General features: G+C 74.2%; 42 protein-coding genes, 2 tRNA genes and 1 pseudogene (1 of these 45 running past the window's edge). 17 read left to right on the forward strand and 28 right to left on the reverse strand.

The window, feature by feature from the left end; genetic code table 11:
* Positions 1-363 precede the first annotated feature (363 nt).
* The gene (locus POF43_RS14055) at positions 364-996 is read right to left on the reverse strand and encodes an alpha/beta hydrolase family protein (RefSeq protein ID WP_271324453.1); all 633 of its coding nucleotides are present in this window, start codon (positions 994-996) and stop codon (positions 364-366) included.
* A gap of 122 nt (positions 997-1,118) precedes the next feature.
* Positions 1,119-1,946: an SOS response-associated peptidase gene (locus tag POF43_RS14060; RefSeq protein ID WP_271324452.1), complete on the reverse strand. Its 828-nt coding sequence runs from the start codon at positions 1,944-1,946 to the stop codon at positions 1,119-1,121.
* 69 nt (positions 1,947-2,015) lie between these two features.
* Here POF43_RS14060 and POF43_RS14065 point away from each other — a divergent pair, with 69 nt between their 5' ends.
* From POF43_RS14065 to POF43_RS14085, 5 genes are all read left to right on the forward strand, one after another.
* A complete protein-coding gene (locus POF43_RS14065; protein WP_271316363.1) occupies positions 2,016-2,735 on the forward strand; it encodes a M50 family metallopeptidase in 720 nt (239 codons plus the stop codon).
* Positions 2,736-2,907: 172 nt separating this feature from the next.
* Positions 2,908-4,230 carry a 3-phosphoshikimate 1-carboxyvinyltransferase gene (gene aroA, locus POF43_RS14070; protein ID WP_271316362.1) on the forward strand — a complete coding sequence of 441 codons (1,323 nt, stop codon included), beginning with the start codon at positions 2,908-2,910 and terminating at the stop codon, positions 4,228-4,230.
* A 9-nt stretch (positions 4,231-4,239) separates the two neighbouring features.
* Positions 4,240-5,247, forward strand: coding sequence for a ribosome small subunit-dependent GTPase A (gene rsgA, locus POF43_RS14075; protein WP_271316361.1), 1,008 nt, complete (start codon positions 4,240-4,242; stop codon positions 5,245-5,247).
* A 288-nt stretch (positions 5,248-5,535) separates the two neighbouring features.
* Positions 5,536-5,859: a DMT family transporter gene (locus POF43_RS14080; protein ID WP_271316360.1), complete on the forward strand. Its 324-nt coding sequence runs from the start codon at positions 5,536-5,538 to the stop codon at positions 5,857-5,859.
* A 57-nt stretch (positions 5,860-5,916) separates the two neighbouring features.
* Positions 5,917-6,387: a GNAT family N-acetyltransferase gene (locus POF43_RS14085; protein ID WP_271316359.1), complete on the forward strand. Its 471-nt coding sequence runs from the start codon at positions 5,917-5,919 to the stop codon at positions 6,385-6,387.
* On the opposite strand, the gene POF43_RS14090 is transcribed toward POF43_RS14085, so the two are convergent.
* The 3 genes from POF43_RS14090 to POF43_RS14100 are packed head-to-tail and all read right to left on the reverse strand — an operon-like array spanning position 6,374 to position 10,801.
* Positions 6,374-8,842: a dipeptide ABC transporter ATP-binding protein gene (locus POF43_RS14090; RefSeq protein WP_282704577.1), complete on the reverse strand. Its 2,469-nt coding sequence runs from the start codon at positions 8,840-8,842 to the stop codon at positions 6,374-6,376. The two genes, POF43_RS14085 and POF43_RS14090, sit on opposite strands and share 14 nt — an antisense overlap.
* Positions 8,839-9,804, reverse strand: a complete 966-nt coding sequence (locus POF43_RS14095; RefSeq protein ID WP_271323304.1) for an ABC transporter permease — start codon at positions 9,802-9,804, stop codon at positions 8,839-8,841. The genes POF43_RS14090 and POF43_RS14095 overlap by 4 nt, the downstream gene beginning before the upstream one ends.
* Positions 9,805-9,814: 10 nt before the next feature.
* Positions 9,815-10,801 (reverse strand): ABC transporter permease, encoded by a 987-nt coding sequence (locus POF43_RS14100; RefSeq protein WP_271316694.1) that lies wholly within the window; start codon positions 10,799-10,801, stop codon positions 9,815-9,817.
* A 233-nt stretch (positions 10,802-11,034) separates the two neighbouring features.
* Between POF43_RS14100 and POF43_RS14105 the strand changes: the two genes are divergently transcribed.
* The 3 genes from POF43_RS14105 (at position 11,035) to POF43_RS14115 (ending at position 14,327) form a co-directional block, all read left to right on the forward strand.
* On the forward strand, positions 11,035-12,714 hold the full coding sequence (locus tag POF43_RS14105) for an ABC transporter family substrate-binding protein (RefSeq protein ID WP_271316695.1): 1,680 nt from the start codon (positions 11,035-11,037) through the stop codon (positions 12,712-12,714).
* Positions 12,715-12,861: 147 nt separating this feature from the next.
* Positions 12,862-13,788, forward strand: a complete 927-nt coding sequence (gene hisN / locus POF43_RS14110; RefSeq protein WP_271323303.1) for a histidinol-phosphatase — start codon at positions 12,862-12,864, stop codon at positions 13,786-13,788.
* A 131-nt stretch (positions 13,789-13,919) separates the two neighbouring features.
* Positions 13,920-14,327, forward strand: a complete 408-nt coding sequence (locus POF43_RS14115) for a CBS domain-containing protein (RefSeq protein WP_271316696.1) — start codon at positions 13,920-13,922, stop codon at positions 14,325-14,327.
* Positions 14,328-14,542: 215 nt separating this feature from the next.
* Here POF43_RS14115 and POF43_RS14120 read toward each other — a convergent pair whose 3' ends face one another.
* The gene (locus tag POF43_RS14120) at positions 14,543-16,003 is read right to left on the reverse strand and encodes a catalase (RefSeq protein WP_271323302.1); all 1,461 of its coding nucleotides are present in this window, start codon (positions 16,001-16,003) and stop codon (positions 14,543-14,545) included.
* A 153-nt stretch (positions 16,004-16,156) separates the two neighbouring features.
* Here POF43_RS14120 and POF43_RS14125 point away from each other — a divergent pair, with 153 nt between their 5' ends.
* The gene (locus tag POF43_RS14125) at positions 16,157-16,585 is read left to right on the forward strand and encodes a Fur family transcriptional regulator (RefSeq protein WP_271317207.1); all 429 of its coding nucleotides are present in this window, start codon (positions 16,157-16,159) and stop codon (positions 16,583-16,585) included.
* A 219-nt stretch (positions 16,586-16,804) separates the two neighbouring features.
* Here the strand turns inward: POF43_RS14125 and POF43_RS14130 are convergent, their stop codons facing one another.
* A complete protein-coding gene (locus tag POF43_RS14130) occupies positions 16,805-18,391 on the reverse strand; it encodes a hypothetical protein (protein ID WP_271323301.1) in 1,587 nt (528 codons plus the stop codon).
* A gap of 258 nt (positions 18,392-18,649) precedes the next feature.
* On the opposite strand from POF43_RS14130, the gene POF43_RS14135 reads away from it, so the two are divergent.
* Positions 18,650-19,516, forward strand: a complete 867-nt coding sequence (locus POF43_RS14135; RefSeq protein ID WP_282704578.1) for a trypsin-like serine peptidase — start codon at positions 18,650-18,652, stop codon at positions 19,514-19,516.
* A gap of 185 nt (positions 19,517-19,701) precedes the next feature.
* Here the strand turns inward: POF43_RS14135 and POF43_RS14140 are convergent.
* From POF43_RS14140 to POF43_RS14155, 4 genes are all read right to left on the reverse strand, one after another.
* Positions 19,702-19,775: transfer RNA gene (locus tag POF43_RS14140), tRNA-Met, on the reverse strand.
* 166 nt (positions 19,776-19,941) lie between these two features.
* Complete coding sequence (locus POF43_RS14145) at positions 19,942-21,648, reverse strand: tetratricopeptide repeat protein (protein WP_271323299.1); 1,707 nt, start codon at positions 21,646-21,648, stop codon at positions 19,942-19,944.
* 859 nt (positions 21,649-22,507) lie between these two features.
* Positions 22,508-22,581: transfer RNA gene (locus POF43_RS14150), tRNA-Met, on the reverse strand.
* 60 nt (positions 22,582-22,641) lie between these two features.
* Complete coding sequence (locus POF43_RS14155) at positions 22,642-25,473, reverse strand: UPF0182 family membrane protein (RefSeq protein WP_303659406.1); 2,832 nt, start codon at positions 25,471-25,473, stop codon at positions 22,642-22,644.
* A gap of 208 nt (positions 25,474-25,681) precedes the next feature.
* On the opposite strand from POF43_RS14155, the gene POF43_RS14160 reads away from it, so the two are divergent.
* Positions 25,682-26,239 carry a PPA1309 family protein gene (locus POF43_RS14160; protein WP_271317647.1) on the forward strand — a complete coding sequence of 186 codons (558 nt, stop codon included), beginning with the start codon at positions 25,682-25,684 and terminating at the stop codon, positions 26,237-26,239.
* 479 nt (positions 26,240-26,718) lie between these two features.
* Here the strand turns inward: POF43_RS14160 and POF43_RS14165 are convergent, their stop codons facing one another.
* The 4 genes from POF43_RS14165 to POF43_RS14180 all read right to left on the reverse strand — a co-directional run bounded on the left by POF43_RS14165 (position 26,719) and on the right by POF43_RS14180 (position 30,410).
* The gene (locus tag POF43_RS14165) at positions 26,719-27,801 is read right to left on the reverse strand and encodes a YlbL family protein (RefSeq protein ID WP_271325673.1); all 1,083 of its coding nucleotides are present in this window, start codon (positions 27,799-27,801) and stop codon (positions 26,719-26,721) included.
* 558 nt (positions 27,802-28,359) lie between these two features.
* Positions 28,360-28,488, reverse strand: a complete 129-nt coding sequence (locus POF43_RS14170) for a hypothetical protein (protein ID WP_271318255.1) — start codon at positions 28,486-28,488, stop codon at positions 28,360-28,362.
* A gap of 181 nt (positions 28,489-28,669) precedes the next feature.
* Positions 28,670-29,137 (reverse strand): molybdenum cofactor biosynthesis protein MoaE, encoded by a 468-nt coding sequence (locus tag POF43_RS14175; RefSeq protein WP_282704579.1) that lies wholly within the window; start codon positions 29,135-29,137, stop codon positions 28,670-28,672.
* Positions 29,138-29,297: 160 nt separating this feature from the next.
* On the reverse strand, positions 29,298-30,410 hold the full coding sequence (locus POF43_RS14180; RefSeq protein WP_271317860.1) for an SDR family oxidoreductase: 1,113 nt from the start codon (positions 30,408-30,410) through the stop codon (positions 29,298-29,300).
* Positions 30,411-30,807: 397 nt separating this feature from the next.
* Here POF43_RS14180 and POF43_RS14185 point away from each other — a divergent pair.
* Both POF43_RS14185 and POF43_RS14190 read left to right on the forward strand, forming a co-directional pair.
* Positions 30,808-32,286, forward strand: a pseudogene (locus tag POF43_RS14185) (zinc-dependent metalloprotease); the annotation flags it as partial.
* Positions 32,283-32,816 carry an NUDIX hydrolase gene (locus POF43_RS14190; protein WP_271323198.1) on the forward strand — a complete coding sequence of 178 codons (534 nt, stop codon included), beginning with the start codon at positions 32,283-32,285 and terminating at the stop codon, positions 32,814-32,816. The pseudogene POF43_RS14185 and the gene POF43_RS14190, both read left to right, overlap by 4 nt.
* 482 nt (positions 32,817-33,298) lie before the next feature.
* On the opposite strand, the gene POF43_RS14195 is transcribed toward POF43_RS14190, so the two are convergent.
* The gene (locus POF43_RS14195) at positions 33,299-33,850 is read right to left on the reverse strand and encodes a M48 metallopeptidase family protein (protein WP_271323203.1); all 552 of its coding nucleotides are present in this window, start codon (positions 33,848-33,850) and stop codon (positions 33,299-33,301) included.
* A gap of 439 nt (positions 33,851-34,289) precedes the next feature.
* On the opposite strand from POF43_RS14195, the gene POF43_RS14200 reads away from it, so the two are divergent.
* Together POF43_RS14200 and POF43_RS14205 are read left to right on the forward strand one after the other, a co-directional pair.
* Positions 34,290-35,594: a ThiF family adenylyltransferase gene (locus POF43_RS14200; protein WP_271323199.1), complete on the forward strand. Its 1,305-nt coding sequence runs from the start codon at positions 34,290-34,292 to the stop codon at positions 35,592-35,594.
* 47 nt (positions 35,595-35,641) lie between these two features.
* The gene (locus tag POF43_RS14205) at positions 35,642-36,982 is read left to right on the forward strand and encodes an ABC1 kinase family protein (RefSeq protein WP_271323200.1); all 1,341 of its coding nucleotides are present in this window, start codon (positions 35,642-35,644) and stop codon (positions 36,980-36,982) included.
* A gap of 10 nt (positions 36,983-36,992) precedes the next feature.
* Here POF43_RS14205 and POF43_RS14210 read toward each other — a convergent pair whose 3' ends face one another.
* The 5 genes from POF43_RS14210 to POF43_RS14230 form a co-directional block, all read right to left on the reverse strand.
* On the reverse strand, positions 36,993-37,208 hold the full coding sequence (locus tag POF43_RS14210) for a hypothetical protein (RefSeq protein ID WP_271323201.1): 216 nt from the start codon (positions 37,206-37,208) through the stop codon (positions 36,993-36,995).
* Positions 37,209-37,328: 120 nt separating this feature from the next.
* On the reverse strand, positions 37,329-37,643 hold the full coding sequence (locus tag POF43_RS14215) for a putative WhiB-interacting protein (protein WP_271323202.1): 315 nt from the start codon (positions 37,641-37,643) through the stop codon (positions 37,329-37,331).
* Positions 37,640-37,996 (reverse strand): WhiB family transcriptional regulator, encoded by a 357-nt coding sequence (locus tag POF43_RS14220; protein ID WP_271315707.1) that lies wholly within the window; start codon positions 37,994-37,996, stop codon positions 37,640-37,642. The genes POF43_RS14215 and POF43_RS14220 overlap by 4 nt, the downstream gene beginning before the upstream one ends.
* Positions 37,997-38,163: 167 nt before the next feature.
* Complete coding sequence (locus POF43_RS14225; RefSeq protein WP_271315708.1) at positions 38,164-38,523, reverse strand: hypothetical protein; 360 nt, start codon at positions 38,521-38,523, stop codon at positions 38,164-38,166.
* Between the two features lie 197 nt (positions 38,524-38,720).
* On the reverse strand, positions 38,721-40,979 hold the full coding sequence (locus POF43_RS14230) for an ATP-dependent DNA helicase UvrD2 (RefSeq protein WP_271323204.1): 2,259 nt from the start codon (positions 40,977-40,979) through the stop codon (positions 38,721-38,723).
* A gap of 220 nt (positions 40,980-41,199) precedes the next feature.
* Between POF43_RS14230 and POF43_RS14235 the strand changes: the two genes are divergently transcribed.
* A complete protein-coding gene (locus POF43_RS14235; RefSeq protein WP_271315709.1) occupies positions 41,200-41,442 on the forward strand; it encodes a mycoredoxin in 243 nt (80 codons plus the stop codon).
* A 21-nt stretch (positions 41,443-41,463) separates the two neighbouring features.
* Here the strand turns inward: POF43_RS14235 and nudC are convergent, their stop codons facing one another.
* The 5 genes from nudC to POF43_RS14260 all read right to left on the reverse strand — a co-directional run bounded on the left by nudC (position 41,464) and on the right by POF43_RS14260 (position 52,101).
* Positions 41,464-42,393, reverse strand: coding sequence for an NAD(+) diphosphatase (gene nudC, locus POF43_RS14240; RefSeq protein ID WP_271315712.1), 930 nt, complete (start codon positions 42,391-42,393; stop codon positions 41,464-41,466).
* A 105-nt stretch (positions 42,394-42,498) separates the two neighbouring features.
* The gene (locus POF43_RS14245) at positions 42,499-43,896 is read right to left on the reverse strand and encodes a dipeptidase (RefSeq protein ID WP_271315710.1); all 1,398 of its coding nucleotides are present in this window, start codon (positions 43,894-43,896) and stop codon (positions 42,499-42,501) included.
* 556 nt (positions 43,897-44,452) lie between these two features.
* On the reverse strand, positions 44,453-47,686 hold the full coding sequence (locus tag POF43_RS14250; protein ID WP_282704580.1) for an ATP-dependent helicase: 3,234 nt from the start codon (positions 47,684-47,686) through the stop codon (positions 44,453-44,455).
* Positions 47,687-47,769: 83 nt separating this feature from the next.
* Complete coding sequence (locus tag POF43_RS14255; protein ID WP_372516003.1) at positions 47,770-51,444, reverse strand: UvrD-helicase domain-containing protein; 3,675 nt, start codon at positions 51,442-51,444, stop codon at positions 47,770-47,772.
* Between the two features lie 300 nt (positions 51,445-51,744).
* Positions 51,745-52,101 (reverse strand): MGMT family protein, encoded by a 357-nt coding sequence (locus tag POF43_RS14260; protein ID WP_271318370.1) that lies wholly within the window; start codon positions 52,099-52,101, stop codon positions 51,745-51,747.
* A gap of 411 nt (positions 52,102-52,512) precedes the next feature.
* On the opposite strand from POF43_RS14260, the gene POF43_RS14265 reads away from it, so the two are divergent.
* On the forward strand, positions 52,513-55,566 hold the full coding sequence (locus POF43_RS14265; RefSeq protein ID WP_372516009.1) for a lysylphosphatidylglycerol synthase domain-containing protein: 3,054 nt from the start codon (positions 52,513-52,515) through the stop codon (positions 55,564-55,566).
* A gap of 375 nt (positions 55,567-55,941) precedes the next feature.
* On the opposite strand, the gene moeZ is transcribed toward POF43_RS14265, so the two are convergent.
* On the reverse strand, positions 55,942-57,120 hold the full coding sequence (moeZ, locus tag POF43_RS14270; protein ID WP_271316334.1) for an adenylyltransferase/sulfurtransferase MoeZ: 1,179 nt from the start codon (positions 57,118-57,120) through the stop codon (positions 55,942-55,944).
* A gap of 157 nt (positions 57,121-57,277) precedes the next feature.
* Positions 57,278-57,671, reverse strand: the 3' portion of a protein-coding gene (locus tag POF43_RS14275; protein WP_271324403.1) for a spherulation-specific family 4 protein. The gene runs 368 nt beyond the window's last position; only the last 394 of its 762 coding nucleotides appear in the window; its start codon lies off the right edge, out of view — the gene reads right to left on this strand; it ends in the stop codon at positions 57,278-57,280.

A 57,671-nucleotide genomic window follows, 5' to 3' on the forward strand; every position in this document is an offset into this window, starting at 1 on the left:
GAGGGTGGACTTGGGGGGCGGCGGGGTGGCACCGGGGGCCGCGGGGAGGCACCGGGGGCGTCGGAGGCGGGGGCACCGGGGAATCCGGCACCGGAGGCGCTGGCGGAGGCGGATGCGCGCCGGGGCATCGGAGAGGACAGCGGAAGCGTCGGAGGGGGCGTCGCAGGCGGAGGCACCGGGGCGTCGGAGTCGGCACCGCAGGCAAAGGCACCGGAGCGTCGGAGTCGGCACCGCAGGCCGAAGCACCGGAGCGTCGGAGTCGGCACCGCAGGCCGAAGCACCGGAGCGTCGGAGTCGGCACCGCAGGCCGAAGCACCGGGGTCTCGGAGTCGGCGCCGCAACTGCGGGCTCCCGGTGCGGTCCCTACCTGCCGGGCGGCAGCGTGCGGTCCAGCCAGTCGGCCGCCGCGCCGGTGAGCAGGGCGAGGGCCTCGGTCTGGCCGACGGGCGCGCGCTTCGGCACCGCGAAGCCGTGGTCGCCGCCGGGCACCTCGACCGGGCGGTGGGCGGCCGGGAACTCCTCCGGGCGGCCGAAGGGGTCCCGGCCGCCCTGGACGACCAGCACCGGCAGCAGGTCCGCGGCGGCCGTCAGCTCACCGGCGCGGGACGCCTCCGGGCGGCCGGGCGGGTGCAGCGGGAAGGACAGCGCGAGCACCGCGACCGCCCCCAGCCCGGCCGCCGTCCGGCAGGCGACCCGGGCGCCGGCGCTGCGGCCGCCGGCCACCACGGGCAGGCCGGGCGCGGTCAGCGAGGGCCACAGCGCGCTCCAGGCGGCGTCCAGCGTCCTGGGGGCCGGCGCGATCTTCCGGCCTGCCACCCGCCACGGCTGTTCGACCAGCGCCACGGTGCAGCCGCGGGCCGGCAGCACGGCGGCCAGCGCCACCAGGTCGCGGGCGTCGATGCCACCGCCGGCGCCGTGCCCCAGCGCGACGACCGCCCGGGGCCGTCGCGGCGCGTGGTGCCAGGTGATCCGGGCGTCGCCGACCGGGGTGGACACGGTCTCGGTGACGTTCGCCTTCGGGTCGGTGCCCGCCGCGACGCTTCCGCCCGCGTTCCCGTTCCGGCCGCCGTTCTCGTTCACCTCTGCGTTCCCGTTCCGGTTCCCGCTCCCGTGCGCGTTCAGAACAGCGTCGCCTCCTCCGGTGCGGGCAGCGGGGCGAGCAGGTCGGCGCCGTTGTTGCGCACGTCGCTGACGGAGGTGGCCACCGGGTAGGCGCGGACCGAGCCGGCCGGCGGCGGGGTGAGCAGGTCGCGCAGCTCGTCGGGGTCGGTGTGCGCGGGGTTCAACCAGTCGTCCCAGCGGTCCGGGGTGAGCATCAGCGGCATGCGGGGGTGTATGTCGGACAGCGAGGCGGGGCCGTCGCCCTCCTGCTCGGCGGCGCCGGACGCCAGCGGCGCGGTCTCCGCCTCGGTGGTGATCACCGTGCACGTCGCCCACCAGGCACCGGGGTGGTCCTCGGGCAGTGTGCGGTCGCGCCAGAACTCGTACAGCCCGGCCATCGCCATCACCGATCCGTCGGCGGGCGTGACGAAGTAGGGCTGCTTGCGCGGCCGCTTGCGCCGGCCCTCCTCCTCCAGGCGGCGCTCGTCCTGGCCGGTCACCCACTCGAAGTACCCGTCGGCCGGCAGCAGGCAGCGCCGGGCGACGAACGGGCGGCGGTAACTGGGCTTCTCGTGCACGGTCTCGGCGCGGGCGTTGATCATCTTGGCGGCGCCCTGCGGGTTCTTGGCCCACGACGGCACCAGGCCCCAGCGCAGGACCCGCAGTTGGCGCACCGGCTCGTTGGACTCGGCGTGCTTGTCGGGGCGGTCGAGGACGGCGTAGACGGGCTTGGTGGGTGCCACGTTCCAGTCCGCGTCGATGGCCTCGGTGGGATCCCATCGGGTGACCCCGAACGTCTCGACGAGGTCCTCGGGTTTCCGGCTCGCTGAATATCGCCCGCACATGAGTGCAACCCTGCCACGCCGCCACGCGTCTCGGCACCAGAACGCGGTGCCGCACGTTGCAGGAGAACCATGGACTTCCAGAACATCACGCAGGTGTGGGACCGGGTCGTCGGCACGCAGGCCGCGCCGCCGGTGTGGCTGGTGTGGGTGTGCGCGGCGGTGGCGTTGGCCGCGGTGCTGCCCCGCGGCCTGTGGCACGTCACGCGCAACGCGGTGACCATCGCGCACGAGGGCGGCCACGGACTGGTGGCGGTGGTCAGCGGCCGGCGTCTTCAGGGCATCAGGCTGCACTCCGACACCTCGGGGCTGACCGTCTCGCGGGGCAAGCCGCACGGCGTCGGCATGGTGCTGACGGCCGCTGCCGGGTACACCGCGCCGCCGCTCATCGGACTGGCCGGCGCCTGGCTGCTGTCGGCCGGGCACATCACGGCGCTGCTGTGGGGCGCGGTCGTGCTGCTGCTGGCGATGCTGCTGATGATCCGCAACGCGTACGGACTGCTGACGGTGGTCGTGGCGGGCGGCGCGTTCCTGCTGGTGTCGTGGCTGGCGGACGCCCGGGTGCAGGCCGCGTTCGGCTACCTGGTGGTGTGGTTCCTGCTGGCGGGCGGGGTGCGGCCGGTCTTCGAGCTCCAGCGCAAGCGGCGGCACGGCGGGGCGCCGGACTCCGACGCCGACCAGCTGGCCCGGCTGACCCACGTGCCGGCCGCGATGTGGCTGGTGCTGTTCTACGCGGTGGCCCTGTGCTCGCTGATCGGCGGCGCCAGGTTCCTGCTGGGGGCGACGTCCTGATCGCCCGGCCGATCACCTGACGAACTTGCCCGACCGATCGCCCGCGCGCCCCACGGGTGGGTGACCGCAGGCGTTCCCGCGGGCGGCCACCGGCGTTTCGGCACGTGATACGTCACGATTTCGGCGCGATCAGTACGTATTACCGGTTGGCGCACACACTAGAGTTGGGAGCATGACCGATCATCTCGCGGACACCGCGCACTGGCCCGCCCCGACCGCCTCCGGTCCGGTGGACGCGACCGTCACCGTGCCCGGGTCGAAGTCGGTCACCAACCGCGCCCTGATCCTCGCCGCCCTGGCCGCGGAGCCGGGCTGGCTGCGCCGTCCGCTGCGCAGCCGCGACACCGTGCTGATGGCCGACGCGCTGCGCACGCTGGGCGTCGGCATCGAGGAGACGGCCGACCCCGCGGGCGGTGAGGCGTGGCGGGTGATCCCGTCCGGGCTGCGCGGTCCCGCGGCGGTCGACGTGGGCAACGCCGGCACCGTGATGAGGTTCCTGCCGCCGGTGGCCGCGCTGGCCGACGGTGAGGTGACGTTCGACGGGGACCCGCGCAGCCACGAGCGCCCGCTCGGCGGTGTCATCGCCGGACTGCGGGCGCTGGGGGCGCGGATCGACGACGAGGGGCGCGGCGCGCTGCCGCTGACCGTCCACGGCGGCGGTTCGCTGACCGGCGGTCCGGTGGAGGTGGACGCCTCCTCCTCGTCGCAGTTCGTCAGCGCGCTGCTGCTGTCGGCGCCGCGGTTCAACCAGGGCGTCGAGCTGCGGCACACCGGCCGTTCCCTGCCGTCGCTGCCGCACATCCGGATGACGGTGGACATGCTGCGGGCGGCCGGCGCGCAGGTCGACTCGCCGGAGGGCGGCGGCGAGGCGAACGTGTGGCGGGTGGCGCCGAGCGCGCTGCTGGGCCGGGACCTGACCGTGGAGCCGGACCTGTCGAACGCGGCTCCGTTCCTGGCGGCGGCACTGGTGACCGGCGGGCGGGTGACGGTCACCGACTGGCCGGAGCACACCACGCAGCCCGGCGACGCGCTGCGGGAGATCTTCACCCGGATGGGCGGTGCCTGCGTGCTGGACGAGCGGGGTCTGACCTTCACCGGCACCGGGCGGATCACCGGGATCGACGCGGACCTGCACGAGGTGGGCGAGCTGGCGCCGGTGATCGCGGCGGTGGCCGCGCTGGCCGACACGCCGTCGCGACTGCGCGGCATCGGGCACCTGCGGCTGCACGAGACCGACCGGCTGGCGGCGCTGGCCAAGGAGCTGAACGAACTCGGCAGTGACGTGCGCGAGACCGAGGACGGCCTGGACATCCGGCCGCGCCCGATGGTCGGCGGCGTCTTCCGCACCTACGAGGACCACCGGCTGGCGACCGCCGCGGCGGTGCTGGGCCTGGTGGTCGGCGGCGTCGAGGTGGAGAACGTGGAGACCACCGGCAAGACGCTGCCGGACTTCCCCGGGCTGTGGACCGCGATGCTCGCCGGAACGGGAGCCTGATCCCCCGCCATGCGGCGCTACGGCAAGGACGCTGACGAGGACGACGTGCGGGTCCGCCCGGGACGCAAGGGCAGCCGTCCGCGCACGCACACCCGCCCCAAGCACGAGGACGCGGCGGAGGGCTTCGTGCTCACCGTGGACCGCGGCCGGGTGACGTGCCTGATCGGTGACCGGCAGATCACCGCGATGAAGGCCCGTGAGCTGGGCCGCAAGGGCATCGCGGTGGGCGACCAGGTCGACATCGTCGGCGACCTGACCGGCACGAAGGACACCCTGGCGCGGATCGTGCGGGTGCGGGAGCGCACCTCGGTGCTGCGGCGCACCGCGGACGACGACGACCCGTACGAGCGCGTGGTGGTGGCCAACGCCGACCAGTTGGCGATCGTCACGGCGCTGGCCGATCCCGAGCCGCGGCCCCGGCTGATCGACCGCTGCATGGTGGCCGCCTTCGACGCCGGCCTGGAGCCGTTGCTGGTGCTGACGAAGGCGGACCTGGCGCCGGCCGGGCCGCTGCTGGAGACGTACGCGACGCTGGGCGTGGCGTACGTGGTGACCAGCCGCGAGGAGCTGACCGACAGCGCGCTGGAGGAGGTGCGCGGCCGGCTGGCCGGGCGGATCACCGCGTGCGTGGGGCACTCAGGGGTCGGCAAGACGACGCTGGTCAACGCGCTGGTGCCGGCGCACATGCGGGCCACCGGGCACGTCAACGCGGTGACCGGGCGCGGGCGGCACACCACCACGTCGGCGCTGGCGCTGCCGTTGCCGGACGAGCGCGGTGGCTGGGTCATCGACACCCCGGGGGTGCGGTCGTTCGGGCTGCACCATGTGGACGCCTCCCGGGTGATCCGGGCCTTCCCCGACCTGGAGCCGGGCACCGAGGAGTGCCCGCGGGCGTGCAGCCACGACGAGCCGGACTGCGCGCTGGACGCCTGGGTGGCGGCCGGGCACGCGGACCCGCAGCGGCTGTACTCGTTGCGGCGGCTGCTGTCGACCCGCGAGCGGCGCGAGGGCGACTGACCGGCGGGCCCGAGATTCCGGCCGGCCGCCGGCCTCTGTGTGATGATCACCTGTAACCGTAGAACGATGAACGCGGCACCGCGGTACACCGCACGAAGAACGCCGCACGCATCACGCCGTACACCGCACGAAGGACGCCGTACGCAGCACGCGGTACACCGCACGAAGCACCGTGAAACGCAGAACTGACGAACCGATGAACCGCGAAACGATGAACGCGGAACGATGAACGCAGAACGTTGAACGCGGACGCCCCGCGCTCGGCCGGGTCCGTTCGGGAGGTTGTTCATGGCGTGGCTGATGGTCATTGTCGCCGGGCTGCTGGAGACCGGGTTCGCGGTGTGCCTGAAGCTCAGTCACGGCTTCACCCGGCTGTGGCCGACGGTCGCGTTCGCGGCGTTCGCCCTGGGCAGTTTCGGGCTGCTGACTCTGTCGTTGCGCAAGCTCGACGTGGGCCCGGCGTACGCGGTGTGGACCGGGATCGGCGCCACCGGCACCGCCGTCTACGGCATGGTGTTCCTCAGTGACACCGTCAACACGCTGAAGATCCTTTCCATCCTCCTGGTGATCGCCGGCGTGATCGGGCTGCCGCTGTCCGGCGCCGAGCACTGAACCGCCGCCCGCACGGCGTCCCCGGGGCGGGGTCGGGCGGTGTGGTGGGATGGACGCATGACCGACACCGTCACCGACGACATCACCATCCGCCGGGCCACGGCCGACGACATCGCGGGCATCGTGGCCATGCTCGCCGACGACGAACTGGGTGCGGCGCGGGAGAACCCGGCGGACCAGGGCCCGTACCGGGCGGCGTTCGCCGTGATCGACGCCGATCCGCAGCAGTGCCTGGTGGTGGCGGCCCGCGACGGCGAGCTGATCGGCACCGCGCAGCTGACGTACATCGCGGGGCTGGCCCGGCAGGGCGGCACCCGGGCGCAGATCGAGGCGGTCCGGATCAGCGAGGCGGCGCGCGGCAGCGGCCTGGGGTCGCAGCTGATCGCCTGGTGCGTGGACCGGGCCCGCGAGCACGGCTGCCTGCTGGTGCAGCTGACCTCCGACGTGAGCCGGCTCGACGCCCACCGCTTCTACGAGAAGCTCGGGTTCGAGGCGACCCACATCGGGTTCAAGCTCATCCTGCGATGACGTCCCGCGCCCGCGGGAAGTGACAGGCCGCCACGTGGTCCTCGGCGTGCGGCCGCAGCGCCGGTGCCTCGGTCTCGCAGACCTGCCGTTCGCCGCCGTCGAGCACCGCGTACACCGGGCAGCGGCCGCGGAACCGGCAACCGGTGTGCCGCACCGTCGGGCTCGGCGGGTCGCCGGTCAGCAGGACGGGGGTACGGCGGCGTTCGGCGGCCGGGTCGGGCAGCGGCACGGCGGACAGCAGCGCCTGGGTGTACGGGTGCCGGGGGCGTTCGAAGACCTCGGCGACCTCGCCGGCCTCGACGGTGCGGCCCAGGTAGACGACGCTGACCCGGTCGGCGATGTTCCGCACCACGGACAGGTCGTGCGAGACGAACAGGTAGGCCAGGCCCAGCCGCGCCTTCAGTCCCTGGAGCAGGTTGAGCACTCCGGCCTGCACCGACACGTCCAGCGCGGAGACCGGCTCGTCCAGCACCAGCAGGTCCGGTTCGACCGACAGCGCCCGCGCGATGCCGATCCGCTGCCGCTGGCCGCCGGAGAACTCGTGCGGAAAGCGTTCGGCATGCGCGGCCTCCAGGCCGACCTGGCGCAGCAGTTCCGGCACCCGGCGGGCGGTGGCCGCCCGGTCGGCGCCCTGGGCGCGCAGCGGTTCGCCGATGATGTCGCCGACCGTCATGCGCGGGTCGAGGCTGGCCATCGGGTCCTGGAAGACGATCTGCACCCGGCCGCGCACCTGCTTGACCTGGCGTTTCGTCAACGCGGCCACCGAGGTGCCCAGCAGCTCCACCGTGCCGCCCTCGGGCGCGGCCATGCCCATGATCTCGAACAGCGCGGTGGACTTGCCCGAGCCGGACTCCCCCACCAGCGCCAGCGTCTCGCCGCGGCGGATGTCGAGGTCGACGCCGTCGACCGCGTGGACGCTGCCCACCCGGCGCTTGAACGCGGCGCCCTTCATCAGCGGGAACGTCTTGACCAGCCCGTCGACCCGCAGCACCGGATCGCGGTCGGCACGCCGGCCGGCCGGCGCGGTGGGCGGCAGGTCGGGCACCGGGAAGACGTCGGCGGGGGCGGCGCCGACCAGTTCCCCGGCCGCGACACACGCCGCCGCGTGCTCCGGCCCGACCTGCGTCAGCGGGGGTTCCGTGGCCCGGCACGCGTCCCGCACCAGCGGGCACCGCGGCCCGAACGGGCAGCCGGGCGGCAGCGCGCCGGGCGAGGGGGGCGAGCCGGGGATGGGGACGAGGGCGCGCCGACGGGAGGCCGGGGCGGGGGAAGTTGAGGCGGGGGAAGTTGAAGCGGGGGAAGTTGAGGCGGGGGAAGTTGAGGCGGGGGAAGTTGAGGCGGGCGGGGCGGCCGGTGCGATGATCCGATCGTCAGCCTTCTCACCGCCGGCCACCGCACCGCCGGCCACCGCACCGCCAACAACCTCACCGCCAGCCATCTCGGCGTCAGCCACCGCACCGCCAGCAACCGCACCCTCAGCCACCGCACCGCCAGCCACCTCACCGCCAGCCATCTCGGCGTCAGCCACCGCACCGCCAGCAACCGCACCGCCAGCCACCGCACCCTCAGCCGCCGCACCCCCGTCCACCTCACCCCCCGCCGCCGTCTCCTCCCCGTCCAGTCTCGGCACCGCGCCGATGAGTGCCAGCGTGTACGGCATGCGGGGGCCGGTGAACAGGTCGTCGACGGGGGCGTTCTCGACGATGCGGCCGGCGTACATGACGGCGACCCGGTCGGCGGTGCCGGCGATGACGCCGAGGTCGTGGCTGACCAGCAGCAGCGCGGCGCCGGTCTCGCGGCGGGCGGTGCGCAGCACGTCGAGGACCTGGGCCTGGATGGTGACGTCGAGCGCGGTGGTCGGCTCGTCGGCGACGATGACGTCCGGGTCGTTGGCGATGGCCATCGCGATCATCGCACGCTGCCGCATGCCGCCGGAGAACTCGTGCGGGAAGGAGGCGGCCCGGGAGCGGGGTTCGGGGATGCCGACCAGGTCGAGCAGTTCGACGGCGCGTTCCCTGGCGGCGTCGCGGGTCACGTCGCGGTGGGCGCGGACCGCCTCGGCGATCTGGTCGCCGATCCGGTAGACCGGGGTGAACGCCGACAGCGGGTCCTGGAAGACCATCGCGACGCGGTCGCCGCGCACCCGCGACAGCGTGGCGTCGCCGGCGCCGATCAGCTCGACGGCGGCGTCCCCGCCCGGCGTGGCGCCCAGTACGACCGAGCCGCCGACCCGCGCGTACCCGGGGAGCAGGCCGAGGGCGGCCAGCGCCACCGACGACTTGCCGGAGCCGGACTCGCCGACCAGGCCGAGCACCTCGCCGCGCCGCAGGGTCAGGTCGACGCCGCGCACGGCCGGTACGTCGTCGAAGGCGACGCGCAGGTCGCGGATGGTCAGCGCGGCCGCCGTCCCGGTGGGCGCCGGTGCGGTGGCGGGCCGCTGCCGTGCGGTGGTCATCGGGGTCCTCCCTGGCCGGCGACCGGGCGCCGGGGGCCGGTGCGGCGCCGGCGGGCGCGGCGGCGGGCGGTGGGGTCGATGGCGTCGCGCAGTCCGTCGCCGACCAGGTTGACGGCGAGCACGAAGACGACGAGCAGGCCGGCGGCGAAGAAGAACATCCACGGGTAGGTGACGGCCGACGTGGTGCCGTCGGCGATCAGCGTGCCCAGCGAGACGTCCGGCGGCTGGATGCCGAAGCCGAAGTAGGACAGGGCGGTCTCGCTCATCACCGCGCCGCCGACCGCGATGGTGGCGTCGATGATCAGGAACGAGGCGACGTTGGGCAGGATGTGCCGCCAGATGACGCGGAACGGCCCCACGCCCATGAACCGGGCGGCGCGCACGAACTCCCGTTCGCGCAGCGACAGCGTCATGGAGCGCACCACCCGGGCGGTGATCATCCAGGCGAAGGCGGCGAGCAGGCCGACGAACGCGAACCAGCCGCCGTCCTTCAGCCGGGGCGAGATGATGGCGATGACCAGGAAGCTGGGGAAGACCAGCAGCAGGTCGACGGCGAACATCAGCAGGCGGTCCGGCCAGCCGCCGAAGTACCCGGCGCAGGCGCCGACCAGCGCGGCCACCGCGGTGGAGAAGACCGCCACCAGCAGCCCGATGAGCAGCGACTTCTGCAAACCGTGCACGGTCTGGGCGAAGATGTCCTGGCCGATGCCGTTGGTGCCCCACCAGTGCCGGGCCGACGGTGCCTGGCGCAGCGCGGTGTAGTCGATGGAGTCGTAGCTCCAGTGCGTCAGCAGCGGGCCGACAAAGGCCAGCAGGAACAGCAGCACCAGCACGACGGCGCCGGCCAGCGCGCCGCGGTTGCGGACGAACCGGCGCAGGACGACGGCGGCGCGGCCGGCCGGGCGGGCGGCGGCCAGGTCGAGGGGGGCGGTGTCGAGGTCGGCGACGACTGCGGTGGTCATGCCTGGCTCCTCACGCGTGCCGGACGCGGGGGTCGAGCGCGGCGTTGAGCAGGTCGGCGAGGAAGCCGGAGGCCAGCACCACCACGGCGGCGAAGATGTTGACGGCGACGACGGAGTTGACGTCGTTCTTGTTGATGGAGGAGATGAACCACTCGCCCATCCCGTGCCAGCCGAAGATCGTCTCGGTGAAGGTGGCGCCGGTGAACAGGGCGAGGAAGCCGTAGGAGAAGTAGGTCGACATCGGGATGAGCGCGGTGCGCAGTCCGTGCCGCAGCAGCGCGGTGTGCCGGCGCAGTCCCTTGGCGCGGGCGGTGCGCAGGTAGTCAGAGCCGAGGACGTCGAGCATGGTGGAGCGCTGGTAGCGGCTGTAGGAGGCGATGGCGAACAGCGCGACGGAGATGGTGGGCAGCAGCAGGTGCACGCCGCGGTCGCGCAGGATGGCCCACAGGCCGCCGCTCAGTCCGGGGGTGGCCTCGCCGGTGAACTGGATGACGTCGGTGCCGGTGGTGGTGTTGAACCAGATCGCGCCGGTCTTGAGCAGCACCGCGAGCAGGAAGACCGGGGTGGACAGCAGGGCGAACGACGCGAGGGTGACCACCCGGTCGGAGAGCTTGTACTGCCGTACCGCGGTCCACGCGCCGGCCAGCACGCCCAGGCCGGTGCCGAGCACGGTGCCGATGAGCAGCAGCCGCAGGCTCACCCCCAGGCGGCGGGCGAACTCGGCGTTCACCGGCTCGTCGTCGATGGTGCGGCCCAGGTCGCCGTGCAGGACCGCGCGGTCCGCCCAGTGGCCGAAGCGGCCCAGCAGCGGCTGGTGGTCGTTGATGCCGAGCGCGGTCAGGTGCTGGTCGACGGCGATCGGGGAGATCGGCGGCTGGCGTCCGGCGAAGTAGGCGCGCGGGTCCAGGGCCAGCGAGGCCAGCACGTAGGACAGGAAGACGGCGACCACCAGCAGCACGGCGTAGTAGCCGAGCCGCTTGGCCAGGTAGGCCAGCACGGTTCCTCGTATCCTCCCGGTCGGGATCGGGCACCCCGGGGCGTACGGCGCGTTCGGTCGGCCGGTGCGCCCCTGGGAGGGTATGACACCCAGGATGATCTCGCCCTATTGCGGCATTGTGAAGAGCCCATGACAATGCTCGGATTCAACTCGCTTCCGCGCGGAACTGGTTCTACCGTCGTCGAGCCCGTCGTGAGAAGGCCCCAGCCCAGCCCACCGAAGGAATCCCCACCATGCGCCGAACCACGGTCCTCGCCATCGCGGCCACCTTGACGGCCTCGCTGGTGATGACGGCCTGCGGGCCGTCCGGCAAGCCGGCGGCCAAGAAGCAGGCCCCGTCGGTGGGCACCTCCGAGGTCAACGCCCAGCCGGTGAGCGCCCTGCGGCAGGGCGGCACGCTGAAGGTCTCGATCGACCAGTGGATCAGCCAGTACAACTCCAACACCGCCGACGGCGCGCAGGGTGACGCGGCGTCGATCACCGCCCAGGTCGAGCCGACGCTGTTCCTGGCCGACGCGCACGGCGTCGAGCAGCCCGACCCCAACTACCTGCTGTCGGCGAAGGTGACCTCCACCTCGCCGCAGGTCGTCACCTACACCCTGAACCCCAAGGCCCGCTGGTCGGACGGCAAGCAGCTGAGCTGGCGGGACTTCCAGGCGCAGTGGAAGGCGCTCAACGGCACCGACCACGCGTTCCAGGGCGCCGACCCGACCGGCTACGACCAGATCGGCTCGGTGGTGCGCGGCGCGAACGACCAGCAGGCGAAGGTGACGTTCACCCATGCCTACGCGGACTGGAAGCGGCTGTTCAACCCGCTGTTCCCGGCCTCCGCCTACTCCACCCCGGCCGAGTTCAACAACGGCTGGGTGGACCACGTGCCGGTCAGCGCGGGGCCGTTCAAGGTCGGCGACTACGACAAGACCGACCAGACGATCACCCTGGTGCCGGACCCGAAGTGGTGGGGGCCCAAGCCGGTGCTGAGCCAGGTCATCTACCGGGTGCTGGACATCGACACGCTCACCCAGGCGTTCCTCAACAAGGAGATCGACCTCGCCCCCGCCGAACTGCCGGAGGACTACCAGCAGTTGGTGAAGGACAAGAACGCGGTGATCGAGACCGGGTCGCGCTGGGACGAGGTGCACATCACCCTCAACGGCGGCCGCGGCCCGCTCAAGGACGTCCGGGTGCGCCAGGCGGTGGAGATGGCGGTCAACCGCCGCGCGATCACCGACGCCTACGGCTCCGGCATCCCCTACCGGGTCAACGAGCTGGGCAACCACTTCTACATGCCCAACCAGAAGGGCTACCGGGACAACTCCGGGATCTACGGGACGTACGACCCGAAGGCGGCGGCGAAGCTGCTGGACGCGGCCGGCTGGAAGGACAACGGCGCCGGCAAGCCGCGCACCAAGGACGGCAAGCCGCTGGAGCTGGCCTATCCGCTCAGCGAGGGCAGCAACCAGGCCAGCGTCGACCAGTCGCAGCTGGTCCAGCAGATGCTGGGGCAGGTCGGTATCAAGGTCGACATCGACAAGGTGCCCGCCAACGACTTCTTCAACAAGTACATCAACGTCGGCGACTTCGACCTGGCCAGCTTCCGCAACGTCGACGAGCTGTTCCCCTCCGAGCTGCACCCGGTCTTCCAGCAGCCCAAGGGCGACAACCTCTACCAGAACTTCGGCTCGGTCGGCTCGCCGCAGATCGACGCGCTGCTGGACCAGGCGCAGGCCACCACCGACCCGGCCAAGGCCGTTGCGCTGTACAACCAGGTCGACGTCCAGCTGTGGAAGCTGGGCCACTCCATCGAGCTGTACCAGCGCCCGCAGATCGAGGCGGTGCGCAAGGGCCTGGCCAACTACGGCGCCTCCGGCCTGGCCGACACCGACTGGACCAAGGTCGGCTGGCAGAAGTGACGGCGGCGGGCCGGGCCGCGAGGTGACGCGGCCGGCCCGCGCCGACGCGGCCCGGCCGCCCGGCAGAGGGGACCGCCCGCGTGGTGACCGGGCCCGGCGGCGCGCGGGAGACGTCAGGGCGGCCGGAGCGGACGCTACTGTTCCGGCATGACCGACTTTACCGACGACCTGCGCCTCGCCCACGTCCTGGCCGACGCCGCCGACGCCGTGACCATGGAGCGGTTCAAGGCGCTCGACCTGAAGGTCGAGACCAAGCCGGACCTGACCCCGGTCAGCGAGGCGGACAAGGCGGCCGAGGAGCTGATCCGCGCCCAGCTGTCCCGGGCCCGGCCGCGCGACGCGGTGCTCGGCGAGGAGTTCGGCAGCCAGGGCGCCAGCAACCGGCGCTGGATCATCGACCCGATCGACGGCACCAAGAACTACGTGCGCGGCGTACCGGTGTGGGCCACCCTGATCGCGCTGGCCGTGGCCGGCGAGGGCGGCACGGACGGCGACGACGGGGTGGTCGGCCTGGTGTCGGCGCCGGCGCTCGGGCGGCGCTGGTGGGCGTCGAAGGGCACCGGCGCCTTCACCGGCCGCAGCCTGACGTCGGCCTCCCGGATGCGGGTCTCCGGGGTGGACCGGCTGGCGGACGCGTCGTTCTCGTACTCCTCGCTGTCCGGCTGGCAGGAGCGCGGGATGCTCGACGGCTTCCTGGAGCTGACCCGGTCGACCTGGCGGACCCGGGCCTACGGCGACTTCTGGTCGTACATGATGGTCGCCGAGGGCTCGGTGGACCTGGCCGCGGAGCCGGACCTGAGCCTGTGGGACATGGCCGCGCCGTCGGTCGTGGTCCGCGAGGCCGGCGGCCGCTTCACCGACCTGTCCGGCATCCCGGGCCCCTACGGCGGCAACGCGGCCGCGTCCAACGGCCTGCTCCACGACGACCTGCTGCGGCAACTGGCCGCGGGACCGGCCCGGGCCGACGGGTCCGCCGGGGCCACGGGGGCCGGCGGGGCCGGCGTGGGCGACACCTCCGACGGGGCCGGCGCGGTTCACGCGGACGGTACGGCCGCGGAGCCCGTCCAGGGGTGAGCGGCGCGTCCGTGGGATGACGCGCGCCCCCTGCGCACCCCGCACGCCCCCTTGTGTCCCGTTTTGCGGGCGTGTGACCATGGAGACAGGCAAGCTTGTGCGCTTGTGAAGTTTCTCTCAAGGGGTATCCCATGCTGGTCCGCGATGCGATGAGCACCCGAATCCTGACCATCGGTCCCGCCCACACCCTGCGGCAGGCGGCGGAGCTGATGTCGCTGCGCCGGATCGGTTCCGCGGTGGTCCTCGATCCGGACCGGGGCCTGGGGATACTGACCGAACGCGACGTGCTGGACGCGGTCGGCCGCGGCCTGGACCCCGGCCGGGAGACGGTCGGCGCGCACACCACCACCGACGTGGTCTTCGCCGCGCCGCAGTGGACGCTGGACGACGCGGCGGCGGCCATGGTGCGCGGCGGGTTCCGGCACCTGGTGGTACTCGACGGCCGCGAGCCGGTCGGCCTGGTCTCGGTGCGCGACATCATCCGCTGCTGGACCCGCGCCCGGCGCACCGCGACCCCGCAGCAGGCGGCCATGGTCTGACGGGCCGGCGGGGTTCGGCGGCAGGCAGGGGGTTCGGCGGCCGGCGGGTTCCGGCGGCAGGCGGCGACGGTCCGACCGGTCCACGGTGAGGGCGGCAGCGGAGGCGGTCCGCCCGGCCGCGGCGCGCCGCCCGCGGGGGCCGGATCGCGGAGGGGCAGCCGGGAGGCCGCGACCCGGTCGGGTCGCGGCCTCCGCGGTGGTACGGCAGGCGTCCGTCAGCCGCGCAGGGCCTGGACGGCGGCCTCCAGACGCTTGCCGTAGTCGGGGTCCGCGCGGCGGAAGTTGGCGACCGCCCGCTCGGCGATGGCGGTGCGGGAGACCTTGGCGATGAAGCCGGCCAGGTTGGCGATCAGGCGGGCCTTCTCCTGCTCGGACAGCATCCGGTAGAGGTCGCCGGCCTGCGTGAAGTCGTCGTCCTCGGCGTGGACCGGCGCCTGGCTCGCACCCGTGGCACCGGTGACCGGCAGCGGCTGCCACAGCGGGCGGCCGGTCTCGGCCGGACCGCCGAAGCTGTTCGGCTCGTAGTTGCGCGCCCGGCCGTGGCGGCCGTCGTACAGCGCGCCGTCCCGGCCGTAGGTGCGCGCCTCGGCGGCGTGCGGCCGGTTGACCGGCAGGTGGTCGCCGTTGACGCCGACCCGGTAGCGGTGGGCGTCGCCGTAGGCGAACAGCCGGCCCTGGAGCATCTTGTCGGGCGACGGGCCGATGCCGGGCACGAAGTGCGCCGGGGAGAAGATCGACTGCTCGACCTCGGCGAAGATGTTCTCCGGGTTGCGGTTCAGCTCCAGCGTGCCGATCTCGACCGGCGGGTAGTCCGCGTGCGGCCAGACCTTCGTCAGGTCGAACGGGTTGAACCGGTAGGCGGCGGCGTCCGCGGCCGGCATGATCTGCACCTGCACGGTCCAGCTGGGGAAGTCGCCGCGCTCGATGGCCTCGCGCAGGTCGCGCTGGTGGGAGTCGGGGTCCATGCCGGAGACCTGGAGGGCCTCCTCGGTGGTCAGGTTCCTGATGCCCTGGTCGGTCTTGAAGTGGTACTTGACCCAGAAGACCTCGCCGGCCTCGTTGTTCCACTGGTACGTGTGCGAGCCGTACCCGTTCAGGTGCCGGTAGGAGGCCGGGATGCCGCGGTCGCCGAACAGCCAGGTGACCTGGTGGGTCGACTCCGGGCTCAGCCCCCAGAAGTCCCAGACGTTGTCCGCCTCCTGCGAGCCGGTGTACGGGTCGCGCTTCTGGGTGTGGATGAAGTCGGGGAACTTGACGGCGTCCTTGATGAAGAACACCGGGGTGTTGTTGCCGACGAGGTCGTAGTTGCCGTCCTCGGTGTAGAACTTCAGCGCGAACCCGCGCGGATCGCGCACCGCGTCCGCCGAGCCGAGGTTGCCGGCCACCGTGGAGAACCGCAGGAAGGTCTCGGTCCGCTTGCCGACCTCGGACAGGAACCTCGCCCGGGTCCAGCGCGAGACGTCCGCGGTGAGGGTGAACGTGCCGTAGGCGCCGGCGCCGCGGGCGTGCACGACGCGCTCGGGGATGCGCTCCCGGTTGAAGTGCGCCAGCTTCTCCAGCAGCGACTGGTCCTGGACCAGCACCGGCCCGCCGGCCCCCGCCGTCTCACTGTTCTGGTTGTCCGCGACCGGGGCTCCCGCCTCGGTGGTGAGCGGGCCCGGCTCCTGAAGCGTCACGTCGTCTCCTCGGTCTCGTCCGATCCCCCGGGTGGGTCCGACCACCCCGGCCGGCTCCGGATTTGATCCTACAATAGACATTGTCTAAGTCAAGAACCGTGCGAGACCGATACCCGGTCGGGACTGGCCCGCCCCGCTGTTAGGCTGGTGGGCATGAGTGACCTGCTGGAACGACTGCGCGGACGCGGCTGGCGCATGACCGCGCAACGCCGGGTCGTCGCCGAGGTTCTCGACGGTGACGGCGCCGCCCACGTCCACCTGACCGCCGACGAGGTGCACGCCCGCGCGGCCGGACGGCTGCCGGAGATCTCCCGCGCGACGGTCTACAACACCCTGGGCGAACTCGTCTCGCTCGGCGAGGTCATCGAGGTCGCCACCGACGGCCGTGCCAAGCGCTACGACCCCAACGCCCACCAGCCGCACCAGCACCTGGTCTGCTCACGCTGCGGCGTGATCCGCGACGTCCACCCGGCCGGCGACCCCTTGGCCGCCCTGCCCGCGACGGAACGGTTCGGCTTCACCGTCTCCGACGTCGAGGTCACCTACCGCGGCCTCTGCCCGGACTGCGCGACGGCGGCGTAACACGGGGCGTCCGCACGGGCGTTGGCGTGTCGCGACGCGCCGGCGTACGGCGGCCCGTCGGCCTGCGGTGGCACGCCGACGCCGGTCCCCGGCGGGGGGCGACGCAGCGGCGCCGGCCCCGTCACCCCGGCCGGCTCAGGCGGCCGTCACCCCGGCCGGCTCAGCGGCGGCAGCCCAGCGGCAACGACTCAGCGGCGGCGCCGGCTCAACGGCAACGGCTCAGCGGCGGCGGCCCAGCGCGCGCAGCAGGAAGTCCAGCGGTGCGTGCTGGTCCTCGGCCAGTCCCGCCCCGCGCAGCCGGGTGCCGAGCCGTTCCACCCGGTCCGGCTCGACGCTGCCGCCGGACCACCGCAGGCGCCGCCACTCGCACAGCGCCTCGCAGGCCCGGGCGGCCACCTCGGGCCGGGCGTCGGCGGCCGCGCCGAGCAGCAACTCCAGGCGGTCGAAGTACTCCAGCGTCCGGGACGCCCGCAGAGCCGCCCGCCACACCGCCGGTTCCGGGCGGCGCACGGCGCAGGCCAGCACGGCGGGCGTCGCCGTCCAGGTCACCGCCAGCGCGTCCAGCGCCTCACGGGCCACGCTCGGCACCGGATCGCCGACCAGCTCCGCCAGCGCGCCGGCCGCCGCGCCGCCGTCCGTACCGGTCACCGCCGCACCGCGCTCCGGCCCCGATCGCGGCGCGGTGCCGGCCGCCAGCAGGCCGATGGCCCGTACCGCCGCCCGCCGGGCCACCGCCGGCCAGCTGTCGTCGCGGGCCAGCACCGCGAGCGCCGGCAGGTCGGAGACGTCGCCGCACTCCCCCAGGCCCGCCGCGAGCCCGGCCACCAGCCGCGGATGCGTGCTGCGGCCGCACCGGCGCAACTGCCTGCGGTAGACGTCGACCGGCGGCTCCCCGCGCTTGTACAGCTTCCACCGCGCCTGCGCCCGCACCAGCCGGGAGCGGTCCGCCAGCGGCGCCACCAGCCGCACCGCCGGCACGTCGTCGGGCAGCGCCGCCACCGCCAGCTCCCGCACCGCCGCGGAACGCGCCCACATCAGCCGGCCGGCCTGGTCCGGGTCGAGGTCGAGCAACTGCCGCGCGCACAGCCGCCGGCACTCCTGGTCGCGGTCGTGCAGCGCGGCGCGGGCCAGGTCACCGCGCACGTACTCACCGAGTTCCAGCGCGAGCCCCATGCCGAATCGCCGGGCGTGCGGGTCGGGTTCGGCGGCCAACCGGCGTACGGTGCGCCGCCGTTCGGGCTCGCGCAGCACCGCCCGGTACTCCTCCAGCACCCCGCCGGAGCGGCTGCGGGCGCCGAGCCGCGACAGCAGCCGGACCGCCGAGGCCGCCTCGTCCGGCGCGACGTGCGCCAGCAACGCCGCCCGGGCCGGGTCGCGCACCGCCGGCACCCAGTCGTCGGTGCGCAGCGCCAGCGCGGCCACCGCGAACCGGCCACTGCGCCGGGCCAGGCGTTCCACCGCGGCCTGCCGCAGCCGACCGTCGGCGTCGAAGGAGGCCAGCACCAGCCGCAGCGGGTCCGCGTCCGGCGGCAGCGCCCGCGCGGGCTCGGCCCGGCCGCCGGCGGCGCGGCGCGCGGTGCCGGCCCGGGCGTACCGGTCGAGGGAGAGCCACAACCGGGGCCCGGCCAGCAGCAGTTCGTCCAGGGCGATCTTGCGGTCCTCGGCCGTGCCGCGTTCCAGGACGCCGCGCAGTTCGTCCAGCAGGACGTCCGCGGCCACCCTGCGGCCGGTCTCCGCCGCCCGGCACAGCGGTCGCCACCGACCGCTGTCCACCGCCTGCGGATACACCTCCCGGCGACGCAGCACCGTTCGTGCCCGCTTCTTGCGCAACAACGCGCCCCGCCGCCTTTCGTGCCGTTCCCGGGTCAAGGATCACCTAGCGTGGCCTTCACACCAAGCAAGTTCGCTCGCCTTTGCCCACGCCTTACCGCCCCTCTACTCAAGGCTGGTTCAGTGTCCCGGCCTGTGCGTATTGTTGACGTGCGGTCGGTGCGGGGTCGCCCATTCCCGGCGGTGGTGACGAGACGACGGAGGGTCCTGGTGCGCCGAAGCGGTCGAGGCCGGTTGCGGACGGCCATCACGGCGGGGGCCGGCATCCTGCTGATCGCCGCGTTCGCCGGCTACGGGCCGCGGATGCTCACGCTGGCCGAGAGCCGCCACCCCGCGGGCCGTTCGGCCTCACCGGCCGGTCCCACCCCGCCGCCCGACTGGTCCCGCGAGGGCACCTTCCTGACCGCCTCCCGCGCCTATCCGGCGGTGGTCCGGCTGCTGGCGTCCGGCGGATCGCCGTACTGCAGCGGCAGCGTGGTGCACAGCACGGGCGGCGACCTGGTGATGACGGCCGCGCACTGCGTGTACGCCAGCGGCTCCTACCTCACCGGTACGACGGTGGTGCCGGGGCTGTCGGGCGGCTCGCGCCCCTACGGCTCGTGGCAGGTCGACCACGTGTGGATCGACCCGCGCTACACCGCCGAGGGGCACGACGAGGACTACGACTACGCGTTCCTGCGGGTCGGCCGGTCCGACGGGCGCGCCATCGAGTCGGCGGCCGGCGCCGACACCCTCACCGTCGACCAGCCGTTCCACCTGCTCGGGGTGACGACCACCGGCTACCCCGAGTCCGGCGACCCCGGCAACCGGCAGCTGACCTGCACGCTGCCGACCTATCAGTCGCCGGCCCACCGCGCGTACCGCGAGATGCACTGCGGCGGTTACACGGCCGGCGTCTCCGGCGCCCCGTGGGTGCTGCTGTCCCCCGGGTCCCGCACCGGCCGGCTGGTCGGCCTCATCGGCGGTTTCAACGGCGGCGGCCCTCCGGACGGCACGCCGCACGAGGACGCCATCTCCTACAGCCCGTACTTCGACGCCGCCACCGAGGCACTGCTGCGCCAGGCCGAATCGGGTAACGGCGGTCACGACAGCGGGAGTTGAGCCCGCTCCGGTTCCGGTTTCCGCTCCCGTGCGCGACGCGGGACGCGTCGGCTGCGGCTGTGCTTTCGCGGGGAGGGGGCGGTCCCGGCGCCGGTGCGGAGGCGGCCGGCGTGCACCGGGGGCGAACACCGGACGGCGACAACACGAGAGGCCCGGAACTTTCGTTCCGGGCCTCTCGTCTTCAGTAGCGGGGACAGGATTTGAACCTGCGACCTCTGGGTTATGAGCCCAGCGAGCTACCGAGCTGCTCCACCCCGCGTCGTTGTGCCTTTACTCTAGACGACCCGTTCCCCACCCGGCAAATCCGTTCCCGCCCGCCCCCTCCGGACCGCGGCGGGGCCACCCGCCGGAACCACCGACCGGGGTCGGCGGGCGTCAGGGCCGGGGTCACCGGCCGGGGTCACCGGTGCGGGTCACCGCACCGGTCACGCGGACAGCTCCTCGCGCAGCGCGTCGGCCAGCCGGGCCGCGCGTTCGGAGACCTCGTCGGGGCCGCTCTCCACGGCGCGGTCGCACCAGTGCCGGGCGTCGTCCAGCGCGCCGCGCCGGGCGGCGATCAGCGCGAGCCGCAGCGCGGCCCGGCCGTGGCCCGCGTCGGCGGCCCGCCGCCACCACACCGCCGCCTCCGGCTCGCTGCCCTCGCGGGCCAGCAGCAGGCCGAGGTTGAACGCGCCGTTGCGGCTGCCGGCCTCGGCGGCCAGCCGGTACCAGCGGGCGGCGTCGACCGAATCACCGCGTTCGGCGGCCCGCATGCCCAGCCGGATCTGCGCCCTGCGGTGCCCGAGCCGGGCGGCCCGCTCGTACCACTCCTCGCACTCGGCGGCGTCCTGGTCGAGGACCGCGCCGAGCCGGAAGGCGGCGTCCGCGTTGCCGCCGCCGGCCGCGCACCGCAGATGCGTCTCGGCGCCCTGGGCGTCGCCGTCCTTCTGCAACGCCATGGCGACCTGGAGCGCGGCCTCGGTGTGCCCGGCGGCCGCCGCCCGCTCGTACCAGCGCCGGGAGGCGGTCGGGTCGCCGCGCCCGGCGCACAGGATGCCGAGGTTGAACGCGGCGTCCACGCTGCCGGCCTCGGCGGCCTTGGAGAACCACGGCTCCGCGCCGGCCGGGTCGTCGTGCTGGAGCAGCAGCACCGCCAGCGCGTTGGCGGCCTCGCGGTGCCCGGCGTAGGCCGCGCGCCGGTACCACTGCTCGGCCTGGGCGGCCCGGCCGCGGGCGGCGCACAGCAGGCCGAGGTTGTAGGCGCCGTTGTCGTCGCCGGCGGCCAGCGCGGCGCGGTACCAGCGCTCCGCCGTCTGGGTCTCGCCGTTCTGGGCGTGCAGCGCGCCGAGGGCGTTGGCGGCCTGGCCGTCACCGTCCTCGGCGGCGCGGCGCCACCACTCGGCGGCGCCCTCGGTGTCGCCGGCGTCGCGCAGCAGGAAGCCCAGCGCGCAGGCGGCGCGCGCGTCGCCGGCCCGGGCGGCGGTCAGGTACCAGCGGCCGGCCTCCTTGGCCTCGCCGCGGTCCTCCAGCAGGCTGCCGAGGCGCAGCGCGGCGCCGCCGTGACCGCGGGCGGCGGCCTGGCGGTACCACTGCTCGGCCTCGGCGTCGCGGCCGCGGTCCTCGCACAGCAGGGCGACCCGGTGGGTGGCCTCGCGGTGGCCGTGCTCGGCGGCGGCCCGGTACCAGCGTTCGGCGTCCGGGTCGCGGTGCTGCTCCAGCAGGTCGGCGAGCGCGTAGGCGCCGGGCACGTGGCCGCAGGCGGCGGCCTGCCGCAGCCAGTACTCGGCGGCGGGCGCGTCGCCGCGTTCGCGGTGGTGGCGTCCCAGGGCGTGCGCGGCCGAGGCACTGCCGGCGACGGCGGCGATCCGCCACCAGCCGGCCGCCTCGTCGGCCAGACCGCGCTGGTGCATCAGGACGCCGAGGTTGTTGGCGGCGGCCCGGTCGCCGGCCGCGGTGGCGGCCCGCAGGTAGGTCTCCGCCGTGTCGAGGTCCCCTCTTCGCAGCAGCAGCGTGCCCGCCATGCTCTGCGCCGCGGTGTCGCCGGTGTCGGCGGCACGCCGGTAGCGCGCCTCCAGCTCGGCGTCCTCCCGGGCCGTCAGGACGTCGTCGTCGAGCGCCCCGGCGCCGACCGGCGCCTGCGTCAGGACCGTCATGCTCGCACCCCCGTCAGGCGGGCGAGCTTCCCGAAATTTCGCACCATCCCCCATGTGGTTCATCGTCGCACCACCCGCAACCGGTGTACATCCTGGTATATCGCAGCCCGCGAGGTCACTACAGCGCTTTGTCGACTTCCCGACACGACGACACTGCAAACCACGACGCTGGGGACCTACCCCCACAACGCGGATGTCAACGCGCATCCGCCACATGACACGTGCGCGCCGACCACATACCTGAGTTGACGCACCGCGCACCGCTCCGGGTTGCCGTGAGAACGGCCACTGCGCCAGCCCCCGCGCCGACCACCGCCCCGACCCCGGCACCGCCCCCCGCACCGCCCCCGCCGACCGCCGCACCGACGCGCCCGCACCTCCCGGAGTCCACCGCGCGGCCGTCCGGGGAACCGTCGCGCGCGCCCCATGAAGCCGGCGCGCGCATCCGAGACCGACGGGCGGACGCCTGAAGCCGGATCGCGCACCGAAACCCGCGCCCGGACACCCGAAGCCGACGCGCGCATCCGAGGCCGACGCGCCGACACCTGGAACGGACGCAGGCACTCCGTGGACGCGGGACACCTGAGCCGGACGCGGCGAAGCGGAAGGCGCGGGCACCTGAAGGCTCGTGAGACCGGTGCCCCGAAGCCGGCGCGTGGGGTGGTCCCGTACGGCCGCACCGCACGAGGCCACGACCGCACCGCACGACGCCCCCGCACGACGCCGCCGGACGGCCTGGCGCAGCGTCAGCGCCCGCGGTACGTCAGCGCGTTCTTCCCGAACATCAGCATCCGCGGAACACCGGCGCACGCAGGAAGACCCGGAGTCCGTTACGGATTCCGGGTCTTCCTGTATTCAGTAGCGGGGACAGGATTTGAACCTGCGACCTCTGGGTTATGAGCCCAGCGAGCTACCGAGCTGCTCCACCCCGCGTCGTTGTGCCCTAAGGCTACCACGGCACGGCCGGGCGCTCCGCCACCACCGCGGCGCCGCTCAGCGGTCCCCCGTCGCCGCGGCCTGCCGTTTCTCCGCGTCGGAGGCCCGGCGCAGCGCGTCGTTCAGGGCCTGCTGAGCCTTGCCGTACGCGGTCCAGTCGCCGGAGCGCATCGCCTTCTGCCCGGCGTCGAAGTCCCGCTGGGCGTCGGCCAGCGCGCGGCGCACCGCGGTCGCGTCGGCGGCGGCGCCGGAGGCCGCGGGCGGCGGTTCGGGGGCGGAGGTGGAGCCGAACAGGCCGTCCAGCGCCTGGTCGAGCGTGCTGCCGAAGGCGGGGCGCCCGGTGCCGTAGGAGGCCAGCACGAGCTTCAGCGCCGGCGGCCCGGCGCCGGGACCGGCCGTGTAGACGGGTTCGACGTAGAGCACCCCGCCGTCCATGGGTATCGCCTGCTGGTCGCCGAACTCCACCCGCGATCCGCCCTTGCGCAGCTCCGCCAGCCGCCCGGCGACCGCCGGGTCGGCGGTGAAGTCGGTCTGGGTGGCGCGCGGTCCCGGTACCGCGTCGCCGGTGGGCAGTTCCAGCAGCCGCATCGTGCCGTACGCCGCGCTGGTGGCGTCCGAGTCGACGGCGAGGAACGCGCTGACGTTCTGCCGCCCGGTGGAGGTGAACCCGGAGGTGAGCTGCCAGGTACGGGACGTGTCACCCGGCAGGGTGATGCTCTGGTACTGCGGGGCCTCGGCGGCGCTGCCGGCACCGGTCGGGTCGGCGGGCACCCGCCACTCCTCGCTGCCGCTGGCGAACGCGGCCGCGTCGGTGACGTGATACCGGGTCAGCAGCGCGCGTTGCGTGGTGAACAGGTCCTGGGGGTAGCGCAGGTGGGCGGTCAGCGCCGGCGGGATGTCCTTCTTCGGCAGCACGGTGTGCGGGAACGCCCGCATCCAGGTCTTCAGCACCGGGTCGCGGGTGTCCCACTGGTACAGCCGCACCGTCCCGTCGTACGCGTCGACCGTCGCCTTCACCGCGTCCCGCGCGTAGTTGACCTGCCGGCCGGCCGCGCCGGTGCCCAGCGTGGTGCGCGAGGAGTACGGGTAGTCGTCGCTCGTGGTGTACCCGTCGACGATCCACTGGATCCGGCCGTCCACCACCGCCGGGTACGGCGTGCCGTCGACGGTCAGCCAGGGCGCGACGGCCTGCACCCGCTGCTGGGGCGTGCGGTCGTACAGGATGCGTGACGCCGGGCCGATCGCGGCCGAGTACAGGATCTGCGGGTCGCCGGTCTGCACCGCGTACGCGGCCCGGGTGAAGGTGTCCGCCAGGCTGACGCCGCCGACCCCGGCGTACCGGGTGCTCTTCTCGCCGCCGCCGTCCGCGTAGTCGACCTCCTTGGCCCCGCCGCCGACGATCGAGTACTGCGTGGTGTCCTGGCCGTAGTAGATCCGCGGTTCGTAGGAGCCCAGCGCCCCGGTGGGCGGCACGTCCCGCTCGGTCAGCAGCGGCGCGCCGGCGTCGGTGGTGCTGTCGGCGTCGGCGGCCACGACGCCGTATCCGTGGGTGTACGTGAAGTGTTCGTTGGTCCAGTTGTCCTCCGGCACCCCGGACAGCTTCAGCTCCCGCAGCCCCAGCACGGTCGGCTGCTCGCGGCCGTCGACCGGATAGCGGTCGACGGTCAGCGGTGAGGTGAACGTGTAGTACCCGCCCGCCTGCTGCGCCTGGCGGAAGTCCGGTGCCGCCACGTCCGGGTCGAGCAGCGTCACGTCGGCCGTACTGTCGGCGTCCGCCCGCAGCTTCGCCCCGGACGTCTTCGGCGCGGCCGGCAGCGGGGAGACGCGCACGCCGGTCAGACCGTAGGCGGCCCGGGTGGCGGTGATGTTGCGCCGCAGGTACGGCGCCTCCTTGACCGCCTGGTCCGGCTGGACCTGGAACTTCTGCACGATCGCCGGATACAGCCCGCCGATCAGCACCGCCGACAGCACCATCAGCCCGAACGCCAGCACCGGCAGGCTCCAGGTGCGCCGCCACAGCGTGGCGAAGAACAGCAGCGCGCAGATGACGGCGATGCAGAACAGGATGGTCTTGGCCGGCAGGTACGCGTTGGCGTCCACGTACCGCAGCCCGGTCCACCCGGCCGTGGTGCGAAAGCCGCTGGACTTGACGGCCAGCCCGTAGCGGTCCAGCCAGTAGGCGGCCGCCTTCAGCGACACGAACAGCCCCAGCAGCACCGACAGGTGCCCGGTGGCCGCCGCCGTGGCCCGCGCGCCCGGGCTGGTCACCCGCAGCCCGCCGTACAGGTAGTGGGTCAGCGCGGCCGACACCAGCGACAGCACCACCACCGCGAACCCGAAGCTGAGCACGAAGCGGTACCACGGCAGGTCGAAGGTGTAGAACGAGGCGTCCAGCCCGAACTGCGGGTCCCGCGTCCCGAACGGCACGGCGTTGGCGTACGCCAGCCACACCCGCCACTGGCCGGCCGCCGAGGCCCCGGCGATCAGCCCGACCAGCGCGCTGACCACCACCACCAGCCACACCCGGAACGGCGCGATGCCCATCCGGTAGCGGTCGATCCCCTGCTCCTCCGGCGACATCGCGCCCACCGGCGGCCGCATCCGGTGCGCCAGGTACGCGTTGGCGCCGACCGCCGCGGCCATCACGCCGCCGAAGACGGCGAACAGCCCCACCCGGGTCCACAGCGCGGTGTGGAAGACCGACCCGTAGCCGACCGAGCGGTACCACAGGTGGTCGGTCCAGAAGCCGGAGAAGGCCACGAACCCCATGCTCAGCAGCGCCACCGCCGCCACCACCGCGAACAGCGCCCGCTGGCGTGTCGACAGCCGCGCGGAGTACGTCTCCGCGTCGTCGTCCCGGCCGTCCTGGCCGTCCTCCCGCTCCGGCATCGGGAATGCCACGGTGCGCACCTTCTCAACACGTTCGCGTCGTCACACGCGCGCCGCGCACACCCCGCCGGCCGGTGATCCCACCTCGGCCGGCCGGCGCGTCCACGGCGCTTCGCCTGCGGCGCCCAGGGGCGGACACCACCCATGCAACTTACCTACGCGGCGGCCGGTTCCCGTTCCGGGGCCGGAGAAGGGCAGGATGGTGCCCATGTCCAACACTCCCAGCGGTGGCACGCCCGTCGCCGCAACCCCACTGACCCGTGCCGTACTGGAGATCGACGAGTACGCGGCCGGGCTCGGCTGGGACCAGCCCGCCCGCCTGTTCGCGCTGGTCGACACCGAGCGGCTGCGCGCGCAGGAACCGTCGCTGAGCGAGCAGCTCGGCCTGGAGGACGGCCAGGAGACCGCCGCGCTGACCCCGGTCGAGCAGGACGAACTCCCGGCCGGCACCGCGCTGGACGAGTTCCTGGCGACCATCGCCTGGCCCGACGTGGTGGCCGGCTGCGCGCTGACCGTCGAACGGCTGATGCTGCCGCCGAGCGCCGAGACGTCGATCCCCAAGGGCCTGACCGAGAAGGCGCTGACCGCCTGGGTCGCCGCCCACCCCGAGCGCCGCGAGGTCCGCATGACGGTCGGCGTCCTGCGCGACGGCACCCGTGAGTCGGCGATCCGGCTGCGCGAGAAGGACACGTCGTCGGAGGTGCTGACCGGGTCGGACCTGGTGCCGGGGCTGGCGGAGGCGCTGCGCGCGACGTTCGAGGGGTAGCCCTCCGGGGGTGGCGCGGGGGCCCTGCGGTGCGGGGGCTCAGGCGGTGCGGGGGGCTCTGCGGCGGGGTCTGCTGTGCGGCGCGGGGCTCGGCGCTCGGCGGCGCGGCCTGCTCAGCGGTGAGGTTCGAGTTCCCTTGCGGTGCCGTGCCGTGGGCCGTTGCCCGGAGCCGACGCGCCGCAGCCCGAACGGCTGAGGGGTCGGTGGGGCCCCGAGGAGCCCGGGGAGCGCCGAGGGCGCCTACGCGGAGCCCCGGGAGCCCCCAGGAGCCTCAGGATCCCCGCAGCAGAGCACCGTAGAGCCCCCGAGAAGCCGCGAGAAGCCCTGAGCCCGGCGTCGGTCCGATGATCGGACCGGCACCGGGCTCAAGCGGTTCCCGGCGCGACACGGGACGACACGGCACCGGCCGACACCACGGCGCCCCTCGCACGGCGCGGCACCGCACCGCGATCCGCGCCCCTCGCCGCGCTCGCGCGCGGTCAGCCCGCCGGGCAGCGGGGCAGGTCGGCGGTCTTGCCGGAACGTATGTCCGACAGGGCGTTGAGCGAGTCCTTGAGGGTCTTGACCTTGACCAGCCGCAGACCGGCCGGGGTGTCCTTGGACGCCTCCGCGCAGTTGTCCGACGGCGTCAGGAAGTACTGGGCCCCGGCCTCGCGGGCCGCGATGACCTTCAGCGAGATGCCGCCGATCGGCCCGACCGCGCCGTTGTCGTCGATCGTGCCCGTACCGGCCACGAACTTGCCGCCGGTCAGGTCGCCCGGCGTCAGCTTGTCGATCAGCCCCAGGCTGAACATCATCCCGGCGCTCGGCCCGCCGACGTCCGCCAGCTGGATCTTGATGGTGAACGGGAAGCTGTGCGCCTCCTCGGCCTGGATACCGACGATCGCCCGGCCGTCGCTCGCCTTCGCGGTGCGGATGGCGATGTTCCGCGTCACGTTCCCGGACGCCACGATGTCGGTGTCGCCCGACCCCTTCGCCGGCACCACGGTGAAGACCACCGTCTGGCCGGCCTTGTGCTTGGTGACCAGCTTCGCCACGTCCGTCGGGGCCTTGACCGCGCCGCCGTCGACCGCCTTGATCACGTCACCCGCGTGCAGCTTGCCCTGCGCCGGGCTGCCCTTGACCACCGAACCGACCACCACACGCGACTGCACCGGCAGCTTGAGCGCCTCCAGCGCCGCGACCTTCGCGCTGTCCTGCGACTCGGTGAACTCCTCGGCGTTCTCCTGGTCGGCCTGCTGCGAGGTCTGCCCCTGCGGGTACAGCGTGTCGTGCGGCACCACGCTGTCGTCGTGCGCCAGCCAGCCGGAAACCGCCTCGATGAGGTTCATCCGGTAGTCCGCGCCGGTCACCCGCACCGTCACCATGTTCAGGTGACCGGCCGTCGGATACGTACGGTGACCGGAAATCTGGAGCACCGGCTGCCCGTCGTTCTTGCCCAGCGTGTTGACCGTGGGCCCCGGCGACATCTCTGCGTACGGGACGGGGAGCAGCACCGCGACGCAGAACAGCACTATGAGCAGCAGCGTCGAGGTCAGCAGGGTCGCGGAGCGGCGTGACATGCCACGACCCTACGGGAACCGCCTGTGACGACGCCCGTTGGGCCGGTCCGTCCGGACGGCCCCGCGCGATACGCCCCGCGGGCGGGCCACCGCGCGACTGCGGGGAGTGACGGGCGCTCCGCGGGCCGGTACCGGGACGCTCCGCGGGCAGGCACCGGGACGCTCTGCGGGCAGGCACGGCGCCGCCGGCCCGGCGGCGCGCGGGGACACGTCCGACCGGGGTCGGGTTCCTGGCACGCGGATCCGTCCGCGGGGCATTTAGCGGGCGGTTTCGTCCGGGGACGGCCTCACCGGAGCGGTTGGCTTCACCGGTGCCGATCGCTTCACCGTGACGGGCGGCCTCACCGGCGCGGATGCCCTCACCGGTGCCGATCGCTTCACCGTACGAGCAGGCTCACCGGCGCGGATGCCCTCACCGGTGCCGACGGCTTCACCGTACGGGCGGACTCACCGGTGCCGCCGGCCTCACCGTGCGAGCGGGCTCACCGGCGCGGACGGCTTCACCAGCGGAGCGGGCCCACCGTTCGGACGGCTTGCCCATACGGGCGACCGGGCGTCCTACGCCTCCGGGCCGCCCGAGTGGGACTTGGCCATCGCCTCGCGGAAACGCGCGTAACCGGCGAGTGAGTTGAGGTCTCCCGCCTGTTTGCGGCGCCGGTCGGCCCATACGACCCACAAGCCCGCCACGACCCCTCCGATGACCGGAATCAGCAACCACTCCAGAGCCGCCACGCCGGCCTCCCGACCACACATACCGAAGTAGGACCTATGAGCACATTAACCGCCCACGTAATCAACGCTCAGTCGGCCCTCGCGGTTACGCAACCCGAACGCGTCCACTCCGGTGAACCACCCGCCACCCGCGGCGTCAGACCCCGACCCATTCCTGCGAACCGTCGGCGAACGCCTGGTGCTTCCAGATCGGCACCTCGCGCTTGAGGTCGTCGATCAGCCGCCGGCACGCCTCGAACGCCTCCCCGCGGTGCGCGCACCCGACCGCCACCACCACCGCCAGATCCCCCACCGCCAGCTCCCCCACCCGGTGCGCGGCCGCCAGCGCCAGCACGGGGAAGTCCGCCACCACCTTCTCCGCCACCCGCCGCAACTCCGCCGCCGCACTCGGATGCGCCGAGTACCCGAGCCCGGTCACCGCCGCCGGACCGTTGTCGTGGTTCCGCACCGTGCCGACGAACAGCGCCGTCCCGCCGGCCGCGTCGTCGCCCATCGCCGCGAACACCTCGTCCACCGACAGCGGGGTGTCCCGGATCGCCAACAACCTGATGGGTCCGTCGTCCCTGACCTCGCCCGTGCCCGCGTCGTTCGCCATACCGTCCATGGTCCCGCACCGCCGAAGCGCCCGACGCCCGACCGCCCCCTCAGCCCCGGCACCCTCCCCGGTCCGCCCGCCTCAGCCCTCCCAGCCCCCGTGGCCCCCGCACCCTCAGCCCCGCGCCCAGCGGCGGTCCGGCCCCCGCGACGCTCCCCGCTCCGCGCCCTCAGCCCCCGCGGCGCTTGCGGGCCCGGCGGACCAGCGCCGCCGTGCCGACCAGGGCCACCGTCGCACCGGCCGCGCCCAGCGTCGTCGCGTCCTTGCGCCCCAGCCGCCGGCCCACCACCGTGTGCCGCCCCTTGACCTCCTCCAGCAACGCCGCCAGCACCTCCTCGTTGCTCCAGCGCGGCCGCCATCCCGCCTCGTGCAACCGGCTGCCGCTGACCACCCACGGGTACCTCGTGTACTCGAGGTCCCCGGCCGGCGACGGCGTCAGGCCCAGCCGGTGCAGCCGGGCCGCCGCGCCCAGCGCGACCGCCTGCGGCAGCTCCATGCGCCGGATGCCCGACAGCTCCTCGACCTCCTCCTGCTCCAGCCAGCCGTCGCACCCCACGGCCATCTCGCCCTCGGCCCAGCCCAGCGCCGCGTACTCCAGCGCCTCCACCAGGTCGTCGACGTGGCAGAACTGCCAGCGCGGCCGGCTGCCCGCCACCACCAGCAACCGCGGCGACTCGAAGTACCGGGTCAGCGCGGTGTCGGTCCCGCCGACCAGTACCGCCGGGCGCACCACGGTCACGTTGAGTCCCGGATGCGCCCGCGGCGCCCGGCGGCCGAGCCGTTCGATCTCCAGCAGGTCCCCGACGCACGACGCCTCCTCGGTGGCCCGCAGCGGCGCGTCCTCCGCCAGCGGCACGTCGTTGTCGGCCAGCGCCCCGTAGACCATCGCCGACGTCACCAGCACCACCCGGTGCACCCCGGCGGCCGCGGCGGCGGTCAGCACGGTCTGGGTGCCGCGCACGTTGAACGCGGTGCGCGCCGCCGGATCCGACTCCAGGTCCATGTCGAGCGCCAGGTGCACCACGACGTCCACCGGCCGGTCCTCCAGCCGCAGCCGGTCCGCGATCGCCGGGTCCCGCACGTCCAGCACCCGCCACTGCGCCCCGGGCACGTCCGCGCGGCGTTCGTCGATCGCCACGACCTTCCTGACCTCCTCGGACGCGGCGAGCCGCAGCGCGAGCCGGTGACCGACCCCGGAGGCCGCGCCGGTGATCGCCACCACCGGGCGGGCGGAGGCACGAGTGCTCCGCCCTGAGCGAACGTGCGGTTCCGGGGAACTCACCGGGCTTCTCCCACTGTTGTCTCTGGTACGAGGTACGCCGGTCCCATCCTGCCCGAGAGTGTCTAGGCTGGAGGGACAAGGCCGACACAGACCACCACACCGAGCCGAACACACAGAGCCGAGGAAGCCCGTGAGTGACACCCCATTTGGATTCGGCGTCCCTCCTGAGGAGCCCGAGGACGGGGGCCGCGGGGCCGGCAGGCGTCCGAGCGGCAGCCACGGCGACTCCGACCCGGGTTCCGGCTCGGGCTCGGATTCCGGCTCGGGGTCGGGGTCGTCCGGCTCCGGTTCGGGGTCGGGGTCGTCCGGCTCGGGCTCGGGGTCGGGGTCTGGATCCGGCTCGGGTTCCGGCTCAGGGTCCGGATCGGGCTCCGGGTCCGGGTCCGGCTCGGGGTCCGGGTCGGGGTCCGGGTCCGGCGCGGGCGGTCCGTTCGGGTTCGGCGGGTTCGGCGGCTTCGGCGGCATGCCGGGCCTCGGCGGTGGCGCGGGAGCCGGCGGGGACAATCCGCTCTCCGCCATGTTCGGCGGTCTCAACCCCAACGATCTCGGCGCCGCCTTCCAGCAGCTCGGCCAAATGCTCTCCTTCGATGGTGGCCCGGTGAACTGGGACATGGCCAAGGACATCGCCCGCCAGACCGTCGCCCAGGGCACCGCCGACGGCACCAAGGATTCCAGCGTCGGCGCCTCCGAACGCGCCGCCGTCGAGGAGGCCCTGCGCCTGGCCGACCTCTGGCTGGACGACACCACCTCCCTGCCGTCCGGCGCCGGTTCCGCGGTGGCGTGGAGCCGGGCCGAATGGGTCGAGGCCACCCTGCCGGTGTGGAAGGAACTCGTCGACCCCATCGCCGAACGCGTCGGCGCCGCCATGGGCGGTGTGCTGCCCGAGGAGATGCAGGCCATGGCCGGCCCGCTCATCGGCATGATGCGCTCGATGGGCGGCGCGATGTTCGGCACCCAGATCGGCCAGGCCCTCGGCGTCCTGGCCGGCGAGGTCGTCGGCTCCACCGACGTCGGCCTGCCACTCGGCCCGGCCGGCAAGGCCGCGCTCATCCCGGTCAACATCACCGCCCTCGGCAAGGGCCTCGGCGTCCCGCAGGACGAGGTGCGGCTCTACCTCGCCCTGCGCGAGGCCGCGCACCAGCGCCTGTTCGCCCACGTCCCGTGGCTGCGCGCCCACCTGTTCGGCGCCGTCGAGGGCTACGCCCGCGGCATCTCCGTCGACACCGCACGCCTGGAGGACGCGGTCGGCCAGCTCGACCCGTCCAACCCGCAGGCCCTTCAGGACGCCCTCCAGCAGGGCATGTTCCAGCCCGAGGACACCCCGCAGCAGAAGGCGGCCCTCGCCCGGCTGGAGACCGCCCTCGCCCTGGTCGAGGGCTGGGTCGACGCCGTCGTGCACGCCGCCGCCGCACCCCACCTGCCGTCCGCCGGAGCGCTGCGCGAGACCCTGCGCCGCCGCCGCGCGAGCGGCGGTCCCGCCGAGCAGACCTTCGCCACCCTCATCGGCCTGGAACTGCGCCCGCGCCGCCTGCGTGACGCCGCCCGGCTGTGGGCCTCGCTCGCCGACGCCCGCGGCGCCGACGGCCGCGACGCGCTGTGGGAGCACCCCGACATGCTGCCCACCGCCGCCGACCTCGACGACCCCGACGGCTTCGTCCACCGCGAGCACGACGAGACGTTCGACTTCGACGCCCTCGACAAGCTCCTCGGCGACGCCGCCCGCGAACAGCACGAGACCACCGCAGGCACCGGTGCCGACTCCCCGAAGGCCGGCGACGGTGACGGGAAGCCGGGCGAGAGCCGGGACAGGACCGGCGACGACGGCGACGACGACGGCAAGGGCGACGGCAAGGGCAAGGGCGAAGACCGCACGTGACACTGCACGAGAACGCGGCCCACGTACTGAAGCAGTGGGCCGCGCCGGCGGACCTGCCCGAGCAGGACCGGCTGCGCCTGGCTTTCCTCGACCATCTCGCGGGCCACCCGGGCGGCATGTGGAAGGCCTGCGCCGACGGGCACATCACGGCCAGCGCGCTCGTCGTCGACCCCGACGGTGGCCGCGTCCTGCTCACCCTGCACAAGAAGATCCGCCGCTGGCTCCAGACCGGCGGCCACTGCGAACCGGACGACGCCTCCCTGCCGGCCTCCGCCCTGCGCGAGGCCACCGAGGAGTCCGGCATAACCGGCCTGACCCTGCTGTCCGGCGGCCCGGTCCGCCTAGACCGCCACCTGACGCCCTGCGCCTGGCACCTCGACGTCCAGTACGCCGCGCTGGCACCCGCCGGAGCGACCGAGGCGATCAGCGAGGAGTCGCTCGACCTGCGCTGGTTCCCGTACGCGCGGGTGCCGGAGGTGGCCGACGAGTCGGTCGTGCGCCTCCTGGAGGAGACGCTGCGCCGCCTGTGAGGCGCGGTGATGTCGGCGTGTCCGGGCGCGGGGCGTTGCGTGTTCCGGGGAATCGTTGACTGGTCGTTGTCAGTGACAACGGTTATGTACGGACCTGACCGTTGTCACTGACCCCACCGCGCGGTCACCGCCCCCGCCGCGTCACCGCCCCCGCCGTGTCACCGACCCACCGCCGTCACCACCACAGCGCCGTCATCAACCCAGCACTGTCACCGACCCCACCGCCGTCACCGACCCACCGCTACCACGGCCCGCGCCCGCCGCCGAGATCCACCGCACGCCGGCCGATCCGCGCGCCGAAGCCACGCACACCGAGCCGGAGGCCGCCACCCGGCAGACCGCCGAACCGGTGTCCGCCACCGCGCTCCGCCCGGCTCGACTCGGCCACCCGCCACTACTCGGCCTCCCACCACGACATCGCGGCCCCCGATCCGGCCCCCACGACGACTTCGCACCCGCGTCCCGGTTCGCCGTCCGCACGGTCAGACGCTCGGCGCCGGGTCCTCCGCGGCGCCGGCCCGCCGGGGCAGCCGTTCCGCCGCGGCGACCCCCTCCAGATAGCCGCGGGCCCGCTCGGTGCGCGGGTAGGACTCCAGCAGCTTCCAGAAACGTTCACCATGGCCGGGCACCAGCAGATGCGCGAGTTCGTGCAGCAGCACGTAGTCGACGACGTAGTCCGGCATGCCCTGCAACCGGTGTGACAGTCGGATACTCCCCTCGGCCGGGGTGCACGAGCCCCACCGCGAGTTCTGGTTGGTCACCCACCGCACGCCGGCCGGCCGCGCCCGCCCCTCCAGGTACTGCTCGGACAACAGCGTGGCGCGCTCCCCCAGTTCGGCGTCCCCGAGCATCCGCCGGCTCTCCTGCGCCGCCAGCTTGCGCAGCATCACGGTCACCCAGCGCCGCTCCTCGGCCACCGACATCCCCGCCGGGATCAGAACGATCGTCCGCCCGCCCTCCCGGTATGCGGAAACGGTTCTCCGGCGGCGGGCACTACGCCGCACCTCCACGTCGGCCGGACCTTCACCGGGCAGCGGGACGGCGGCGGGCGGGCCACAGGGCGCATCGGCGGACACGCTCCGACGTTACCCGCTCAACGACTTCGCCGTCGCGCGACTCGAAAGGCACCGTCGCGGGACAGCGGAGCGGAACCCCGATGAGGCGGCGGCCGGGCCGCGCCTCACGGTGGCCGAGCCCGGCTCGCGGCGGACGGGCCCCGACTCACAGGGGGCGGGTATCGCCTCACAGCGGTCGCGGGTCGCAATTGCAGCGGTCGCGTGTCGCCTCAAGGCGGTCGCGTATCGCCTCAAGGCGGCAGAGGGCGGCACATGTCGGAGCGAGGCGCGGTATGACGAGATGACCTTTCCCCCAGCCTGTGGATAACTTTCAGCGCCTTTCTCCCGCTTCGGTCCAGAATGAACATGTCCGGGCGGCGGATCCGCCGGCGTCCGGAGTCGATCACGGGAGACGGTCATGCACGCGATGCTCAAGCCGGCCATGCGCCGCACCTGGCGGGATCGCGACAGCGTCCAGTTCGGAGTGGACCCCGCGCACGCGGTCGTCCTGTCGCCGGTGGACGACGCCTCGGCACTGTTCCTCAAACTGCTCGACGGTACCCGCGGACCCGCCCTCCTGCGGGACGAGGCGACCGCGCTCGGCCTCGACGAGGAGCGGGCCGACCGCCTGCTGGCCACCCTCACTCGGGGCGGTGTGCTGGACGACGCGGACAGCCTGGCGGCCCTCGCGGGCGCCTTACGGCACCGGGACGCCGCGTTGGAACGGCTGCGGCCCGACTTCGCCTCCCTCTCGCTGCTGCACCCCGGACCGGGCACCGCGGCGGCCCTACTGGCGGCCCGGCGCACGATACGGGTCCAGGTACGCGGCGCGGGACGGGTGGGCGCCGCAGTGGCTGTGGTGCTGGCCGCGTCCGGCGTGGGCCAGGTCGACGTGCGGGACTCCGGCATGGTCCAGCCGTGGGACACCGCGCCGGGCGGCATCTCCTCCGCCCAGGTCGGCGAACGCCGCGACGCCGCCGCACGGGGTGCCATACGGCGTGCCGCCCCCGACCCGCGCCCGCCGGTGCGGTCCCCCCGGTCCGGCGGCCGCTCCGGGACCGAGCCCTCGCTCGCCCTCGTGGTGCTGGCGCCGCGGAACGGCCTGGGCGCCTACGCCCCCGACCCGTACGCGGCACGGGAGCTGATGGAGGCCGGCATCCCGCACCTGTACGCGGGCGTGCTGGAGGGCGTGGGCACGGTCGGCCCGCTGGTCGTGCCCGGGGTGACCGGCTGCGCGGGATGCCTGGAGGCCGCCCGTGCGGAGGCCGACGCGGCGTGGCCGAGGGTGCTGGCCCAGCTGCGTTCGTCGCGCCCGACCGGGCCACAGGCCTGCGACGTCGCCCTGGCCACCATGGTCTCCGGCCTGGCTGCGGCGCACGCGCTCGCGTTCCTGGACGCCGGCGTGCCCCCGGTGCCGTCCGACGTCCAGGACGGTTCGGCGGCGGAGGACCCGCCGCAGGACCCGGCGGCGGGTCCCGGCACCGGCGCCGGTGCCCCCTCCAGCTCCGGCGCCACCCCCGGCTCCGGCTCCGGCTGCACTGCTGGCCCAGGTCCCGGCTCCGGCTCCGGCTCCGGCTCCGGCTCCGGCTCCGGCTCCGGCTCCGGGACGCGGACGGAGTTCTCGCTGAGCGGGTTGGGTATGCGGGTGAATTCGGTGGTTCCGCATCCTGGATGTCCATGTGGTGCCGTTCGGGACGTACCGCGCGCGACAATGGCCGGGTGACCGTCCTTGGACCACGCGGACGGTACGCAGTGACGAAAGAGGGGCGCATGTCGGATCTTCCTCGCAAGGCAGTGACCCGGACCGCGAAGCTGGCCGCGCTGCCCCTCGGCTTCGCCGGCCGGGCCACCCTGGGGCTCGGCAAGCGGATCGGAGGCCGGCCGGCGGACGTGGTGGCGGTGGAGCTCCAGCAGCGCACCGCCGACCAGCTGTTCAAGGTGCTCGGCGAGCTGAAGGGGGGTGCGATGAAGTTCGGCCAGGCGATGTCGGTCTTCGAGGCCGCGCTCCCCGAGGAGGTCGCCGGGCCGTACCGGGCGGCGCTGACCAAGCTCCAGGACGCGGCGCCGCCGATGCCGGGCCGGACGGTGCGGCAGGTGCTGTCGGACCGGCTGGGTGCGGACTGGCGGGAGCTGTTCCTGGAGTTCGACGAGGAGCCGGCGGCGGCCGCCTCGATCGGGCAGGTGCACCGCGCGGTGTGGCACGACGGCCGGGACGTGGCGGTGAAGGTGCAGTATCCGGGCGCCGGCGCGGCCCTGCTGTCGGACCTGTCGCAGCTGGGGCGGGTGGCGCGGCTGCTGGGGCCGCTGATCCCGGGGATGGACATCAAGCCGTTGATCTCCGAGCTGCGCGACCGGGTGTCGGAGGAGCTGGACTACGCCCTGGAGGCGCAGGCGCAGCACACCCACGCCGCCGAGTTCGCCGACGATCCCGACATCGTGGTGCCGGACGTGGTCCACCAGGTCGACCAGGTGCTGGTCACCGAGTGGCTGGACGGGGTGCCGCTGGCCGAGGTGATCTCCGGCGGCACCGAGTCGGAGCGGGACCGGGCGGGGCAGTTGCTGGCGCACTTCCTGTTCGCCGGCCCGATCCGCACCGGGCTGCTGCACGCCGACCCGCACCCGGGCAATTTCCGGCTGCTGGTGGACGACGGCCCGGCGGAGGGGTGGCGGCTGGGGGTGCTCGACTTCGGCACGGTGGACCGGTTGCCGGAGGGACTGCCGGAGCCGATCGGCACGGCGTTGCGGCTGGCGCTGGAGGGCGACGCCGAGCAGGTGAACGCGATGCTGCGTCAGGAGGGGTTCGTCAAGCCGTCGATCCGGCTCGACCCGGAGGCGGTGCTGGACTACCTGCTGCCGATCATCGAACCGGCGCGACTGGAGGAGTTCCCGTTCAGCCGCGGCTGGATGCGCACGCAGGCGGCGCGGATCGCGGATCCGCGGTCGCCGGCCAACCAGTTGGGCAAGCAGTTGAACCTGCCGCCGTCCTACCTGCTGATCCACCGGGTGACGCTGAGCACCATCGGGGTGCTGTGCCAGCTGAACGCGACGGTGCGGCTGCGCGACGAACTGCTGGAGTGGCTGCCGGGGTTCGCCGGTCCCGGGGAGGAGTGAGCCGACGGCGTCACCACCAGGCGGGGTCGAGGCGGCCCTCGATGCCGCGCAGGTGGGTGCGGGCGCAGGCGTCGCACAGGTAGTGGCGGGTGCCGTCCTCGACGGCGAGGCTCCAGGTGAGCGGTGGTGTCGCGGCGGTCGCGCGGCAGTGGGCGCAGCTGACGGGAGCGCCCGCTTCGGGAGGCTGCGGGCGGTCGGAGGCGGGTTCTGCGCCGGTGGGGTCCACCGGGTGACGGTACCTGCGGGGGCGCCGGTTGTCCCGGGGTGCGGCTCAACGGGCGGTGGGGCCGGTCCCGTTCGGACCGGCCCCACCGTTTTTCGTTGTGCGATCGTGACCAGGCGGCGGTTACTGCATGACCACCTGGGCGAGGGCGCGGCGGGCCCGCAGCGAGGCGCGTTCGGCGCGGCGCTGCAGTCGGCTGGCGCGGGCCAGCCGACGGGCCATGCGTTCAGCCTCGGCCTCGTACAGGCGTTCCTGCACATGGGCACGGGCCAGCGCTTCTGGGATGAGTTGCATTTCTCGGGTCCTGTTCTGACACCGGGTGGTGGCGTCGGGCGTTCTGGTGGAGGCGTAGAGGACGGACGGGTTCATCGGGACCTGCTTCTGCGGATCAGCTGTCGTGGGGTGGTCGATCGTGCCGGCGGGGGGTCGGAGCCTCATGCGACGACCGCGTCCTTGCGCGGGCGGCCACGCGGCCGCTTCCGGGCGACCACCACGCCCTGGACGAACAGTTCGCCGCCCCAGACGCCCCAGGGCTCGCGGCGGTCCTTGGCCCCGTCGAGGCAGGCCTCCCGCACCGGGCAGGTCCGGCACAGGGCCTTGGCGTATTCGACGTCGGCCGGCGTCTCGGCGAAGAAGACCTCCGGGTCGTAGGAGCGGCACGGGACCGGTACGCCGAGGCGCTCGATCTCGTCGTCGAGGTCGGACAGGGGCAGCACGGTGGCCTCCGGGGCGGCGGGCGGGGAGATCTCTTCGGAAGGCGGTACGGACGGGGAGTGCGGCTCGGGGTACACGGTGTGTCTTCCTCGTCTGTCGGTCGGCCGGTGGGCCGGTCGTCGTGGTCGGTACCGGGTGGGTGGTTTCCGAAGCGCCTTCGCCGTTCCCGGGTGGGAAAACAGAAGGGCCGCGGTACCCGGTGTGCGGGTTCCGCGGCCCTGGAAGGTGCCGACCTGATGCGCTATCAGGCTGGATCTCTCCAGGGTTCGAGCCCGCGGAAGGGCCGCTTCTTGCTGGGGTAGAGCGTTGTTACGGCATTGCCGCCGGCAACCGGCTGCTGCTGGTGTCCGGCACCGCTGGCCACGGACCCGGATCCGGAGATCCAGGCCGCTTCCGCCACCGATGCCTTGGTCGGTCGCTCGATGACGATCCGGAACGCTTCCGCTGCCGCGGCGACGTTCAGGGAGACACCGGTGCCATGCAGATCGGTGGCGCCGGCCATCGAGGAACCCGCGCCGAGCAGGCAGGAAGCGGCCACCGAACGGCCGAAGGACATCGGGACGTCGACCGGCGCAACAGCGGTGAAGTGCGTGTTGGTGATCACGGGGACTCGCCTCCTCTCGGCGTCTTGTGGGCTTATGGGGACAGGGTCTTGCGGGGTTCTGCTGAACCGGAGGCGGTCCCGGTGAGGGGCCGTCCGGCACGTCTTTGTCCAGTACATCACGATTCGCTCGACCCCCGAAAGGGCCCGGCGACGACCGCGCCCCCGCAGGCTATGAGGATTACCTCGACGGGCGCAAACTATTTTCCGGGGGATTCGGAAACTTTCCTCCCGATCGTTTTCCCGGAATCCGCGCCTCCGGCCGCCTCTTCGGGCGGGGCCGGCCATTCCGCCCCGGAACACAGCGCCAGGACGTCGGCGCCGAACCGCTGCATCTTGCGCGCCGGCACCCCGGCGACCCGGATCAGGTCGGCCTCGTTCTCCGGTGCGTTCTCCGCGATGGCCAGCAGGGTCTTGTCGGTGAACACGCAGTACGCGGGCTGCCCGAGGTGCTTGGCCTGCGCGGCCCGCCAGCCCAGCAGCCGTTCGTACAGGCCCTCGTCCAGCTGCGCCGGGCAGTCCTCGCACCGCATGAGCTTGATCTCGCCGGCGTCCGACAGCGCGCGGCCGCAGACCCGGCAGTGCGCCGGACCGCGCCGCCGCGGCGGTGTCCGCTCGGCGCGCGCCCCGGTGCTCCCGGTGGAGCGGTCGGCGGCACCCCAGGAGATCCCGCCGCCGCCGGACCCCGCCGTCCTCGGGGCCGGACCGCCGTGCCGCAGTCCGGTCAGGAACCGTGACGGCTGCCGTCCGCCGCGGCCGCCCGGGGAACGCGACAGCGCCCAGGACAGCGTGAGGTGGGAACGGGCCCGGGTGACGCCGACGTACAGCAGCCGGCGTTCCTCCTCGACCTGTTCCGGGGTGCGGGCGTAGGTGATCGGCATCGTGCCCTCGGCCAGGCCGACGAGGAAGACCGCGTCCCACTCCAGTCCCTTGGCGGCGTGCAGCGAGGCGAGGGTGACGCCTTCGACGGTGGGCGCGTGCTGGGCGGCGGCGCGCTCGTCGAGTTCGGCGACGAGTTCCGCCAGCGTGGCGGCCGGCCGGGCCGCGGCGAGCTCCTCCGCCAGCCGCACCAGCGCCGCCAGCGACTCCCAGCGGTCCCGGGTGGCACCGGAACCGGCCGGCGGCCGCGGCGTCCAGCCCCGGGTGCCGAGCACCGCCCGCACCTGCGCCGGCAACGCCACCTCCTCCTGCCCGGGGACGGCGCCGCCGCCCGCCCGGGCCGCGCCGCGCAGCAGCAGTCCGGCCTCGCGGACCTCGGCCCGTTCGAAGAACCGCTCGGCGCCGCGCAACTGGTACGGCACCCCGGCGTCGGCCAGCGCATGTTCGTACAGCTCGGACTGGGCGTTGATCCGGAAGAGCACCGCGATCTCGCTGGGCCGGGTGCCGCGGTCGATGAGCGCCCGGACGCGGCGGGCGGTGCCCTCGGCCTCGGCGGGCTCGTCGGTGTACTCGGTGAACGAGGGTTCGGGGCCGGCCGGGCGCTGCGAGACCAGGTCGAGGCGGTGGGCGGCGGCCTTGCCGGCGGCCTGGGCCAGCAGCCCGTTGGCCAGGTGGACCACCTGCGGGGTGGAGCGGTAGTCGCGCACCAGCTTGACCACTGTCGCGTCCGGGTGCCGCAACCGGAAGTCCAGCAGGTAGTCGGGGGTGGCGCCGGTGAAGGAGTAGATGGTCTGGCTGGCGTCGCCCACCACGCACAGGGTGTCGCGGCCGCCGAGCCACAGGTCCAGCAGCCGCTGCTGGAGCGGGCTGACGTCCTGGTACTCGTCGACCACGAAGTGCCGGTACTGCGACCGGACCTGCTCGGCGACGTCGAGCCGCTCCTCCAGCACCCCGACGGTCAGCAGCAGCACGTCCTCGAAGTCGATGACGTCCCGCTCCCGCTTGAGCTGTTCGTACCCGGTGTAGACGGCGGCGATCTCCGCCGGGTCGCGCGGCGCCTCGCGGCCGGCCCGCACGGCGGCCGCCGGGTAGTCCTCCGGCACGGTCTGGGTGACCTTGGCCCACTCGATCTCACCGGTGAGATCGCGCAGTTCGGAGCGGTCCAGCCGCAGCCGCAACCGGGTGGCCGCCTCGCTGACCAGCTGGACCTTGCGCTCCACCAGCCGGGGCAGCCGACCGCCGACCGCCCGGGGCCAGAAGTACTGCAACTGCCGCAGCGCCGCCGAGTGGAAGGTGCGCGCCTGCACCCCGCCGGCCCCCAACTGGCGCAGCCGCCCGCGCATCTCGCCGGCGGCGCGCGCGGTGAAGGTGACCGCCAGCACGCTCCCGGGCTGGAGTATCCCGGCGCGCACCCCATAGGCGATCCGGTGGGTGATGGCCCGGGTCTTGCCGGTGCCGGCGCCCGCCAGGACGCACACCGGCCCGTGCAGGGCGGTCGCCACCGCGCGCTGCTCGGGGTCGAGGCCGTCGAGCACCGCGTCGGCCGTCTCCGGCACGGGGGGGAAGAGCGCGGCTTCCATGGATGCGGTCACCCCGTCATGCTCGCAGGTCGGATCGGCGGGCCGGAAAAGTTGTCCACAGCCCCTCCGCTTCAGTCATACGAACGCCACCGCCTGTGGACAACGGCCCCGGGAATGGCCGGGGTCCGGTGTACGTTTTCACCACTGCCGAGGCGATGGCCCAGCACCGCCGGAGCACTGACAGCACGACGTCGAACGACGACCAAGGAGCACACGGACGATGCCTGCCGGCGTGACGATGTACAGCACCACCTGGTGCGGCTACTGCCGCCGCCTGAAGAGCCAGATGCAGCGTGAGGGGATCGAGTACACCGAGATCAACATCGAGGAGGACCCGGAGTCGGCGGCGTTCGTGGCGAAGGCGAACGGCGGCAACCAGACGGTGCCGACCGTGCTCTTCCCCGACGGCAGCACGCTGACCAACCCGTCCCTCGCCCAGGTCAAGGAGAAGATCGGCGCCTGAGCGGGGGGACGGGTCGCGGCCTCAGACCGGTTGCGCCGCCTGGCGCGGCGCGCCGGGGAGCGGCTTGCCGTACCAGAGTTCGATGAGGCGGGCGGCGATGGAGATGCCGCTGGGCGGCAGGATGTCACCGGCCTCGATGCCCTGGCGCAGGTCGTCGCGGGAGAACCAGCGAGCTTCGTGGATCTCCTCGCCGTCCACCTGGATGGTGTCGCTGCCGGCCCGGGCCATGAAGCCCAGCATCAGGCTGGACGGGAACGGCCACGGCTGGCTGGCCACGTAGCTGACCTCGGCGACCTCGACGCCGGCCTCTTCGGCGACCTCGCGGACGACGGCCTGCTCGATGGACTCACCGGGCTCGACGAAGCCGGCGAGCGTGGAGAAGCGACCGGCCGGCCAGTGCATCTGGCGGCCGAGCAGCGCGCGGTCCTGGCCGTCGGTGACCAGCATGATCACCGCGGGGTCGGTGCGCGGGTAGTGCTCGGCGGCGCAGTCCGGGCAGCGCCGGACGTGGCCGGCGGCGACGATGGTGGTGCGGGCGCCGCAGCGGGAGCAGAAGCGGTGCATCCGCTGCCAGTTCTCCAGCGCGACGGCGTGCACCATCAGGCCTGCGTCCCGTTCGGACAGCTGGCCGCCGACCTCGCGCAGGCCGGCCGGGCGGGCGGCTGCGTCCATGCGGCCCGGCAGGCTGTCCTGCTGGAGGGCGAAGTAGTGCGTACCGCCCTCGTCGGTGCCGAGGAAGTAGCGGTGGTTCTCGCTGACCGGGGCGTCGAACGGCGGTACCAGGACCAGTTCGGTCCGGCCGTCGGCGGTGTCCTCGACCAGCACCTGCCCGCCGGAGACCACCAGGACGCGGGTGGACGGATGGCTCCAGGCCGCCGCGAGCCACGCCTCGTCGAGGCGGTGGTGGGCGGCGCGGTCGACGCCGGGGCGGCTGAGGGCCAGCGGACGCATGGGCAAGGGCGCTTCTGCTAGGGACAAGGTCGCTTCCAACTCCCCCTGGGACGTGGACAATTGTCGAGCGTACGGCCGGCTCCGGGGCGGAGGCGGCCGCGCGGGTCAGCGGGGCCGATTGTCGGCCAGGTCGGCCCAGAGGTACGCGGTGGTCTCCACGCCCTTGAGCAACAGGTCCAGCTCGACCTTCTCGTTCACCGAGTGCCAACCGTCGGACGGCACGGAAATTCCCAGGAAGAGCACCGGGGCCCCGAGAACGTCCTGAAGGTCGGCGGCCGGACCGGAACCACCCTCACGAGTGAACCGGATCGGCTGCTGGAAGGCGCGGCCCATGGCGCGGACCACCGCCTGGAGGGCCGGATGGTCGAGCGGGGTCAGGCAGGGGCGGGTGGCGCCCCAGAAGGTGATCTCGTGCCGGATGCCGGCCGGCAGCGTGGCGGCGACCCAGTCGGCGACCGCCTGCTGGACCTTGTCGGTGTCCTGGCCGGCGACCAGCCGGAACGACAGCTTGAGCTGGGCGGTGGACGGGACGACGGTCTTGCCGCCGGGGCCGCCGTAGCCGCCGTGGATGCCGTTGACCTCGGCGGTGGGGCGGGCCCAGACGCGTTCCAGGGTGCTGTAGCCGGTCTCGCCGAGGGTGGCGGAGGACTTGGCGGTGCGCAGCCAGGCGTCCTCGTCGAAGGGCAGTTCGGCGAAGAGGGCGCGCTCGTCGTCGGTCAGCGGCGTGATGCCGTCGTAGAAGCCGGGGATCGCGACCCGGCGGTCCCGGTCGTGCAGGGCGGCGGCCAGCCGGGCGGCCTCGGTGGCCGGGTTGGGCACCGCGCCGCCGAACGAGCCGGAGTGGATGTCCTGGGCGGGCCCGTACAGGTCGATCTGGCAGTCGGCGAGGCCGCGCATGCCGGTGCAGACGGTCGGGGTCTCGGCGGACCACATGCCGGTGTCGGAGACGATCACCGCGTCGCAGGCCAGCCGGTCGGCGCGGTCGCGCAGCAGGGCGGCGAAGTTCGGCGAGCCGGACTCCTCCTCGCCCTCGATGAGCAGCTTGAGGTTGACGGCCGGCGTGGTGCGGCCGGTGGCGGCGAGGTGGGCGCGGACGCCGAGGGTGTGGAAGAAGACCTGGCCCTTGTCGTCGGCGGCGCCGCGCGCGTAGAGGCGGCCGTCGCGGGTCTCGGGCTCGAACGGGTCGCTGTCCCAGCCGTCCTCGCGGGCGGCGGGCTGGACGTCGTGGTGGCCGTAGACCAGCACCGTCGGGGCGTCCGGGTCGCCGGAGGGCCACTCGGCGTAGACCGCGGGCAGCCCGGCCGTCGGCCAGACCTCGGTCACCGGGAAGCCGGTGGCGCTCAGCTGCGCCGCGAGCCATTCGGCACTGCGGGCCACGTCGCCGGCCCGGGCGGGGTCCGCCGAGACGGACGGAATGCGCAGCCAGGCGGCGAGGTCGGCGAGGAACGCCTCGCGGTGGGCCTCGATGTACGCGCGGACGGCGTTGTCCGTGGTGCTGGTCATACGTCGAGCCTAGCCCGGATGCCGGACCGGCCCGGCGGCAGGACCACCCGAAGCCGCCCGGAATCCCCCTCCGGCGCCACCCGGCGGCCCGCACCGGGCGCACCGCGGCCGCCGGACCCGGCCGGCGCCGGTGACCGCGTTCGAACGCCGGCGTCCCCCCACGCCCCGGCCGCGCGCGCCGCCGCTCCCGGCGGCACCGGGTGCCGACGGGGTGGGACGGCGGCGGGGGCGGGACGGCGGCGGGGCGCCGGCTCGGGGAGGCGACTGCGCCCGTGCCGTGCGGCAGGCGGCGCCCCTGACGGGCGGACCGGCGGATACGCGTCAAGGCGGAGGCGCGGACCGGCGGAGACCGGCGGACCGCCGGAGGCGCCGAAAGGCGGCGGCGCGGACCGGCGGAGATGCGGACATCCCCAGAGAGATCCCCCACGCCTCACGGGCGGGCGCCGTCCCCGCTTCCGCCGACAGCGGTCGTCCCCCGACAGCAGCCGCTCCCCCGACAAGAACCGTTCCCCCGACAGCGGTCATCCCCCCGACAAGAAGCCGCCCCCGACAGCGGTCATCCCTCCGACAGCAGTCGTTCCAGGGCCGGGCGGTCGGGGAGGGCGGCGGGGTGTACGACGCGGCCGGTGCGGATGTAGACGAAGGCGGCGGTGACGCGGTCGAGGGGGACGCCGGCGCGTTCGGCCCAGGCGAGGCGGTAGACGGCGAGCTGGAGCGGGTCGGCGACCGGGGCGCGGTGGGTCTTCCAGTCGACGATCTCGTAGCCGCCGGCGCCCGTGCCGTCCGGGCCGGTGCGGTAGACCGCGTCGATGCGTCCGCGCACCACGCGTCCGGCGAGCCGGAGCTGGACCGGGACCTCGACGCGGTACGGCGTGAGGTGGGCGTAGGGGGTGCGCAGGAACGCCTCCTTGAGGGCGGCGAGGTCCTCCTCGTCGTCGATGGCGGCGCCGGGGTCGGGCTCGATGCCGGGCAGTTCGTCCAGGCCGAGCAGCGGGACCTCCTCGAACCGGGACTGCACCCAGGCGTGGAAGCGGGTGCCGCGCCGGGCGGCGGGCTGCGGGGGCCGGGGGACGGGCCGGGCCAGCTCGCGGGCGAACTCGGCGGGGTCGGCGGCCAGCCGCATCAGCTGGGTCGCGGTCAGCGAGGCGGGCAGCGGGACGTGCCGGACCGTGCGGCGCGCCAGCCGCAGTTCGCCGGCCAGCGCGTCGAGGTCCCGGTCCCAGGAGGCGGCGAGCCGGCTCTCCTCCGGGGTCAGTCCGGGGTCGGCGGGCGGCCCGGCGTCGGCGTGGTCCGGCGGGTCGAGCAGGCCGAGCACGGCGTCGGCGGCGGCGCGGCGGCGGCGCAGCGCGACCGGGTCGAGCGGCAGCGGCCAGGTGTGGTCGCCGGCGGTGTCCAGGGCCGGGTTCGTCTCCTGCTCGGCGGGCGGTTCGGCCCAGTGCTCGACCTCGCCGTACCCGGCCTCGCAGTGCTCGCGCAGCCGGTCGAGGAACGCGGACGGGCCGCGCGGGGTCTTCTGGGTGGGCCCCCACCAGTGGCCGCTGGCCAGCAGCAGGGAGCGCGGGCGGGTGAACGTGACGTAGCCGAGCCGCAGTTCCTCGGTGGCGTTGTGCTCGCGCATCTGCGCGCGGAAGCCGTCGACGCCCTTCTTGGTCCACTCCGCGACGTCGGGCAGCGTGGCGGTGTCGCCGCGCAGCGCGTGCGGCAGGACCTGGGCGTGCCAGGGCCACAGTTCGCGGACCTTGGCGCTGGGGAACGCCTCGCGGACCAGGCCGGGGACGACGACGACGTCCCACTCCAGGCCCTTGGACTTGTGGGCGGTCAGGACCTTGACGGTGTTCTCGCCGCCGGGCAGCGAGCTGTCGAGGCCCTTCTCGTGCCGGGCGGCGGCGCGCAGGAAGGCCAGGAACGCCAGCAGGCTCGCCTCGCCGTCGAGGGAGGCGAAGCCGGCGGCGACGTCGAGGAAGGAGCGCAGGGTCTCGCGGCGCCGGGCGGCCAGCGCCTGCGGGGAGGCGGCCAGTTCGACCTCCAGGCCGGTGACCGCCAGGACCCGGTGCAGTACGTCCATCAGCGGGTCGGCGAGCGACCGGCGCAGGTCGCGTATCTCGGTGGCGAGGGCGGCGAACCGGTGCCGGGCCTCGGCGGAGAACGGCAGGCCGTCGTCGTGGCCGGCCGGGCCGGTGAAGGTCTCCAGCGCGTCGGCGAGCGAGACGACCTCGGCCGGGTCGGTGCCCTCGACGGCGCGGGCCAGCGCTTCCCGGACGTCGGCGGCGTCGGCGCCGCCGGGGCCGTGGCGCACCAGGAGGCGGGCGCGGCGGCCGAGGAGGGCCAGGTCGCGGGGGCCGATCCGCCAGCGCGGGCCGGTCAGCAGCCGGACCAGGCCGGCGTTGGCGGTGGGGTCGTGCAGGACCTCGCAGGTGGCGACGAGGTCGGCGACCTCGGGCAGGTGCAGCAGCCCGGAGAGCCCGACGACCTCGACGGGCACGTCGCGGGCGACCAGCGCGGCGTGGATGTCGGCGAACTGGCCGCCGGTGCGGCACAGCACCGCGATCTCGCCGGGCGGGGTGCCGGTGGCGGTGAGGTGGCGGACGGAGTCGGCCAGCCAGCCGATCTCGTCGGCCCGGGTGGGCAGCAGGGCGCAGCGCACCAGGCCGTCGTGTTCGGCGCCGGGCGCGGGCCGCAGCGCCTCGACGCCCTCGTGCCGCCGGCGCAGCGGTGCGGCCAGCGCGTTGGCGAAGTCGAGCAGCCGGCCGCCGCTGCGGCGGTTCTCGCTGAGGCTGTAGCGGCGGGCCGGGGTGCCGTCGCGGCGCGGGAAGTGCTCGGGGAAGTCGTCGAGGTTGGCGACCGAGGCGCCGCGCCAGCCGTAGATGGCCTGGCAGGGGTCGCCGACGGCGGTGACCGGGTGGCCGGTGCCGGCGCCGAACAGGGCTGCCAGCAGCAACCGCTGGGCGACGGAGGTGTCCTGGTACTCGTCGAGCAGGACGACCCCGAACTCCTCGCGCAGCAGCGTGCCGACCTCGGGGCGGGTGCCGGCCAGCCGGGCGGACAGCGCGATCTGGTCGCCGAAGTCGAGCAGGTCGCGGCGGTGCTTCTCGGCGCGGTAGGCGGTGACGAGGGCGGCGAGGTCCTGCCGGCCGCGCACGGCGGGCGCGACGTCGCGCAGCCAGGCGTAGCCGCGCCGGGCCGGGTCGAGGCGGTCGAGTTCGGCGGTGAGCGCCGCGTCGTACTCGCGCACGGCGTCGGGGGGGACGAGGTGTTCGGACAGTTCGCCGTCGAGCGCGAGCAGGTCGGCGGCGAGGGTGGGCAGGCTCTTGGTCAGGTGCGGGTAGGGGCCGGGGGCGGCGGCCAGGACCCGGGCGGCGAGCTGGAAGCGGGTGGCGTCGGCGAGCAGCCGGGAGCCGGGTTCCAGGCCGATGCGCAGGCCGTGGTCCTTCAGCAGCTGCCCGGCGAACGCGTGGTAGGTCGACACCCGCGGTTCGCCGCCGGCCCCGTCGGGCGTGTCGGGGTCGGGGTCGGTGACGCCGGCCCGCACCAGCGCGGTGCGGACGCGTTCGGCCAGTTCGCCGGCCGCCTTGTTGGTGAACGTCAGGCCCAGCACACGGTCCGGGGCGACCTGTCCGGTGCCGGCCAGCCAGACGACGCGGGCGGCCATCACCGTGGTCTTGCCCGAGCCGGCCCCGGCCACGATGACCCCGGGTTCCAGCGGTGCCGTCACGCAGGCCATCTGCTCGGGGGTGAACGGGATGCCCAGCAGCGTCTTGAGCTGCTCGGGGTCGGTGAGAGGTGACGGCACTCCGAGAGGCTAACCGCCGGGTCGGACACCGCCCGCCACCCCGTTGCTCCGCCGCCCCGCCGGTCCGTCGCCCCGGGCCGGCCTCACTCCACCACCTGGCGGCCCTCCGGGCGGGCGCTGCACGAGGCGTGGAAAGCGCAGTTGTCGCAGGAACGGCCCGGGGAGGGGGTGAAGCGTTCCTCCAGCACGGTGGCGGCCGCGGTGGCCAGCAGGGTCGTCGGCCAGTCGTCGGCGGCGGTGTCGATCGGCGGCTGGGCCTGCGTTCTGGGCAGCGCGTCGCCGCCCTCCTTCTTCGGCGCGGCCTGCCGCAGGTGGACGAGTTCGGCGCCGCCCGGCACCACCGCGTCCAGGTCGCGCAACGCGAGCTGGTAGACGGCGAGTTGAGGATGGCGTTCGACCTCGGCGGCGGTCGGGGCCCGTTTGCCGGTCTTGAAGTCGACGACGTAGACCCGGCCCTCGGCGTCGCGTTCGACCAGGTCCATGCTGCCGCGCACCCGCACCTGGTACGGGCCGGCCTCCAGCGTGACGTCGAACTCCCGCTCGGAGGCGACCGGTTCACGGCCGCGTTCCATGACGTGCCAGTGCAGGAAGCGCTCCAGGACGACGCGGGCCTGCTCGCGCTCCTGCTTCGACTTCCACGGCGCGTCGAAGGCCAGCGCGTCCCAGACCGAGTCCAGTCGCTCCATCAGCACGTCCAGCCGGGCCGGGGTGCGGCGCGAGGCGACCTCGTCGGCGAGCACGTGCACCACGTTGCCGAAGCCCTGCGCCGCGGTCGACGGGTCGTCCGCCTTCACCTCCCGGCCCAGGAACCAGCGCAGCGAACAGTCGTCGACCAGCTGCCCCAGCGCGCTGCCGGACAACGCCACCGGCTGGGCGGGGTCGCGCAACGGGCTCTCGGCGTGCGTCGGTTCGCGCAGCCCCCACCAGCGCTGCGGATGCGCGGCCGGCACGAGGGCGTACCCCTCGTCGTCGGTCAGCGCGGCCAGCCGGGCCAGCCGGGCGGCGGCGGCCCGGCGCAGCGCCGGGGAGACGGCCGGGTCGACCGTGGTGGCCCGCAGTTCCGCGACGAGCGCGGCCACCGCCAGCGGGCGGCGCGGCCGGGCGGTGACGTCGCGCGGCTCGACGCCGAGTTCGGCCAGGAAACGCGACGGCTGGTCGCCGTCGTCCGCCGGGCCCTTGACGGCGGTGACCACCAGGCGTTCCGACGCCCGGGTGACCGCGACGTAGAACAGCCGGCGCTCCTCGGCCAGCAGCGCGCCGGGCGGCAGCGGTTCGGCCAGCCCGTCGCGGCCGATCCGGTCCGCCTCCAGCAGCGACCCGCGCCGCCGCAGGTCCGGCCACAGCCCGTCCTGGACCCCGGCGACCACCACCATCCGCCACTGCCGGCCCTTGCTGCGGTGCGCGGTGGTCAGCAGCACCGCGTCCGGCCGCACCGCACGGCGGGTCAGCACGTCGGCCGCGATGTCCTGGGCGTCCAGCTCCTCCAGGAAGTTCAGCGCGCCGCGGCCTCCGGTGCGCTGCTCGGCGCGGGCCGCGGTCTCGAACAGCGCGCAGGCCGCGTCCAGGTCCCGGTCGGCGTTGCGAGCCGCGGCGCCCCCGCGGGCGGCGAGGCGTTCCAGCCGGGCGGGCCACGGCGTGCCGCTCCACAGCTCCCACAGCGCCGCCTCCGCCGTCCCGCCGGCCGCCAGCACCGTGCGGGCGGCCCGCAGCAGCTCCCCCAGCCGCCGGGCACCGCGGGCGTACGCGTCGTCATGCGCGATCAGGCGCTCCGGCGCGGCCAGCGCGGCGGTGATCAGCCGGTCCGACGGCGACGGCACCGCCCGCCCCCCGGCCCGCTCCTCCTCCCGCAACGCCCGCCCGAGCCGCCGCAGATCCGCCGCGTCCATCCCGCCCAGCGGCGACGCGAGCAGCGTCAACGCGTCCTCCACGGGCAACCAGTCCGGAACGGTGAGGGGGGAGGGGGGTTGGGGGTGCGCGTCTTCGGGGGTGGGGTCTTCAGGGGTGGCCGCTCGGGCGTGCGGGGCATCGGGGGAGGCGGTTTCCGCGGCGACCGCTTGGGCGTGCGCGTCTTCGGGGTTGGCGGCTTCCGTCATGACGTCCGGGGAGCCGACGCCTTCAGCCTCCACGTCCAGCGGGCCAGCCTCTTCAGCCCGCACGTCCGGGGAGCCGGCGCGTTCAGCCCCCGCGGGATGCGGGTCGGCGCCTTCACGACCCGCTCCCTCGGGGGTGGCGTCTTCAGGCCGTACGCCTTCAACACCCGCGCCGTCAGGCCGTACGCCATCAAGCCCCGCGTCATCGGGACCGGCCTCCTCCCCGCCCTCCGCAGCGGCGGGCACCCCGTCCCCCACCCCCTCCTCCCCCGCCGTGCGGGCCGGGGGGACCGTGGTCGGGCCGGCGGTATGCAGGGCGGCGCGGGCGGCGACGCGCAGGGCGAGCAGCAGGGGGGCTACGGCGGGTTCCTCGCGGAGCGGCAGGTCGTCGCCGTCGATCTCCACCGGGACGCCGGCCGAGGTCAGCGCGCGGCGCAGTACCGGCAGCGAGCGGGCGCCTGCCCTGACCAGCACCGCCATGTCCGCCCACGGGACGTCGTCCTCCAGGTGGGCGCGGCGCAGCAGGTCGGCGACGTTGTCGGTCTCGGAGCCGGCCGTGGGGAACGTCAGCACCTCCACCCGGGCGGGCCGGGCGGCGGCGCCGGCGGACGGGACGGGTTCGCGGTGCGCGCGGATCACCCGGGCAGGCAGCCGGGTCAGCGGCATGCGGCCGGCGATCCGGCGGGTGGCGGCGAGCATCCCCGGGCCGGCCCGGTAGGAGGTGGTCAGCGCGGTGACCGGCGCCGCGGAGCCGTCGGCGGCCGGGAACAGGCCGGGGAAGTCCAGCACGCCGCCGACGTCGGCGCCGCGGAAGGCGTAGATCGACTGGTCGGGGTCGCCGAAGGCGACCAGCGTGCGGCCGCCGCCGGCGATCGCACGCAGCAGCCGGACCTGGGCGGGGTCGGTGTCCTGGATCTCGTCGACGAACACCGCGTCCCAGTCGCCGGCCCGGTCGCGGGCCGGGGCCACCGCGCGGCGCACGAGTTCCGCGTAGTCGACCGCGCCCTGGAGGCCGAGGACGTCGAGGTACTCGGCGAGGAAGCCGGCCGCCGCCGCCCAGTCGGGGCGCCCGGTGCGGTCGGCGAACGCGGCCAGCTCACCGGGGCCCAGGCCCAGTTCCCGGGTGCGGGCCAGCACCGCGCGGACCTCGTCGGCGAAGCCGCGGGTGGTCAGCGCGGCCCGCAGGTCCTTCGGCCAGCGCACCGACGCCCGCCCGGACCGGGCGAGTTCGGCCTCACCGGCCAGCAGTTCGCGGACGGTGAGGTCCTGCTCCGGCCCGGACAGCAGGCGCAGCGGGTGCGCGAAGGCGTCCGGGTCCTGTTCGGCGCGGACCAGGGCGTAGGACAGCGAGTGGAAGGTGGTGGGCCGCGGGGCGGTGCGGCCGCCGAGGCGGGCGGCAAGCCGGTCGCGCAGGGTCGCGGCGGCGGCCCGCCGGTCGGTGAGGACCAGCAGGCGTTCGGGGTCGGCGCCGCGGGCCACCCGGTCCACGACGGCCTCGACCAGGGTGGTGGTCTTGCCGGTGCCGGGCCCGGCCAGCACCAGCAGCGGTCCGGTGCGGTGCTCAACCACCGCGCGCTGTCCGGCGTCCAGTGAGGGGGGCGGCGGCACGGCGGGGAGGTCGAGGAGCAGCCGGTACCCGGCCGGCGCGGTGGCCGGCCGGTGGCGCACCGACGGGACGGACGGTACGGACGGGACAGTCGGTACGGAGGGGGTCACGTGGATCGGCGGTTCCGGTTCCGGTTGCGTGCGGGTGCTGGTGCGGGCGGCGCCGGCGGGCCGGTCGCGGCCCCGGTGCCCGGCGCGGCCGGTGTCGCGGACGCGGGCGGGCGCGGCCGGGACGCCGACGCTACGCCACCGCGCTGCGGCCGCCGCGTACCCCCCGGACCGGGCCGCGCCGAACCGTCCGCGCGGCGCGGCGCCCGCCGGGGCCCCGGATGGCGGAAGCTTGGAGCTGTGAACAGCCGGTCGTCAGCCGTGCGTGCCGTCCCAGCGGGCACGGGGCATGTCAATGCGCGGTATGTGCCCCTCGGCGGAGCGGCCCGCCGCCCGCAGCGGGGTGCCCTCGCGGCGGTAGTGGGCGAGCGCCCGCAGTTCGTGGCCGGTGAGCAGGGTGCCGTCCGCGCGGACCACCCGCCACCACGGCACACCGCCGCCGTACAGGGTCATCACCCGGCCGACCTGCCGCGGGCCGCCCTCCTCCAGCCATTCGGCGACGTCGCCGTAGGTCATCACCCGGCCCGGTGGAATGCCCTCGGCGACCTCCAGCACCCGGTCCGCGTAAGGCGGCAGCTCGACGGGCCCGTTCCGCCCCGGCTCGTCACGCATCGCTCAGCCCTCCTTCACGCATCGGTACCGCTTCCCCATCCTGCCGCACGCCTACGACAACGCGGCACGGTGACCACCGCCACGAAATGCGGTCCGGTGCCCTCATCGGTAGCCGGTCCATGCCACCATCGTGCGAAACGGTGACTGGTGATACGAGATCAACATGCGATGGCCGGAGGCCAGGACGCGGAACCACCTCGGGTGCTCCCGTCCTCCGCGGGGCTGCCCGCGTCCGGCCCGGAGGGGACGACTCCGGTGCTACGCGCCCACGGCTCGGCGGACGACGAGCGCCCCAGCGGCGCGCCCGACCGCCCCAATCCGCCGCCCGACGCCACCCCTCCCCCGGCCGCCCGGCCGTCCGGCGCCCCGCCCGCCGGGACCCCGGCCCCGGCCACCCCGAAGCCTGACGTCATGCCGTCCGACGACGCCGTGACGCCGGGCGAGTCCCCCGCGCCCGGCGACCCGTCCGCGCCCGGCGAGTCCTCCGCGCCCGATGACACCTCCGCTTCGGGCGACACGTCCGGGTCCGGCGACACGTCCGCGTCCGGCAGACCGGCGCACGGCGGCCTCCCCCCGTCCGGCAGACCCGAGCCGGAGTCGGCGTCCCGACCCGAGCCGAAGTCCGAGCCGGAGCCCGAGCCCGGGGTGACGCAATCCCACGAGCCCGAGCCGAAGCCGGAACCCGGACCCGGACCGACCCCCGAGCCCGAGGCAGAGCCGAAGCCGACCCCCGAGCCCGACGGCGACTCCAGTACCCCGCACACCCCGGCCCCGCGGGACGACGACACGCCGCACCCTCCCGGAGGGGACTCCGCCGTGGCGAAGGTCGTGCGGGACGCGGCCGCGGTGTCGCGGCCGCCGTCCGGGGCGCACCCGGCCGTGGAGCCGGGTATCGAGCACACCGAGGAGGTGGCCGGCGACGAGCCGCTGCTGGCGGCGCGGGTGCACCGGCCGGCGGACCTGCTGCGGTTCCTGACCGGGGTGCTGGGGCTGGTGGTGGTGCTGGCGATCGCGATGTTCGCGCACGGCACCACCAACGGCGTCGAGCAGGACATCGCGCGCGGCACGCAGGGCGCGCCGGACTTCCTGATCACGTTCGCCGGGTTCACCGCGAGCGTGGCGGTGCTGATCGTGCCGGTGGCGTTCGCCGTCGAGCGGCTGATCAAGCGGGACGGGCTGCGGGTCGCCGACGGTGTGCTGGCCGCGGTGCTGGCGCACGGGCTGTCGCTCGCGACCGACCTGTGGGTGACCGACGCCGCGCCCGGCACGATCCGCGACGCGCTGACCACGACCGCGCCCAGCGGCGGTATCACCGACCCGGTGCACGGCTATCTCGCTCCGGTGATCGCGTACATGACGGCGGTGGGCATGTCGCGCCGGCCGCGCTGGCGGGTGGCGCTGTGGTGCGTGCTGCTGCTGGACGCGTTCGCGGTGCTGGTCGGCGGCTACACCACGCCGTTCTCCATCGTGGTGACGCTGCTGATCGGCTGGACGGTGGCGTACGCGACGGTCTACGCGGTCGGGTCGCCCAACGTACGGCCGACCGGGCAGACGCTGCTGGCCGGGCTGCGCCGGGTCGGGTTCTCGCCGGTGACCGCCCAGCGGTTCGACGACGCGCCGGACACCGCGGACTCCGAGCGCGGCCGGCGCTATCTGGTGACGCTGACCGACGGGCCGCCGCTGGACATCACGGTGGTCGACCGCGAGCAGCAGGCGCACGGTTTCTTCTACCGGTTCTGGCGGCGGCTTCAGTTGCGCGGCGTCACCGAGCGGCGCAGCCTCCAGTCGCTGCGGCAGGCGCTGGAGCAGGAGGCGCTGCTGGCGTACGCGGCGATCTCGGCCGGGGCGCACGCGCCGAAGCTCATCGCCACCTCCGAACTGGGCCCGGACGCGGTGATGCTGGTCTACGAGCACATCGACGGCCGGTCGCTGGACGGCCTGGAGGACGAGGAGATCACCGGTGAGGTGATGGACCGGGCCTGGCAGCAGGTGCGGTCCCTGCAGTCCCGCCGGATCGCACACCGGCGGCTGGTCGGCGAGTCGCTGCTGGTCGACCGGGACGGCACGCTGTACGTGACGGACCTGCGCAGCGGTGAGATCGCGGCCGGCGACATCGTGCTGCGGATGGACGTCGCCCAGCTGATGACGACGTTCGCGCTGCGGGTCGGCCCGGAGCGGGCGGTGTCGTCGGCGGTGCGGGTGCTGGGCCCGGACGCGGTGGCCGACAGCCTGCCGCTGCTCCAGCCGATCGCGCTGGACCGGTCGACCCGCGCGACGCTGCGGCAGCTGGCGAAGGCGCGGTCCAACCGGGAGCGGTCGGCGGTGATCGAGGCCACCCGGATCCGGCGGACCGTCGACCCGCAGGAGCTGTCGGCGGACCACAAGGTGGCCAAGGCACAGCTGAAGGCGGAGAAGGAGGCGGAGAAGCGCGCCATGGAGGACGCGCTGGAGGCCGCCCGCGAGGAGGACCTGCTGTCGCAGATACGGCAGCAGGTGTTGCAGATCCGCCCGCAGGCGCCGGTGCAGCCGGTGCGCCTGGAGCGGTTCAAGGCCCGCACCCTGGTGAGTTACATCGCCGGTGCGATCGCCGCGTACTTCCTGCTGTCGCAGCTGACGTCGCTGAAGTGGAACCAGGTGATCGGCGACGCGAACTGGGCGTGGGTGGTGGCGGCGCTGCTGCTGTCGGCGGCCACCTACGTGCCGGCCACCATGAGCCTGCTGGGCTTCGTGCCGGAGAAGGTGCCGTTCGGGCGGACCGTGCTGGCGCAGGTGGCCGGCAACTTCGTGAAGCTGGTGGCGCCCGCGGCGGTCGGCGGGGTGGCGCTCAACACCCGTTTCCTGCAACGCAACGGGGTGCGGCCGGGCCTGGCGGTGGCGAGCGTGGGCGCGGCGCAGCTGGCGTCGCTGGGCGGGCACATCCTGCTGCTGGCCATGTTCGGTTATCTGACCGGCACCCAGCACGCGCCGTCGCTGTCGCCGTCGCGGACGGTGATCGCCGGCCTGCTGACCGCGGCGGTGCTGGTGCTGGTGGTCACCGCGGTGCCGCCGCTGCGCAAGTTCGTCTCCTCGCGGGTGCGTTCGCTGTTCGCCGGGGTGGTGCCGCGCATGCTGGACATGCTCCAGCGGCCGCGCAAGCTGATCACCGGCGCCGGCGGCGTGCTGCTGCTGACGCTGGTCAACGTGGCCTGCCTGGACGCCTCGGTGCGCGCCTTCGGGTTCAACTCGATGAGCTACGCGAGCGTGGCGGTGGTCTTCCTGGTGGCGAACGCGGCGGGGTCGGCGGTGCCGTCGCCCGGCGGGGTGGGCGCGATCGAGGCCGCGCTGTCCGGGGCGCTGACCATCGCGGGGATGGGCGGCGCCGAGGCGGTCTCGGCGGTGCTGCTCTTCCGGCTGGCGACGTTCTGGCTGCCGGTGCTGCCCGGCTGGCTGTGCTTCACGCACCTGACCCGCAGGGGCGAGCTGTAGCGGAGGACCGGACCGGTCGGCGGTGCCGTGGCCCGTGCGGGACGGCCTGTGCGGGACGGCCTGTGCGGGACGGCCTGTGCGGGACGGCCGGTGCGGGACGGCCCACGGTGGCGTGCGTACCGGCGGACGCCATGTGTACCGGTGGATGCCGCACGTACCGGCGGACCCCATGTGTACCGGCGGATGCCGCCCGTACGTATCGCCGTGCCGTATACCCCACGATCCTGGTACCCGCGGTACGGGTACCGATGTCCCCGCATGCCCGAGGCCGTTCCGCGACGGGGATGCGGAACGGCCTCGGGTACGGCTGCCGTACGGCCCGGACACCGGGCGTCGGTCCTACAACCGCATGGTCGGACTGATCAGACTGTCGGATCAGTAGACCGGCTTGTCGGGCTCGATGGTGTTGACCCAGCCGATGACGCCGCCGCCGACGTGGACCGCGTCGGAGAAGCCGGCGTTCTTCAGCACGGCGAGCACCTCGGCGGAACGCACCCCGGTCTTGCAGTGCAGCACGATGCGCTTGTCCTGCGGCAGGTCCTGAAGCGCGGTGCCCATCAGGAACTCGTTCTTCGGGATCAGCCTGGCGCCGGGGATCGAGACGATCTCGTACTCGTTCGGCTCGCGGACGTCGATGATCTCGATGTTCTCGCCGGCGTCGATCCAGTCCTTGAGCTGCCGGGGGGTGATGGTGGACCCGGCGGCCGCCTCCTGGGCCTCCTCGCTGACGACGCCGCAGAACGCCTCGTAGTCGATCAGCTCGGTGACGGTCGGGTTCTTGCCGCAGACCGCGCACTCGGGGTCCTTGCGGACCTTGACCTGGCGGTACTGCATCTCCAGGGCGTCGTAGATCATCAGCCGGCCGACCAGCGGTTCACCGATTCCGGTGAGCACCTTGATCGCCTCGGTGACCTGGATCGAGCCGATGGACGCGCACAGCACGCCCAGCACGCCGCCCTCGGCGCAGGACGGCACCATGCCGGGGGGCGGGGGCTCGGGGTAGAGGCAGCGGTAGCAGGGGCCGTGCTCGCTCCAGAAGACCGACGCCTGGCCGTCGAACCGGTAGATCGAGCCCCACACGTACGGCTTGTTCAGCAGCACGCACGCGTCGTTGACCAGGTACCGGGTGGCGAAGTTGTCGGTGCCGTCCACGATCAGGTCGTACTGGGCGAAGATCTCCAGCACGTTGTCGGCCTCGAGCCGCTCCTGGTGGAGGATGACGTTCACGTACGGGTTGATGCCCTTGACGGTGTCGCGCGCGGACTCCGCCTTGGGACGGCCGATGTCGGCCTGGCTGTGGATGATCTGGCGCTGGAGGTTGGACTCGTCGACCTCGTCGAACTCGACGATGCCGAGGGTGCCGACACCGGCGGCGGCCAGGTACATCAGGGCCGGGGAGCCGAGGCCGCCGGCCCCGACGCACAGCACCTTGGCGTTCTTCAGGCGCTTTTGTCCGTCCATCCCGACGTCCGGGATGATCAGGTGACGGGAGTACCGGCGGACCTCGTCGACGGTGAGTTCGTCGGCCGGCTCGACCAGGGGTGGCAGCGACACGGGGACTCCGTTGGTCGTCTCAGTACGGTGTGGTTCCTTCCCGTAACACTGCCACGCCCCCGGTCATTCCAAGACACCCGTTCCGCTGGGCGAGACGCCGCCGACCGGATGCCGGTCCCGCCGGGCCGGCCGGGGGCCGCAGCCGTACGGCGCGGGGTCACGCCAGCCAGGGGCGGTCCCGCAGGATGGACGCCAGATCGCGCCAGTACGTCGGCAGCCCCTCGAACGGATCGGTGCCGGCGATGCCGTCCCGGTCGGTGACGAAGACCGATCCGGCGCCCTGCCAGCGGGCTATCCGCAGGGCCGTCTCAAGATGCGGGCGCGGCACCCCGTGGACGAGGTGGCAGAACTTCTCCGGCGGGCAGTCGGCCGTCCACTGCGGCGTCTCCGACCAGCGGTAGTCGCTCCAGCGGCCGTTGAACGTCACCAGCTGGTCGGCGGCCTCGGCGTACCCGGGGTGCGGATGGGTGCCGTGGCCCAGCACCAGGTGCCGGTCCCCGCCCCGGCCGTCGCCGGCGCCGGACAGCTCGCCCAGGGTGCCGGTCACCCGG

It is taken from the genome of Streptantibioticus silvisoli, assembly GCF_027947535.2.
Lineage (GTDB): Bacteria > Actinomycetota > Actinomycetes > Streptomycetales > Streptomycetaceae > Streptantibioticus_C > Streptantibioticus_C silvisoli.

What these genes read in the sequence shown, in the direction of transcription:
- POF43_RS14145 (WP_271323299.1), bottom strand. Translation starts at nt 21,648, where the DNA reads ATGACGGTCCTGACGCAGGCGCCGGTCGGCGCCGGGGCGCTCGACGAC.
- POF43_RS14215 (WP_271323202.1), bottom strand. Translation starts at nt 37,643, where the DNA reads ATGAGGCTCCGACCCCCCGCCGGCACGATCGACCACCCCACGACAGCT.
- POF43_RS14265 (WP_372516009.1), top strand. Translation starts at nt 52,513, where the DNA reads ATGCCGTCCGACGACGCCGTGACGCCGGGCGAGTCCCCCGCGCCCGGC.
- nudC (WP_271315712.1), bottom strand. Translation starts at nt 42,393, where the DNA reads ATGCGTCCGCTGGCCCTCAGCCGCCCCGGCGTCGACCGCGCCGCCCAC.
- POF43_RS14245 (WP_271315710.1), bottom strand. Translation starts at nt 43,896, where the DNA reads ATGACCAGCACCACGGACAACGCCGTCCGCGCGTACATCGAGGCCCAC.
- POF43_RS14125 (WP_271317207.1), top strand. Translation starts at nt 16,157, where the DNA reads ATGAGTGACCTGCTGGAACGACTGCGCGGACGCGGCTGGCGCATGACC.
- POF43_RS14200 (WP_271323199.1), top strand. Translation starts at nt 34,290, where the DNA reads ATGCACGCGATGCTCAAGCCGGCCATGCGCCGCACCTGGCGGGATCGC.
- POF43_RS14105 (WP_271316695.1), top strand. Translation starts at nt 11,035, where the DNA reads ATGCGCCGAACCACGGTCCTCGCCATCGCGGCCACCTTGACGGCCTCG.
- POF43_RS14095 (WP_271323304.1), bottom strand. Translation starts at nt 9,804, where the DNA reads ATGACCACCGCAGTCGTCGCCGACCTCGACACCGCCCCCCTCGACCTG.
- POF43_RS14115 (WP_271316696.1), top strand. Translation starts at nt 13,920, where the DNA reads ATGCTGGTCCGCGATGCGATGAGCACCCGAATCCTGACCATCGGTCCC.
- POF43_RS14165 (WP_271325673.1), bottom strand. Translation starts at nt 27,801, where the DNA reads ATGTCACGCCGCTCCGCGACCCTGCTGACCTCGACGCTGCTGCTCATA.
- POF43_RS14090 (WP_282704577.1), bottom strand. Translation starts at nt 8,842, where the DNA reads ATGACCACCGCACGGCAGCGGCCCGCCACCGCACCGGCGCCCACCGGG.
- POF43_RS14060 (WP_271324452.1), bottom strand. Translation starts at nt 1,946, where the DNA reads ATGTGCGGGCGATATTCAGCGAGCCGGAAACCCGAGGACCTCGTCGAG.
- POF43_RS14160 (WP_271317647.1), top strand. Translation starts at nt 25,682, where the DNA reads ATGTCCAACACTCCCAGCGGTGGCACGCCCGTCGCCGCAACCCCACTG.
- rsgA (WP_271316361.1), top strand. Translation starts at nt 4,240, where the DNA reads ATGCGGCGCTACGGCAAGGACGCTGACGAGGACGACGTGCGGGTCCGC.
- POF43_RS14235 (WP_271315709.1), top strand. Translation starts at nt 41,200, where the DNA reads ATGCCTGCCGGCGTGACGATGTACAGCACCACCTGGTGCGGCTACTGC.
- POF43_RS14230 (WP_271323204.1), bottom strand. Translation starts at nt 40,979, where the DNA reads ATGGAAGCCGCGCTCTTCCCCCCCGTGCCGGAGACGGCCGACGCGGTG.
- POF43_RS14155 (WP_303659406.1), bottom strand. Translation starts at nt 25,473, where the DNA reads ATGCCGGAGCGGGAGGACGGCCAGGACGGCCGGGACGACGACGCGGAG.
- POF43_RS14085 (WP_271316359.1), top strand. Translation starts at nt 5,917, where the DNA reads ATGACCGACACCGTCACCGACGACATCACCATCCGCCGGGCCACGGCC.
- aroA (WP_271316362.1), top strand. Translation starts at nt 2,908, where the DNA reads ATGACCGATCATCTCGCGGACACCGCGCACTGGCCCGCCCCGACCGCC.
- hisN (WP_271323303.1), top strand. Translation starts at nt 12,862, where the DNA reads ATGACCGACTTTACCGACGACCTGCGCCTCGCCCACGTCCTGGCCGAC.
- POF43_RS14080 (WP_271316360.1), top strand. Translation starts at nt 5,536, where the DNA reads ATGGCGTGGCTGATGGTCATTGTCGCCGGGCTGCTGGAGACCGGGTTC.
- POF43_RS14205 (WP_271323200.1), top strand. Translation starts at nt 35,642, where the DNA reads ATGTCGGATCTTCCTCGCAAGGCAGTGACCCGGACCGCGAAGCTGGCC.
- POF43_RS14065 (WP_271316363.1), top strand. Translation starts at nt 2,016, where the DNA reads ATGGACTTCCAGAACATCACGCAGGTGTGGGACCGGGTCGTCGGCACG.
- POF43_RS14175 (WP_282704579.1), bottom strand. Translation starts at nt 29,137, where the DNA reads ATGGACGGTATGGCGAACGACGCGGGCACGGGCGAGGTCAGGGACGAC.
- POF43_RS14260 (WP_271318370.1), bottom strand. Translation starts at nt 52,101, where the DNA reads ATGCGTGACGAGCCGGGGCGGAACGGGCCCGTCGAGCTGCCGCCTTAC.